The organism is Bacillus sp. MUM 116, assembly GCF_001866655.1.
Classification (GTDB): Bacteria; Bacillota; Bacilli; order Bacillales; family Cytobacillaceae; genus Neobacillus.
Genome location: NZ_MLYR01000100.1, coordinates 1 through 47342, shown reverse-complemented (window position 1 = coordinate 47342; position 47342 = coordinate 1). Strand labels below are relative to the sequence as shown.

Genomic DNA, 47342 nt, shown 5'->3' with positions numbered 1-47342 from the left:
GTCCATTTTACTACTGTCGACAAATAGCGTCAAGAAACCGTATACAGAATTATTTTCTAAAAATACATTTTTTTATTGAATTTAATAGTAAAAGAGAGTGCTAAGCGCTTACATTTTTAGAGGTTGATTTTGGAAGCGTTTCCATCAAAACAACACTTTATTTATCATGATATTAAGGATAGAAATTAAAGCAAAAAGGTAATATATTTATGAGAGATAACATATTTACTATTGTAGAATAGCAAACCCCTTTATATTTGGATTTCCTTCTTTATACTCATGAAAAGATTAATGAAATAAAACTCATTTTGTATATAATAGAATAATAGAAAGAGGGGAGACATTTGATGGATAATACTGCACTTAATTTAAATACTCAAGCAGAGGAAACGAGAACGGTATCCATATTTGGTTATGAGTTAATCAGGGAAATTCTCTTGCCCGAGATTTTAGGAAAGGATACCCCGGAAATTTTATACTGGGCAGGAAAACGGTTAGCAAGAATGTATCCTTTAAATAATTTCGATGAAATAATTGAATTTTTCAGCAGAGCCTCATGGGGACATTTAACAATCAAAAATGAAGACAAGGATGAACTGGAATTTGAACTCATTAGTCCAATGATTGTTTCCCGCGTCAAATCAAAGGCAGAACACTTCTACCAACTCGAGGCCGGCTTTCTTGCTCAGCAAATCGAGTTTCAGAAAAAGGGCATTGCCGAAACCTTTGAACACCCTGCAAAAAAATCCAACAAAGTTCTCTTCACCGTAAAATGGGACAAAAAAGACACTATCGACTAAAAAATAACAAAAATAAGACAGGCACCATGGAAGAATTCACATGGTGCCTGTCACCGTTTGTGGACAAAATGGTTGTTTTGTCCATCTGGAGCAGACAGTGTTATTCTGTTAGAGCGGCTAGTTCGAATGCGTCGTGGAGGGCTTGGACTGCTTTATGCATATTCTCTTCTTCGACAACTGCTGATACCTTGATTTCTGATGTGCTGACCATTTTTACTTGGATATCATTGGATGCAAGGACTTCAAACATTCTTGCCGCTACCCCCGGATTGGAAATCATCCCTGAACCGACAATTGACACTTTAGATAATTGGTTTTCAGCATCAATTTGCTCGTAGTTTAGCAATTCTTTATGGTCCTCAAGAACTTTTAACGTTTCCATCAAATCATCTGTCTTGATGGAGAAAGAAAGATTAGCGGCACCTGCTTCTGTCGTACTTTGAATAATAATATCCACATTGATATGGTGCTGTGCAAGTGTTGTAAAAATAGTTGAAAGACTTGTTAATGAATTGGCCAGCCCTAATACCGTAACTTTTGTAATTTCATCCTCAAATGCGACACCGCGGACTACTAAATTTTGTTCCATTGTTGCTTCCTCCTCAATTATTGTTCCCTTCACTTTTTCCATACTTGAACGGACTTCAAGCCGTACCTGATAGTTTTTCGCAAACTCAACTGCCCTTGGATGAAGCACACCGGCACCTAAATTAGCAAGTTCAAGCATTTCATCATAAGAGATTGATTTCAACTGGCGTGCGCCTTTAATATATCTTGGGTCTGTCGTGAATACTCCGGAAACATCTGTGTAAATATCACAGCGATCAGCTTTTAATGCAGCCGCTAGTGCCACTGCCGTAGTATCGGAGCCGCCGCGGCCAAGAGTTGTAATTTCTCCACTTTCGGTGATTCCTTGAAATCCAGCAACGATAACAACTTTTCCATTAGACAATCGGCTTTCAATTGCCTCGGTTCTAACATCAGTAATGCGGGCATTTCCATGAACAGGTTCGGTAACAATTCCAGCCTGCCAGCCTGTAAACGAAACGGCATCAAGTCCCTTTTGATTTAATGCCATGGACAATAAGGCGATCGTGACCTGTTCCCCAGTAGTTAACAGCATATCCATCTCCCGTTTGCTTGGATGAGGAGTAATCTCTTTTGCTAAATTCAGCAGCTGGTCTGTTGATTTTCCCATTGCCGAAACAACAACCACCACTTGGTTTCCTAAAATAGTTTCTTCTTTTACACGTTCCGCAACATACATAATTCGCTCAACACTGCCAACGGACGTTCCCCCAAATTTCTGAACAATTAAACCCATTATTTCCCCTTCTTCCTGTAAGGCTATGTAGTTTTGTAAGGCTCTTTTCGTAAACTTTGTTGCTATTCATAACGAAATTCAGAAGCATAACAAGGTTCAGCATATTTACTTATTGAAAAGTGGACGAAAAGATGCCACGATGACTAACTGAATACGTGTTTTAACATCTATACGAAAAACAACAATCTATGCGAAAACAGCCTTTTGTAAAATAAAAAAAGCAATGAGAAGAGTATCTCATTGCTTTGGGAACACATAATAGCATTCTTGCGTTTACAATGTAAGATAGCTCTCCAAGACGTACTATTAGTCTTGACAATCCGGTATTTATTCAACACAGGACCAGCAAAAGAAAGAATGAGACTTTCTTCACTTCGGCGAACATCCCCTTTCATGATTCTTCTTCGAAGCTCATCCTTCTCAGAACCACTACTTTTGAAGCTCGCACCTCTACCTACACTTTATGTGGATAAAGTGTTATTAAATTTTCACTAATTATAGCATAGTACTTTTTTTCTGACAACGTTAGCTTTGGAGTTTTTTCATTAATTCCTCGGCAACATTTACCGGCAGGCCTGCAGCAGTTAATTCCTCAAGGCTGGCTTCTTTCATTTTTTTCACGGAGCCAAATTGCTTTAATAACAGTTTTTTTCGTTTCTCTCCAATGCCCGGGATATCATCCAGCAGCGATTGAAAAGCAGTTTTTCCACGAATCTGGCGATGAAACGTAATCGCGAACCGGTGAACCTCGTCTTGAATTCTTTGGAGCAAATAAAACTCCTGGCTGTTCCGTGCAAGCGGAACGATCTCAAGCGGATTACCGTACAATAATTGAGACGTCCGATGTTTTTCATCCTTCACAAGGCCTGAAAGCGGAATATCGAGTCCAAGCTCATTTTCTAGTACATCTCTGACTGCTTCCACATGCCCTTTCCCTCCGTCAATAATAATTAAATCGGGAAGCGGAAGTTCTTCTTTTAAAGCTCTGGAATATCTTCTTCTCGTAACCTCACGCATGGACTCATAGTCATCGGGACCCTGAACGGATTTAATTTTATATTTGCGGTACTCCCGTTTGTTTGCCTTTCCATCAATAAACACAACCATGGCAGAAACCGGATCCGTCCCTTGAATATTGGAATTGTCAAATGATTCAATCCGATGCGGTGTGTAAATCCCTAGTAGGTTGCCTAAGGTCTCCACAGCCTTAATCGTTCGCTCTTCGTCTTTTTCAATTAATGAAAATTTCTCATTCAAAGCAAGCTTTGCATTTTTAATCGCCATTTTGACTAGATCCTTTTTCTGTCCCCGCTGCGGCTTTATCACCTTAACTTCAAGCAGCTGTTCGGCCATTTCCAAATCAATTTCATCTTGAATGAGAATTTCTTTTGGCTTAAAATGATTGCTTTTTTGATAAAACTGCCCAAGATAGGTGAGGATTTCTTCCTCCGGTTCATTGTAAATCGGGAACATCGATACATCCCGCTCAATGAGTTTTCCCTGACGGACAAAAAAGACTTGGACACACATCCAGCCCTTATCGACCGCATATCCGAACACATCACGATCAGTGAAATCCGTCATCGTGATTTTTTGCTTCTCCATAATGGTCTCGATGTGAATAATTTTATCTCGGTATTCTTTCGCCCGTTCAAAATCTAATTCTTCAGCTGCTGCGGTCATTTTTTCGGTTAGTTCTTTCTTGATTTCTTTATAACCGCCATTTAAAAAGCGGGTAATTTCGTCGGTCATTTGTTTGTATTGTTCTTCCGCCACTTCATTGACACATGGTGCAAGGCATTGCCCTAAATGGTAATATAGGCAAACCCGGTCTGGCAGAGTAGCACATTTTCTCAGTGGATAAAGCCGGTCAAGCAGCTTTTTTGTTTCATTTGCCGCCCCTACATTGGGATAAGGACCGAAGTATTTACCTTTATCTTTTTTAACTTTTCTTGTGATAATTAATTTTGGATGCCGCTCAGCCGTCAGCTTAATAAATGGATAGGTTTTATCATCCTTGAGCATCACATTATATTTTGGGTCGTATTTTTTAATTAGGTTTAATTCAAGCAGCAAAGCTTCTATGTTTGAGGAGGTTACAATGTATTCGAAATCCTCAATTTCATTTACCAGTCTCAATGTCTTGCCATCGTGAGAGCCAGTAAAATAAGAGCGGACCCGATTTTTTAAGACCTTTGCTTTCCCTACATAAATAATCGTCCCCTGGCGGTCCTTCATTAAGTAGCAGCCAGGCTGATCAGGCAATAATGTTAATTTTTGTTTTATTATTTCATTCATCCGGCCACCCCACTCCATTCTTTTTATCTGTATAAAATTTTAAAATAAACTTGTGACAAAGGAAAGTGATGTTTTTTTGGAAAGGCTCTTTTCGTAAACTTTGTTGCTTTTGGAACTTTATAAGGGTCAATTACTAAGTTTCTAGGCAATTTTCGCAAATGTCCTTACGAAAAGATGCCACGAAACCTCTAGCTATACGGGTTGATGAAATAATACCAAAAACAACAATCTATGCGAAAATAGACTTTGGTAAAATAAAAAACCTTAGCCGGAATAAGTTCCAGCTAAGGTTTCGTGGACCAATCTTAAACGTGTTTTTCTAAAACGCTTGCTAATGCATCTTTTGGTTGGAAGCCGACAACTTTATCAACCACTTCACCATTTTTGAAAACAAGCAATGTTGGAATGCTCATTACGCCGTATTTAGCAGCAGTTTCTTGGTTTTCGTCAACATCAAGTTTAACGATTTTTACTTTATCGCCCATTTCTGAATCAAGTTCATCAAGAACTGGAGCAATCATTTTACAAGGGCCGCACCATGGTGCCCAGAAATCCGCAAGAACAAGACCTGAACTTGTTTCAGCAGAAAAATTTTGATCTGATACATGTGAAATAGCCATTTATATTGACCTCCTATAATTTACTGAAATCCTACCGAAAGTATACCATCGTTTGGTAAATCAAGCTAATAATATGTCTCGAAGATAATTTTCCCATAATTCCTTTAAGTATTCTATGCGAATCCGTTAATAAGAGCGGGCGGAACATCCCGCTCGCTCTTATTATTATGAGTGTACTTTAAGTTTTTTAAACTCTTCCGTTAACATCGGCACGACTTCAAATAGATCGCCGACAATTCCGTAGTCAGCTACTTTAAAGATATTTGCTTCCGGATCTTTGTTGATGGCAACAATTACTTTAGAGTTAGACATTCCGGCAAGGTGCTGAATCGCGCCGGAAATTCCACAGGCAATATAGAGATCAGGCGTTACAACCTTACCAGTCTGCCCGATTTGTAATGAGTAATCGCAGTAGTCTGCATCACAGGCACCACGGGAAGCTCCAACTGCTCCGCCAAGAACTTGTGCCAATTCTTTTAGCGGCTTAAATCCATCCGCACTTTTTACACCGCGGCCGCCCGAGATAACCACTTTCGCTTCACTTAAGTCAACACCTTCGCTTGCTTTGCGAACTACTTCTTTAATTATTGCACGAAGGTCTTTAATCTCTACGGAAAGGCTGGAAACTTCACCAGTTCTGCTATCATCTTTTTCTAATGGAGCAATATTGTTAGGACGAACAGATGCAAAAATTAAGCCGTCTGTTACAATTTTCTTTTCGAAGGCTTTACCTGAATAGATTGGTCTTGTAAAGACTATGTTGCCTCCTGCAGCTTCTACCTCAGTGGCATCAGAAATGAGACCTGAACCCAGTTTACCGGCAATTTTGGGCGATAAATCTTTTCCAAGTGCAGTATGGCCTAATACTAGACCTTCCGGCTTCTCTTGCTCAATTACTGCTAAAAGCACTTGAGAATAACCATCAGATGTATATTGTTTTAGTTTCTCATCTTCAACCACAACGACACGATCCGCACCAAATTGAATCAGTTCTGAACCTAAAGCGCTTACAGCTTCGCCAACTAAAACCCCAACTACTTCTCCGCCTTCAGCTACTGTTTTTGCAGCAGCAACTGCTTCGAATGAAACATTACGTAATGATCCGTCACGGACTTCTCCTAATACCAATACTTTTCTAGACATTCTATTACCTCCTGCACCATTTTGGCTAATCGTTCAATCCTGTCTTTTTCTTTGCCTTAATTCAAAGCCAATTGACTATTTCAACCCCGATTAAACTACTTTTGCTTCCGTATGAAGAAGTTGAACAAGTTCTATTACTTGGTCAGCAAGCTCGCCGCTCAATACTTTTCCAGCTTCTTTTTTAGGCGGTAAATAAATTTCGATTGTTTTGGTTTTTGCTTCTACGTCATCTTCTTCAAGATCAAGATCATCCAGTTCAAGTTCTTCAAGGGGTTTCTTTTTCGCTTTCATAATCCCTGGTAAGGATGGGTAACGAGGTTCATTTAGACCTTGTTGTGCTGTTACAAGTAACGGAAGGCTTGTTTCAATAATCTCAGAATCGCCTTCAACATCGCGGGTAACGGTTACATTGCTTCCGTCAATTTCAAGCTTTGTAATGGTTGTGACATAAGGAATATTTAATAGTTCGGCAACACGAGGGCCTACTTGTCCGGAGCCGCCATCAATGGCTACATTCCCGCCAAGGATTAGATCTGCTTCTTTATCCTTTAAATATTCAGCAAGAATTTTTGCAGTGGTAAATTGGTCGCCATTTTCAACATCATCTTCAATGTTAATTAAAACCGCTTTGTCGGCACCCATTGCCAACGCAGTGCGTAATTGCTTTTCTGTTTCTTCATTTCCAACAGAAATGACTGTAACTTCACCGCCATTTGCATCGCGTACTTGAATTGCTTCTTCAATCGCATATTCATCATAAGGGTTAATAATGAATTCCGCGCCGTCTTCATTGATTTTGCCGCCGGAAATTGTAATCTTTTCTTCAGTATCAAAGGTTCTTTTCATTAACACAAAAATGTTCATGGTTTCCCTCCTAAATTTCGAGCATTCGCTCAGTTTAAAAGATTAAGAAAACTCTTTTCAAAAAAATTTTATAAAAACTTCGTTGCAGGGTTCATCCCCACTTCTGAAGTTTATTCCCCTTTAAAATTCGGTTCTCTCTTTTCAATAAAGGCTTGAATTCCTTCTTGGCCATCTTTGGACATAAATACTTTTCCAAACAGCTCGGCTTCTTTTTTCACACCTTCGTAGAACGCTTCCGTTTTAGCATAATTTAACAATTGAATGGCCGACTGTAAAGAGCCTGGGCTTTTCTTAGAAATTTTTCGAGCTAGTGTATAGGCATTTTCTAACACTTCATTTTCCGGATAAGCATGGTTGGCTATTCCATATTGAACTGCCTGCACGCCGGTAATCGGTTCGGAAGTAAATAACATTTCTGCGGCACGGGCAACACCCACATATTTTGGCAGACGCTGTGACCCGGCAAATCCAGGAATTAATCCAAGCTGAAGCTCAGGTAGGCCAAGCTTAGCCGTTTCACTTACAAGCCTGATATGACAGGCCATTGCCAGTTCCAAGCCTCCACCTAGAGCAGCCCCGTGAATTGCAGCAATAATCGGCTTTGGAAACTTTTCCATCCGCTCGAATGTATCCTGACCATATTTTCCGAGCTGGGAAAAATCCTCTGCAGACGAAACAGTCGTGAACTCCTTAATGTCTGCACCCGCCGAGAAAAACCGGCCCTCACCATGGATTACGACTACTTTTACTTCGCGGTTTGTTTCAATTTCATCGAGCACTGTGGATAGTTCCCTAAGTACACCCGATGAAAGAGCATTTGCCGGCGGACGATTAATTGTGATGGTTGCGATTTGGTCTTCATGCCCCCATTTTAAAAATTCCAATTTTCTCCCCCCATTCGATTGACACTAACGACTCCCGAATCCATTAATTAAAAGATGATGGACCGAGGGTGCAAGTGCGTATAAATCAAACTTTTCCTCATTCATTACCCATGATGTCACGGTTTCATCAATTGTGCCAAAAATCATTTGCTTGGCAAGTCGTACATCTAGGTCATTTGAAAATTCCCCTGTTTCCTTGCCTTCCAATACGATTCTTTCAATCAGCTTCAAATATCCTTTCAGAACCTCATTTATTTTCAAACGTAATTCTTTATTGGATTGTCTTAATTCAAGCTGGGTAACAATTGCCAAGTGATGATCTTCCGAGAGCATTTTAAAATGAGATTTTATCAATATTAATAATTTCTCTGCCGCTGAGTATTTTCCTGCTATCATTTCTTCTATTTTTTCAACAAAGTTTCCCATTTTTTCTTCAAAGAGTGAGATTAGGATGTCTTCTTTGTTCTTAAAATAAAGATAAATGGTACCGTCAGCCACTCCCGCCTGCTTGGCAATTTTCGAAACCTGCGCTTGGTGGTAACCATTTTCCGCGATGGCAATCACTGCTGCATCAATAATCTGCATGTATTTTGGTTTATTTTTTTTCATCAGATGTCCCCCCTTTGAAGAAAAGGTTCATTCATTAAGAAAAGCGGAGGCGCTGGACAATTCTCAAAGTCAACAATTTTCTTCCTTACCTTCTCAAAAATGAATGAACCATCATTCATAATTTAATAATAATTTTTATTGAAACTTCTGTCAAGATTACTATACCAATTTTTCCGAAAACTTTGTATATAAAAAATAGACAAGCCAAATCTTTCAAAAAATAAAAGACCCGAATTTCACGGCCTTTTCATGTTCATGCATGTTTAGGTCGTTCTTCCTCCAGTTTTTTCTTTTCTTCTTCCACTAATGATCTTCTTAAGATTTTTCCAACCGCAGTTTTTGGAAGCTCTTTTCTAAACTCATATATTCTTGGTGCTTTATACGCTGCAAGATATTTTCTCGCAAACTGATTTAATTCATCCTCTGTGACGGTTGAACCTTCTTTCAGGACAACATAAGCCTTTACCGTTTCTCCGCGATATGGATCAGGTATTCCTGCAGCTACAGCCTCTTGAACATCCGGGTGTTCATATAAAACCTCTTCTATCTCTCTAGGATAAATATTGTATCCGCCTGCAATAATCATGTCCTTTTTTCGATCAACCACATAGAAATATCCTTGATCGTCCATATAGCCAAGATCCCCCGTCAACAGCCATCCGTCCTTTAATGTTTGTGCTGTGTCCTCAGGTCGATTCCAATATCCTTTCATTACTTGCGGGCCTTTAACTGCAATTTCACCGATTTCCCCAACAGGCAATTTTTCACCTTCCATGGACAAGATGACTGCATCCGTGTCAGGGTACGGAACCCCGATACTTCCCTTTACTCTTGGACGATCCCAAAGAAAATTCGAATGGGTGACAGGTGAGGATTCTGTTAAACCATAACCTTCAACCAATTTCCCTCCTGTTACTTCTTCAAACTTCTGCTGGACTTCAACAGGCAGCGGGGCAGAACCGCTGATACAAGCCTTAATGGAGGAAAGATTATATTTTTTCAAGTCAGGATGATTTAATAAGCCAATATAGATGGTTGGTGCACCTGGAAAAAGGGTCGGGCGCTGTTTATCGATTGTTTTTAGTGTGGTTAAGACGTCAAACTTCGGTAATAATATCATTTTTTGTGCCTGCATAACCGCGAAAATTAATACAGTTGTCATCCCATACACATGGAAAAATGGCAGGATCCCAAGGACTGACTCTTCAGCTGGCTTGCATTTATAAAGCCATGCCTGACACATCGAAGCATTTGAAACCAAATTTTTATGTGTTAGCATAACCCCTTTTGGGAAACCGGTCGTTCCTCCAGTATATTGCAGCAGTGCTAAATCTTCCTCAAAATTGAAATCGAATTCTTTTAGCTGCCTTGGCTGACCTTTTACAATCTCTTTAAACAAATGGGTGTTCCCCTCATGTTTTACATTGACGACAATGCCATATTGTTTTTTCTGGATATACGGATAAACTAAATTTTTTGGGAATGGCAGGTGATCTTTAATAGCGGTTACAATGATGTGTTTTATATCGGTACGTGATTGGACATTGGATACTCTAGGGTAGAGGATATCGAGGGTAATGATTGCAACAGCCCCTGAATCCTTCATTTGATACTCTAGTTCACGTTCCGTATACAACGGATTGGTCTGAACTACGATACCGCCCGCCATAAGAGTGGCATAATAAGCAATCACTGACTGTGGTGTATTCGGAAGCATAATGGCTACCCGGTCATCTTTTGAAATGCCGAGGTCCTGAAGATAGCAGGCAAACACAAGCGACTCTTCATAAAGTTTTTTATAGGTTATTTCCTTCCCCATAAATTGAATGGCAATTTTGTCTGGATAATTTTCCGCCGCTTGAATTAAATACTGTTGAACAGGTTCTAAAGGATACTCCAATGTAGCGGAAATTTCTTCAGGATAGTTTTTCAACCATGGTTTAAGGTCTGACATTGAACCCCCTCCTTTTTGAAAAAATTATTAAAAAATTCAAACTACTTATATTATAATATAGTCAATTTGCTTAGACAATGAAAAGAGGTTTTGAGCTAATATGGAGTGTTTTCAAATAAAAGAAAATCATCGCCCGACAAATTCCAGCGATGATTTTTTCGAGATGATTAAAAAAATACCATATACACTAATCCAATCAGCAAAAACAGGCCGCTCAAGACCATCAATAACTTTGCTAATGTTTCCACATCCGTTCTCCCCTTACGATATTCCTGCTCCAATTACATAAGACAGTCCAATGGAAATGACCATCGAAATAAAACCAACAGCACGATTATCACACTGAATCTCTTCATCAATTTTGAATTTCGGTGTTAAAAATTCATAAATAAAATAACCGGCCAGAAGAAGCACAAATCCAAAAACTCCCGAGCCGATCATCATAACCAGCGACTCATTCTGCTCAATGGAGTACCGGAAAATATTGGCGATACCAAATATTTTTCCACCTGTTGCCATTGCCACCGACATATTCCCTTTTTTAATTTCTTCCCAATTTCGATATTTCGTTACCGCTTCAAAAATCGCTAAAAAGACAATCATACATAAAATAACCACACTATAATTGGCTGCAATTTGAATATATTCGTTCTCCCAAAACTGGTTCATTACGATTCTCCCCGAACATGATTTAAATTCAACCAATGTTGAATCCTACTTGAATTCCAACCGTGGTTAAATTTTATTTAAATTCAACCACGGTTACACCCGATCCGCCCTCACCGGCTTCTCCAAATCGAATGTTCTTAACAGAGCGGTGATTTCGTAAATATTCTTGAACCCCTTGCCTTAAAACACCTGTACCCTTTCCATGGATAATCGAAACACGGGGATACCCTGATAGTAATGCATCATCTATATATTTTTCCACCTTCAACAATGCATCCTCATATCTTTCCCCACGAAGATCGAGTTCAAGTTTTACTTGAAAATCCCTTCCGCGTACGATCGCCATTGGCTTCGTTTCTACTTGTTTTGGGGTGCCTACATATTCCAAGTCTTTCTCTTTCACCTTCATTTTGAGAATGCCAATTTGAACCTGCCATTCACCTGAAGAAGATTTTTCAATTAAGCTGCCCATCTGACCAAAGGTTAGAACCTTCACTTCATCTCCTGGCTTCAATGTGTGCTTTTTCGATTTTTGGCTGGTAAGTTTGGATGACTTCTTAATTTCAGGTGCCGCTTCTTCAAGACGCTTTTTCGCCTCAATCAGCTCATGTTCTTTAATCTCGGCATGTTTTTCCGTGCGCATTTTACGAAGGTCACGTATAATTTTTTCGGCTTCGCCTTTAGCATCATCGACAATATCATTTGCCTTTTCAGCCGCCTTTTCAAGCAGGGCATCTTTATTCTCATAGAACTCAATCATTTGTTTTTGCAGGTCTTTATGAAGCTTTTCTGCCTGTTTCAGGTAATCGTGTGCTTCTTCATGTTCCTTTTCTGCCTGACGCTTGCTTTCCTCTAAAGAAGCAATCATTTTATCAATTTGATTCGTATCTTCACTAACATATGAGCGTGCTGCCTCAATGACCCGCTCATTTAACCCTAAACGCTTGGAAATCTCAAATGCGTTGCTTCTGCCCGGCACTCCTAATAAAAGCTTATACGTTGGGCTGAGCGTTTCGACGTCAAATTCCACACTTGCATTTAAGACCCCTTCCCGGTTATAGCCATAGGCCTTTAATTCCGGGTAATGGGTTGTGGCGATAACCCGTGCTCCTCTTTTGTGTACTTCGTCTAAAATCGAGATGGCAAGTGCCGCCCCTTCCTGGGGATCTGTACCGGCGCCAAGCTCGTCAAATAAGACGAGACTTTTATAATCCACTTTATTTAAGATATCGACAATATTAACCATATGGGAGGAAAACGTACTTAAGCTTTGTTCAATTGACTGTTCATCGCCAATATCGGCAAAAACCGCATTAAAAACTGTAAGCTCCGAGCCATCCAATGCCGGCACCTGCAACCCTGCCTGCGCCATTAGGGAGCATAATCCAAGTGTTTTTAATGTCACCGTTTTCCCTCCGGTATTTGGACCGGTAATTACAATCGTCGAATAGTCTGTTCCTAGAACAATATCGTTGGCGACTACTTCATCGATTGGAATTAACGGATGCCTTGCCTTAAATAATCGTATTCTTCCTTCATGATTCATAATCGGCATCGACGCTTTAATTTGCCGGCCGTATCTTGCTTTTGCAAAAATAAAATCAAATTTACCGAGAACTTCAATCATTACTTTTAATTCTGCCTCATGCTCGGCCACATTAGCCGATAATTCGGTTAAAATCCGTTCAATTTCAAGCTGTTCTTTTACCCGAATATCCTGAAGCTGATTGTTCAACTGAACAATTGCCTGCGGTTCAATAAACAATGTCTGTCCTGATGAGCTTTGGTCATGGATGATTCCGCCGTAATGACCTCGGTATTCTTGCTTTACGGGTATAACGTACCGGTCATTACGTATGGTCACAATTGCATCTGACAGCATTTTTTGTGCACTTGAGGAACGGATCATGCTTTCTAATTTTTCGCGAATCCTCGCTTCATTTGCTCGGAGCTGGGAACGCAATGAACGCAATAGTTCGCTGGCACCATCTAACACTTCCCCGCTTTCATCAATCGCATGTTTAATCGCATGCTCAAGATTGGTCAACGGAGTAATTTGTTGAGCAAGGTCTTCCAAAATATGGAGATCTAATTTTTCATCCGCAATTTCCTCAATAAACCGTTTCATTTGCCGGCTTGTAAAGATGGTACTTGCGGTTTGAACCAACTCGTGAGGGCTTAAGACACCGCCAATAACCGACCGCTTAATGTGTGCCCGAATATCATGGATCCCGGATAGCGGCACATTCCCTTTTAATCGAAGAACAGCCGTAGCTTCATCTGTTTCTGCTTGTAGTTTGACCACCTCGGAAAAGTCTGTTGAGGGCACTAATTTTTTTACTTTCTCTATACCAAGCGAGGAAGCAGCATGCTCAATCAGCTGTTCCTTCACTTTATTGAATTCTAATACCTTTAAGGTTCTTTCTTGCATGGAGCTCTGAACCTCCTTATTCTTATGATCGATTATGCAAAAATTCCAGTAAATCATTTGTCTCTAGTGCGTTTAATACAGAGGATTTTTTAATCCAGCCTTTTTTAGCTGCAGAGACGCCAATTTCCATATGTGCTAATGTATCCATTCGATGCGCATCTGTATTAATAAGTATTTTCACGCCCGCATCCTGCGCTTTTCTTAAATATTCTGCAGATAAATCGAGCCGATTCGGGTTTGCATTTAATTCCAAGGCCGTGTTGGTTTCTTTGGCTAGCTCAATAAGCATATCCAAATCTACATCGTATCCCTTCCTGCGGCCAATTTTCCGGCCGGTTGGATGGGCAATTAAATCAACATGTGCATTGGTGAGAGCCGTATTAAGCCTCTCCATTATTTTCTCCCGTGGCTGGGAAAAAGCGGAATGAATCGAGGCAATTACAAAATCCATTTCAGCGAGTATATCATCTTCATAGTCTAATGTACCATCCGGGAGAATGTCCATTTCTACTCCAGATAAAATGAGAATATCATCATATTTTTCATTTAATTTTTTAATTTCTTCCTTTTGTCTAAGGAGACGCTCACTTGTAAGACCGTTTGCCACCTTGAGATACTGGGAATGGTCGGTAATTGCCAAATATTTATATCCTCTCGCCCGGCAGGCTTCGACCATTTCTTCGATCGTATGGGCTCCGTCACTCCATGTTGTGTGCATATGGAGGTCGCCTTTTATATCCTTCAGCTCGATTAACTCGTCATAACCCAAGAATTCTTCAACCTCTTTGCCATCCTCGCGAATTTCCGGCGGAATAAATGGCAAATCAAAATGTTTGAAAAATTCTTCCTCGGAGGAAAAAGTAAGGACTTCACCTGTTTCGAGATTTTCAACACCATACTCACTGATTTTCTCGCCGCGTTCCTTGGCCAGCTGGCGCATGCGGACATTATGATCCTTTGAGCCGGTAAAGTGATGTAAGGTTGTAATAAATTCCTCCGGTTTTACAAGACGGAAATCAGCGGAAACATCATAATCCAGTCCAAAAACAACGGAAACCTTTGTGTCTCCTGCACCTATCACTTCTTTAATTTTTGGCAGGTTCAGCAAGGAGTCCTTTACGCTTTCAGGATGGTTCGTTGCAATAATAAAATCCAAGTCTTTTATGGTCTCTCTCATTCTGCGAATGCTTCCTGCACGGGAAAACCGTTCGATATCCTTCGTTTCTGCCAAAATCGCTTCGATTTGCTCGGCGATAGGAAGCATATAGGCGAGCGGCAGTCTCTCCGGCCGATTTCCCAAGTTTGCTATGGCAGCTAAAATTTTCTCTTCCGTTTTCTTGCCAAATCCGGCAAGTCCCTGTACTTTTCCGGATTTACAGGCTTCTTCTAAATCATTCACATCTTCAATTCCAAGTTCCTTATAGAGCTTGGAAATTTTCTTGCCCCCTAGTCCAGGAATTTGCAATAAAGGGATTAACCCTGCAGGAACTTCCTCTTTTAACTCATCAAGCACTGTGGTTGTCCCCGCTTTTATGTATTCATCAATTACAGCAGCTGTTCCTTTTCCAATTCCGGAAATCGCCGTAAAATCATCAATTTCTGTTAAACTGCGTTCGTCCACTTCCAATGCATTGGCTGCTTTTCGAAATGCGGAGACCTTAAACGGATTTTCTCCTTTTAGTTCCATATAAACTGCAATCATCTCTAATAATCGAATGACTTCTTTTTTATTTACTTCCATCCATTCCACCCACCTTTTAGATTAGCATAGCCTCTTTTACAAAGAAAAACTTCTCTGCTACAGAGAAGTTAAAGCAGTTGAATATTCAATCCATAGACTCTTTATTTGCTGCGAAAGGATTGGAGTATGCTTTACAATCATCCCGGCTAAAACCGAATGATCTAATGGACCCTGCAAAACTTCCAATGGAATCAGCGCAGCAATATATAATAAAATAAAAATAAGTAAATAGACTTCAGCAAACCCAAGGAATCCCCCTGCCCAAACATTCAGAAATCTAAGAATCGGCAAATGGGCAATAAAATCAAGCATGGAACCAATGATTTGACACAGCACTTTTACAGCAAAAAAGATAATAACGAAAGCAATTGCGCGATAAAAAGCTGCTTCCATATTACCGCTATCTGTTAATAGTTTTAATGTCGTGTCCTTCCCTAATTTAGGGTAAGGAATCCACAGTGTTAGCTTGGAAGCCAAATCATCATAGTATAAATTTGCAACAATATATGCAATAATAAAACCTGTTAAATGTACAAGCTGGAGAATAAACCCCCTTTTTAGGCCTGTAAAAAATCCGATAATTAATAATATAATAATGGCTAAATCCAGCATCGACTTTTCAGTCCTTTTCCTTTATTAATTCAGCTTTCCTGTGCTCGAATTGATCTTTAATTTTAATATAATCATTGACGGCATTTACCGCTGTTAAAACGGCAAGTTTACTTACATCGAGCGATGGATTCTTAGAACTGATTTCCCGCATTTTATCGTCGACTAATGAAGCTACAAGCCTGATATGGCTGGAACTTTCAGCTCCGACAATGACATACTGCTGTCCGTAAATATCAACGGTTGTCCTTGATTTTTGTGAGTTTGACAACGTAAATGCCCCCATTCAAAAGAATCCTACACTATATCATATCATGAACGGGTATACGTGGAAAAGTTAAACCATTTACATATGTGGAAAAACCTTAGGAACTTCATCAAATGAATTATAAAAATGTAGAAATGTGGTGCTCATTTTGGGGAATATTGTTTTAAAACGCGATTTAAATGAAATAACAAAAATGAAAGACTACTACAGTACCTATTTAATCGATAAAACCCCTCCAGGAAGTTTATTCGCTGCCAAAACTCCATCTTGTATGATTACTGCTTATAAATCCGGCAAAGTCCTTTTTCAAGGTAATGATTGTGAAAAGGAAGCTGGCAAATGGGGAGAAGCTTCTCCAAAGGAATCTGCTCCTGTTAAAAAAACCGTTCCGACAAAATCTAGTTCCCCTAAGGGCAAGTTGCCGGCGGGAATTGGTCTGATGTCGGCCATCGGTTCGGATGAAGTGGGTACGGGAGACTTTTTCGGCCCCATTACCGTTGTTGCTGCTTATGTAAAAAAAGAGGATATTCCGTTATTAAAAGAATTGGGCGTCCGGGATTCAAAGGATTTAAATGATGAAAAAATTATTAAAATTGCCAAAGTGATTAAAGATGTTATTCCATTTAGCCTGTTAACGTTGAAAAACGATAAGTATAACAAGCTGCAACAATCGGGAACGTCGCAAGGAAAGATGAAGGCACTCCTTCATAATCAGGCTATTCTACATTTGTTAGAAAAAATTTCTCCCGATAAACCTGAGGCGATTTTAATTGACCAATTTGTGCAGGAAAGCACGTATTATCAACATCTTAAAGGGCAGAAAGCGATTGCCAGTGAGAATGTTTATTTTAGTACAAAAGCAGAAGGGATTCATCTAGCCGTTGCCGCTGCTTCTATCCTTGCGCGCTATGCTTTTGTTCAATATATGGATAAGCTTAGTGCTGCGGCCGGTTTTACGATTCCTAAAGGGGCCGGATCACAAGTCGACGAAGCAGCAGCCAAGCTAATTTTGAAAAAAGGACAGGATGTTTTACCTGGATATGTGAAACTGCATTTTGCCAACACCGAAAAAGCGATGAATCTTGTAAAGAAAAAGAGGGGCTGAAATAATCTTCAGTCCCTCTTTTCTTTAGCCCCGTAACACAGCTCCTGCTTTTTCTTTTAATGCATCAAGTACTTTATTATGAACCTTTGTAACTTCTTCATCTGTTAATGTCCGTTCCGGATCTGCATATTTTAACGAGAAGGCAATCGATTTTTTACCTGCTTCCATATGCTCCCCTTCATATAAATCGAACACATTTGCTTCTTTAATTAACGGTGCCCCAGTTGTTAAAATAATTTCCTTTAATGTGCTTGATACCGTTTCTTTATTCGCTACAAGTGCAATATCTCTTGTAATTGACGGGAATCTTGGAATCGCTTCATATTGAAGTGCAGCAGTTTCCTCTCCAAGAATACCCTTCAATGAGAGCTCAAACACATAAGTATCTTTTAAATCAAGCTCTTTTTGAACACTTGGATGTACTTGCCCAATAAAGCCGACCATTTTGCCATTCAATTGTACTTCTGCTGTACGGCCCGGATGCATGCTATCTACCTTTGCTTGAACAAATTCTGCTTGATCAAGCAGTCCTAGTTTTGCAAACAATCCTTCCAGAATTCCTTTTAAAACAAAGAAATCAACCGGCTTTTTCTCTCCCTGCCATGAGTGGCTATGCCATAAGCCAGTGATTGCCGCCGCTGCATGTTCTTCCTCTGTTGGAAGTACATCGGCACCGTTCGATAAGAACACTGCACCTGTTTCGTACACTCCCAAACTGTCATTTTGGCGGGCACTATTGTATTTTAATACCTCCAATAACTGTGGCATAATGCTTAGGCGGAGGATGCTGCGCTCTTCACTCATCGGCATTGCCAGACGGATGGTATCAGTTTGCGAAAGAGCGAATTGTGCCGATTTTTCTTCACTTGTTAAGGAATACGTAACCGCTTGGTAAAGACCGGCCCCCTCTAAATATTGACGGACAACGCGGCGCTTTTTCTGATAATCAGATAGCTTCCCAGGTGTGGAAGAACCGACTGGCAATGTTTTCGGAATATTGTCATAGCCATATAGACGGGCCACTTCCTCAATTAAGTCCTCTTCAATTTTTATATCACCACGGCGAGTCGGAGCCGTAACCGTAACTAATTCATTTTCAATGGTTACGCCGAATTGCAGACGTTCAAAAATATCTTTTACTTCAGAAGCATTTAAATCCGTTCCAAGTACACGATTAATTTTTTCAAGAGTAATCGAGACTACAGCAGGCTCAACTTTAAGGGTATCGACTTCTGCTGTTCCTTCTAACACTTCACCACAGGCGTATTTCGCCATTAGGTAAGCGGCACGATCTCCAGCGGTACGAACACGATTAGGGTCCACCCCTTTTTCAAAACGGGCACTTGCTTCACTTCGTAATCCATGATCTTTTGAAGCTTTTCTTACAACGGCTCCGCTGAAATAAGCTGCTTCCAATAGTACAGTTGTTGTATCAGAAATTACTTCAGAGTTGGCTCCGCCCATTACACCTGCAATGGCAACCGGTTCGGTACCATTTGTAATAACAAGATGGTCGGATGTTAATGTCCGTTCTGCATCGTCAAGTGTCACAATTTTTTCGCCATCTTTCGCACGGCGGATAAGAATTTCTTTTGAACCAAGGCGGTCATAGTCAAACGCATGAAGCGGCTGGCCGTATTCTAATAAAATATAGTTTGTAATATCGACCACATTATTGTGCGGACGAATTCCCGCATTCATTAAGCGAGTTTGCATCCATAATGGAGATGGGCCGATTTTTACATTTTTAATCATTTTAGCAACGTATAATGGATTATCTTCTTGCGCTTCAACAACCACTTTTACATAATCCGATGCTTTTTCACTTGTTGATTGAAGAGCTGTTTCAGGAAGTTTTACATCGCGACCGAGAATTGCTGCCACCTCGTAAGCAACACCCAACATGCTTAAGCAGTCAGCACGGTTTGGTGTCAAGCCAAGTTCAAGAACTTGATCATCCCTGTTTAATAATGAAAGTGCATCAGCACCAACTTCTGCATCAGCAGGAAAAACAAAGATTCCCTCAGAATATTCTTTTGGAACAATTTTTCCTTCCATGCCAAGCTCGGTTAATGAACAAATCATCCCATTTGATTCTTCTCCGCGAAGCTTTGCTCTTTTAATTTTAAAATTGCCTGGAAGCACGGCGCCAACCTTGGCAACCGCAACCTTTTGTCCTTGGGCCACATTTGGTGCGCCGCAAATAATTTGTACATATTCCCCTTCACCGATATCCACAAGACACTTGCTTAATTTATCGGCATTTGGGTGTTGCTCACGTTCCTTTACATATCCAACTACTACACCCTTAATTCCTTCGTTAAGAACCTCAACGCCCTCAACTTCAATCCCGCTCTTGGTAATTTTTTCAGCTAATTCTTCTGCCGTTACTCCGGATAAATCCACATAATCCTGGAGCCATTTATATGAAACGAACATGTCGTCACTCCTCCTTATTGATTACTTTACTGGTTACTCATGCTTTGAAAATTGCTTTAAGAAACGAACGTCATTTGTGTAGAAATGACGGATATCATCAATTCCGTATTTCAACATGGCAATCCGTTCAGGACCCATTCCAAACGCGAAACCGGTGTATTTTTTCGAATCATATCCAGCCATTTCCAATACGTTGGGATGAACCATTCCGGCACCAAGAATTTCAATCCAGCCTGTTTTCTTACAAACATTACAGCCCTGTCCGCCGCAAATTTTACAAGAAATATCCATTTCAACAGATGGCTCTGTGAATGGGAAAAAGCTTGGGCGGAGACGGATTTCCCGGTCTTCCCCGAACATTTTTTTCGCAAAAACTTCCAATGTACCTTTAAGGTCGCTCATGCGGATGTTTTCACCGACGACAAGACCTTCAATCTGCATAAATTGATGGGAGTGTGTCGCATCGTCGTTATCGCGGCGGTACACTTTTCCTGGACAAATAATTTTAATCGGCCCTTTGCCTTCGTTCTTTTCCATTGTCCGTGCCTGCACAGGTGATGTATGGGTACGAAGCAAAATTTCTTCTGTGATATAAAAAGAGTCCTGCATGTCGCGTGCCGGGTGTCCTTTTGGCAGGTTTAGCGCTTCAAAGTTATAGTAATCCTGCTCAACCTCCGGACCTTCTGCAACCTGATAACCCATGCCAATAAATAAGTCTTCAATTTCTTCAATAATTCTTGTTAACGGATGGTGGTTGCCCACTTTAACCGGACGGCCTGGAAGCGTGACATCAATCGTTTCAGAAGCCAATTTCTCAAATACTGCAGCTTCTTCTAAATCCTTTTGCTTTGCTTCAAGCTTGACCGAAATTGCCTCACGTACTTCGTTGGCTAAAGCCCCCATAATGGGACGCTCTTCCGCAGAAAGCTTGCCCATCCCACGGAGCACCTCCGTAATCGGCCCCTTCTTCCCTAAATACGCAACACGAATATCATTCAATTCCTTTAAATCGGAAGACTGCTCGATCTTCCCGATCGCTTCCTCCTGCAACTCCTTTAAACGTTCTTGCATCAGAATTTCCTCCTTTTAATTTCGACAAATTTCGGGTGGCGACAGGCACTCGTCGAATTCAACAAATAAAAAACCCCATCCCCAAAAAGGGACGAGGTTACAGTTCGCGGTACCACCCTTGTAAACACTGTATGTATAAAACATTTAGCGTTCGCTTCATTGGGATAACGGCTTCAAGCCGATGCATCTTTACATTTTCAAGAGAAAATGGTCCCGATGCCAACTCGGGAGGTGAACTTCTCTTGTATGAACGCGTAAAAGTGCTTTCAGTCACGGCACTTTCTCCCTAAAAGGTTCTGTACAAGGTACTTTTCTCCGTCTTGGTTTTTTAGAATATCAATATTGTTCATTATTATATAATAATTTTCTTTCGGTTTCAAACCCTAATCAAGCCTATTTTTTCAAATAGTAAAGGAGGATGCCCGTTGCAACGGCAACATTCAAGGATTCACTCTTGCCGTAAATCGGGATATAGAGATTAGCGGTTGTATTGGTTAGGATTTCCTTGCTGACACCAGCTCCCTCATTTCCGACTATAAGGGCAAATGTTTCAGAAGGCTGTGTCTCCTTATATACGGAAGCATTTTCAAGTGCTGTTCCATATACCGGGATGTTTTTTTCCTTAAGATTCTTAATCCAGTCATTCAGGTCCCCTCTTATTATCGGGAGATGAAAATGGCTGCCTTGTGCGGAGCGGAGGACCTTTGCGTTAAAAATATCGACACTGCCCCGTCCGACGATGACGGCTTCGATTCCCGCAGCATCGGCAGTTCGGATCATCGTTCCTAAATTTCCCGGATCCTGAACGGCATCGATGAACAGAAATGTTTTAGCATTGCTAAGGGATGCTTCAGTGCTTTCTTGACGGCAAACGGCATAGATTCCCTGCGGTGCTTCTGTATCGGATAAAGTATTCGAAATTTCTTCGGGTACTTGTGTGATGGACAATTCTCCGGTATCCCAGCGCGGCGGCAATTCCGTCTGGTCTGAAATAATGATTTCTAAAACCTGGTCTTTTTGTTTTAATGCTTCCTCCACTAAGTGGAATCCTTCTACGATAAATAATCCTGTTTTATCCCGTTCTTTTTTGGTTTGCAGTTTTTTCCATTGTTTCACCTGCGGGTTTTGGACAGATTGAATGTGTTTCAACAGTAAATCTCCTTTTTACATGCTTTTTAATTTCCTCATTATACATAATTAAATCAAAATTAGAAATGATATTAAAGAAATGAAGGCTAAAAAGGAGTGTGCAGGATGAATCTAAATTTGAGAAATGCGATAATCCACAATGTTTCGGGTAACTCCCAGGCAGAATTAGAAGATACAATTGTTGATGCCATTCAAAATGGCGAGGAAAAGATGCTTCCTGGTCTTGGGGTATTATTTGAAGTGATTTGGAAAAATTCCTCCGAGGATGAGAAAAAAGAGATGCTATCTACACTCGAAAATGGATTACAACACTAATGGATGTGGTAAGCTGCCGATTTTGGGATCGGCAGTTTTTGTTTTAGAGGTAAATAAAATCCCCCGACGCAAAACCCCGGGGGAAACTCATCTTTATTCAAACGTAATTTTATCAACGGTTTCGCGATCTAATCGCTTAATGACCTCGACAATTAATTTAACCGCATTTTCAAAATCATCACGATGCAACATGGCAGCGTGAGAGTGAATATAACGCGTAGCGATAGTGATCGCCAAAGTCGGAACACCTTTATGTGTTAAATGAATCGAACCGGCATCCGTTCCCCCGCCTGGAATCGCATCAAACTGATACGGAATATTTAATTCATCCGCAATATCTGTTACAAAATCACGCAATCCCTTATGTGAAACAAGTGAAGCATCATATAAAATAATTTGCGGACCTTTCCCCATTTTGCTCATTGCTTCCTGTTCGGAAATTCCTGGAGTATCACCGGCAATCCCAACGTCGACACCAAAACCGATATCCGGCTCAATTTTTGCAGCAGATGTCCGCGCACCGCGTAAGCCAACCTCTTCTTGAATCGTACCAACACCATAAACCACATTTGGATGATCTACACCCTGCAATTGCTTCAGAACATCAATTGCAATCGCGCAGCCGATTCGGTTGTCCCAAGCCTTAGCCAGCAGCATTTTTTCATTGTTCATCACAGTAAACTCAAAATATGGAACAACCATATCTCCAGGGCGAACGCCCCATTCCATAGCCTCTTCACGGCTGGAAGCGCCGATATCAATAAACATATCTTTAATTTCAACTGGCTTTTTACGCGCTTCAGGAGATAAAATATGCGGTGGTTTTGAGCCAATGACACCAGTAACCTCGCCTTTTTTCGTTACTATCGTCACGCGTTGTGCGAGCATGACCTGCCCCCACCATCCGCCAACAGTTTGGAAGCGAAGGAACCCCTTATCATCAATTTTGGTAATCATAAAGCCCACTTCATCAAGATGCCCGGCTACCATGATTTTTGGTCCGCCTTCTTTTCCTACTTTTTTGGCAATCAAACTGCCAAGTCCATCGGTTGTAACTTCGTCAGCATATGGTGCTATGTATTTTTTCATGACGTCGCGAACTTCGCGCTCATTTCCGGGAATCCCTTTGGCATCCGTTAAATCTTTTAACATCATTAATGTTTCATCTAGTTTCGCCATTTTGCTGCCCCCTTTTTATTGGATAATAGAGAATGGTCCACCATAGACTCCAAGACATCCTCATATGTACTAACCTTCATTATACAAAATTCAATGAAAAATTAACAAATTTTTCATTTAGTAGTTATTTTCTTGTCTTTGATAATTTACTTCGTTTTTTGCAAAATATGCCTGTTCGATTTCTTCAGAAGATAATCCCAGAAATGAGGCCAATTGCAAATAGCCTTCCCATAAAGCTTGATACTCTTTAAAACCTCTATTTTTTTGAAAATTATTAACCAATTCATAAATCGCTAGAAATTGCTCTGTTACATTGACAGACACATCGGACGGCTTTAGCTCCATTTTGCGTTCATCAAAACCACATTCAATCCCAAGCGATAAAATAAAGTGAACCCCATCAACGAATTCCTCTAAAATCACTTCTTTTGCGGAAGAGGGTTTCACGCTCCAGAATTTAAAACAACGGGTTTCATTTGCCAATTCACCTATTTCCACTAGTAAGGCAAGAACCTTTCTATTTACCAAGTCAGCCCCCGTTAACCCATGCTTTTCCTGAATATGAGTATCTAATGCTTTTTGCATTGTAAACAATTTTTCTAACTGCATCTTTTGATCACTCCCTCAAAGAATTATATCAAACTCAAAAATGAATGAAACTTTTTTGCCACTTGCGCGTATTGAAAGGAAACACACTACGGGAGGCATCACCCATGGTTTGGTTTCTACGCATCATTTTAATGTTTTTCATTGTTTTCTTTATTTATATCATGGGAAAAAGATTTTTTACCCAATCCCGAAAGCTTGAAGCTGCACGAAAACAAAAACGTTTTCTCCTGATCGATCATAATGAGGTAAGAAAAAACTTTCTACTCACCTATAAGGGAGCTATTTTTACCGGTGAAAAATATAAGAGCAGTGAAGATACCGCTATTTCCATTACGATCTGGCCACAACAGGCACCGATCCTTAAACAGGAATTGATGAAAAAAGACTTTGATTTTATCGAAAAAAAGATCTTTGAAAAATATCCAAATGCTGAGATTCGGTGGAAAGTTCCCATTCAGAAATACCTGCAGGACTCTTAATATTTTATTAAAAAATAGAATATCAGAATCACTTCAACAATCGCAAGCAGCGGAAAACCAATCTTAAACTGGAGATGCTTTGTTTTATGACGATAAAGCTGCATCCCCATCGTTGCCCCAACCGCACCGCCAAACAGCGCCACAAGCCATAAAGTTTTTTCTTTAATCCTGTATTTGTGATGAATGGCCCGTTGTTTATCCTCCCACATAATGATTAAACCCGCGATATTCAAAATTAAATAGACCACTAATAATAGTGTTCTCCCCTCCACTTGCGGTTCCCCCTTATGAGAAAAAGCCATCCTCGAAAGAGAATGGCTTTTATATAATTACTTGTTATATTGTTGTTTTGCAGCGTTTGCTAATTCAGTAAATGCGTTTGCATCACTTACTGCTAATTCAGCAAGCATTTTGCGGTTTACATCGATTCCAGCAAGCTTTAATCCATGCATTAAACGACTGTAAGAAAGACCGTTCATACGAGCTGCTGCGTTGATACGAGTAATCCAAAGTTTGCGGAAGTCGCGTTTTTTCTGACGACGATCGCGGAATGCATATTGTAATGATTTCATTACTTGTTGGTTTGCAACTTTATATAAAGTATGTTTAGAACCGAAATAACCTTTTGCTAATTTAAGAACCTTTTTACGACGCTTGCGCGTAACTGTACCGCCTTTTACACGTGGCATGTAGTTTCCCTCCTAGATAAATCGAAAATACGAGATTATTTAACGTAAGTTAGTAATTGACGAATGCGTTTGAAATCACCTTTTGAAACAAGTGATGCTTTGCGAAGCTTACGCTTTGCTTTTGTAGATTTGTTAGCAAATAAGTGACTTGTATAAGCGTGGTCACGCTTTAATTGACCAGAACCAGTCTTTTTGAAACGCTTTGCAGCGCCGCGGTGAGTTTTCATTTTTGGCATTTGGAATATCCTCCTTATTACTTATCAAGTTTTGGTGCAAGTACTAGGAACATGCTTCGGCCATCCATTTTAGGATGAGACTCGATGGTCGCAACTTCCTTGCACGCTTCGGAAAAACGGTCTAACACACGCTGACCGATTTCTTTATGGGTAATTGCCCGGCCCTTGAAACGGATTGAGGCTTTTACCTTGTCGCCTTTTTCCAAAAACTTAATGGCATTACGAAGCTTTGTATTAAAATCATGCTCATCAATTGTCGGGCTCAGACGAACTTCTTTAATGTTAATGATTTTTTGATTTTTACGAGCTTCTTTGTCTTTCTTTTGCTGCTCGAATTTAAATTTGCCATAGTCCATAATTCGGGCTACCGGAGGCTTTGCGGTCGGCGCTACAAGCACCAAATCAAGATTCACTCGTCCGGCAATCTCCAGCGCATCGTTTTTGGATTTGATTCCTAACTGTTCGCCATTTTGGTCAATTAAGCGAACTTCACGAGCGCGAATTCCCTCATTTAACAACATGTCTTTGCTAATAATTAGCCACCTCCAAGGTTTAATCACGAATACTTTCATCCAGGTCAAGAAGGATCTTAAAAAGCTCCTCTTTACTTTTAACACCAGGCTGTATCAGCAGTTACTAAAAACTTTTAAGCAATGCTTTGTTTTTTAAATCAAACAAAAAAGTGCGGATGAAATCACCCACACTTTACGAAACAAAAGTAATGAAACAAAAAAGTTCACGTAAAACCTGCCAACTGCTTTAACCAGCGTCAATCAGGTGAGAAGCGGGTGCTTCTTCTTTTCCTAAAATCGTATTCAATTTTTACCTTGATAACTATATCATAAAGAAAGACATAATGTCAAACAGACTATTTTCATGCAACGAAATTTATTTTAGCAAGAAACAAAAAATTATTCAATACATTTATTTTTATTTTGTAAACAAAAAGGGAGGAAAATCCTCCCTTTTAAGCAATTAGCCTCTTCGTACTTCAGCCTTTAATGCATCAAGGAATGCTGCAAAGGCAATAGTTTCTGATTTTTGTTCCCCATATTTGCGGACATTGACGGCATTGTCTTCGACTTCTTTATCCCCGACAACAAGCATATATGGAATTTTTTGCATTTGAGCTTCACGGATTTTATAGCCGATTTTCTCATCACGGCCATCCAACTCCACGCGTAAGCCTGCACTCTTCAGCTGTTCCTGGACTTTTCTTGCATAGTCATAATGTGCTTCAGGTGAAACCGGAATGACTTGAACCTGAACAGGTGCCAGCCATGTTGGGAATGCCCCTTTGTATTCTTCAATCAAGAAGGCAACAAAGCGTTCCATTGTTGAAACGACACCGCGGTGAATAACGACCGGACGATGCTGCTTGCCGTCTTCCCCTACATAAGTTAAATCAAAACGCTCAGGTAATAAGAAGTCTAATTGAACAGTAGAGAGTGTTTCGTCCTTCCCTAACGCTGTCCTTACCTGTACATCAAGCTTCGGACCGTAGAATGCCGCTTCACCCTCTGCTTCAAAATACTCAAGACCCATATCATCCATTGCTTCCTTCAGCATGCTTTGTGCTTTTTCCCACATCGCATCATCATCAAAATACTTCTCTTTATCTTGTGGGTCACGGTAAGATAAACGGAATGAGTATTCTGTTAAATTAAAGTCTTTATAAACATCCAAAACCAGGCGGACAACACGTTGGAATTCTTCTTTAATTTGATCAGGACGGACAAAGATATGGGCATCGTTTAAAGTCATTCCACGAACACGCTGCAATCCCGATAACGCACCAGACATTTCATAACGATGCATAGTTCCAAGCTCGGCAATACGGATTGGCAGTTCACGATAGCTATGAATGCTGTTTTTATAAACCATCATGTGATGCGGACAGTTCATTGGACGAAGCACTAATTGTTCATTATCCATATCCATAACTGGGAACATGTCTTCTTGATAATGATCCCAGTGACCGGAAGTTTTATAAAGATTCACATTCCCCATGATTGGAGTGTATACATGGTCATACCCCAGGCTTACTTCCTTATCCACAATATAGCGCTCAACGATACGTCTGATTGTTGCACCTTTAGGAAGCCATAACGGTAAACCCTGACCAACTAATTGGGAGCTGGTGAACAGACTTAATTCTTTCCCTAATTTACGGTGGTCACGTTCTTTTGCCTCTTCTAACAGGCGAAGATGTTCAGCCAAATCTTCCTTCTTGAAGAAGGCAGTACCATAGATACGCTGCAGCATTTTATTGTTGCTGTCACCGCGCCAGTAGGCACCGGCAATGCTCAACAGTTTGAATTCTTTAATTTTTCCAGTTGAAGGAACATGGATTCCACGGCAAAGGTCGAAAAACTCACCTTGCTCATAGATTGTCACTGTTTCCTCATCAGGAATGGCTTCGATTAGTTCAAGCTTATATGGGTCGCCAGCTTCTTTAAAAAGCTGTACAGCCTCTGCACGGCTTACTTCTTTGCGGACAATCTCAAGGTTTTCATTGACGATTTTCGCCATTTCCTTTTCGATTTTTGGAAGGTCTTCAGGTGTCAACGACTCCTCCAAATCCATGTCGTAGTAAAAGCCGCCTTCGATAACAGGGCCCACTCCTAAATTTACGTTTGGATATAGACGTTTAACAGCTTGTGCCATTAAGTGTGCTGTGCTGTGGCGTAAAACCTCTAATGCGTCACTTGAATCAGGAGTGACAATTTCTATTGAACCGTCTTCAAGGATGGGACGGCGAAGATCAACCAATATACCATTCCATTTGCCGGCAATGGCCTTTTTCTTAAGGCCGGGGCTGATGGAAACAGCAATATCTTCCGTTGTTGTTCCTCGTGGGAACTCCTTTACTGCCCCATCGGGAAACGAAATCTTAACAACGTCTGACATGATAATTCCTCCTTTAATATTTTCAGTGTCCGAGTGCAAATTTGCCCCGAAATCACTTTAATAAAAAATAAAAAACCCGTCCCTAGGAAAGGGACGAGTTATTATTAACACGTGGTTCCACCCAATTTCTCATTTTAAAAAACACCTATCGTTTTAAAAATGACTTTGGATCAATAACGGATGATTAGCCGTCAACATTTACTAACTCTTTATCAAAGCGTTCACTGCTGAAGTTTAAAGGTGGTAAGTATTTTTCTCGTGATAGGAGATTTTCAGCCAAGATCTCCCTCTCTATAAACCGTAAAAAAATACTGTTGTCCTTATCATTACTTTTTAAAGATCTATTATTGTAATTTAACTATGTAGGTTATTATAATGACTATATTTTGAAAAATCAAGTTACTCCAGCCCATTTCCGCAATTTTATTTTTTCAGGCACGATTCTCACCTATGTCACCTGCACCCGTTTCATGCTCTTTTATCTTCCGCAGTGCCTGAAAGGATTTAACTGTAACTCTTTCTTCAAAAATATTTTGAATAGTTCGAACCAAAGGTGCATCAGGTTCGATGGCATAAAGAAAAATCGTTTTAGGCGCAATCGACAAAAGTGGTGCAATCGACGCAGAGTCAACATAAACCGGATGATTCACCAGCAATTTCCGGTCAATCATTTTTGTTAACTCCCCTCGTTTAATTTCTTCAAACTCGGAGCTAAAAAATGTGATTTCCTCATCAAACAATAAATGAAGCGTGTCCATTTTTGGATCGCGACCAGCCAAAAATTCACGAAGGGTTTGAATAAACATTTGATACTCCTGCTCCATTTTATATTCATCAATCGAAACTTCAACATAACTTTCGAGCATCTGCAAATAAGGGCGCAGCCGGAATTTAAGAAATGAATCAAATGAAAATGAGCTATTCTCTTGAAAAACCTGTTCAATGGCTTCCTTGATCTTTGGTTTTTCACCGGATTCTTTTAATAAAACAGCTAGATCTTCACGATGCCCTTCCTGGATGGAATAGATAATATCAATAATTTGCTGCTGCTCTTCCGGGTCCTCATAATAAAAACGTTCTTTAAGGATTTCACGATACCAATCTTCTGTCTTTATTTTCACAATAAAGCCGAAAAAGGCTTCCTTTACTTTTTCAAATGTTAAAGCGGATAAGCCGCCCTCAAGAATTTTCACTATATATCGATCTTCATTTAGAAGAATATCATGTTCAGTCAAATAATCTTTTAAATACGTCAGCAAGTGGTTATAAAATCGCTTTGCATCCAACCTGCCTTGGAAGATGATTTCCGCCAACCAAATCCCCCCTATGTCCCAAACTCCGTTTTTAATATATATGGGGAACTTGGCCAATTTAGAATAATGTGGCAAAGAAAAAGGACTGCCAATATTATATTAGCAATCCTTTTTCCATTATCGTTATTTAATTTCGGCGGTTTGGGCCGTCCACCAAAACGGGTACACTCAAACTGCGGATTCTCTCCATAATCCGGCGGGCTTTCATTTTTTCTTCTTCTCCACGCTGACTATAGGTTAAATGATGCTCCAACCCTTGGTAGTCGAAATTGGACGTAAAAAATGTCGGCAAATTTTCGAGCATCCGGAACTGAAGAATCGGTCCTAAAACCTCATCCCTTGTCCAGCTCGAAACAGCCTCGGCCCCAATATCATCCAGCATGAGAATCGGTTCTTTTTTTAGCGCTTCAATTTTTTCATTTAAGGTTGAATTTGCAATGGAGCTTTTCATTTCTCTTAACAGCTCTGGAACATAGACAACCATAGAGGAAATTTTCTTTTTCGCAAGTTCATTCGCAATTGCACCTAACAAATACGATTTTCCCACCCCAAACTTGCCATATAGATATAGTCCTTTTTGCTTCTTATTCTGTTCGTAATTCATTAAAAAGTCTGCAGCTTTATCAATTGCATCAAGTCTGCCTGAATCTCCTTCATAATCCTCAAAAGTTGCTTCTAAAATATCCCTTGGAACATACAGACTTTTAATGAGTTTTTCGTTTTTCCTTTTTTCATCGGCAATAACCTTCCGTGGGCACCTGTCATATACGACGTCTATCGAGTTCCGCGTTAAGACTAGTGAAGGATGGTACCCCTTCATCATATTGATACAACTGTCGAGACTTTGGCAGCGGCTGCATTCTTTACTTTGGTTTGTATATTCAAAAAGTTTGCTTAAGCTTTTTTCAATCATGGCATCATTTAATTGATCTTGATGCTCTGTAAGAAAAGCATTAATATCGGGATGCTGAAGAAGATCCCGGCGCATCTTTTCATAGCGTTTTTGAAAGTTTTCATTTGAGGCTAACCGCTTCAAGGTATGGTTTATCCTTTCCAATATTCGTCACCCTTTATTTGCGAAATGCCTTTAATTTTTCTTCTATTGCACGTTTTTTCGCTTCTAATTCCTTGTTAATGTCAGTCGAGGAAGAATCCTTTGCCGTTGATTCGGATTTTTCTTCAAACCAATCTGGAAGTACTTCTGTCCGAATTGGCTTTTGCTTTGAGGTTTTTCCAGTTTTCGACGGCTCCCTCCACCCAAGATACGTGCTATTTTCCTTCTTGGCCAGATCCATCGCTTCTTTAACGGTTTTCACTTGTTTCCTTGCCCAATGACTCGCAATTTTTTCTACATAACCCTTGGTAAATTTCATATCTGTTTTTAATAAAACAAATTGAATGAGCACATTCATGACACCAGGGAGAAGCTTTTGTTTAAACATAACCTCTTCAATAATATCCAAATCAGATGTGGAAGGTTCGACTCCACCGGAGGAATCTTTAAATACCTTCACAGGTGAAGTGGTTTCCAATGAACGAATTAATTGCTCCTCCTGTGTTTTCGGCTCCTCCAGCTGAACGCGGTACAAAGGCGGTTGGGTTCGTTCAATCAAGGAAGGCAACTGATCATAGTGGACATATTGGTACCAATCACGGGCAGCCTTTCTTAGTTCCTCGCTGTCTATTTCGTTTGCTTCATTAATAGCACCCAAAACAATGTTTTTCATTTGAATGGGATCAATATTATAAAGAAATGCAAGATTACTTATAACCTCTTTTACTTTAGGTGTAAGGGCCTTTTTCGGTACTAGTGAATCATTTAGTCCTGCTTGTAATAAGTCAAAATTAAATGTATTCACATCAATTACAATTGGTTTTTGTTCATTCCGCCCGATAAACTGCTGATCATCCTCCGGATTGAGTTCACTTTGGATGTTCTGCATATACTGAAGACTGCCAGGAGTAGCCGAGGCAAAGACGTCCTGAAATTCCTTTGTCACTTCAACAAAACTCTCTTCCAACGGCTTTTGCTGATCAGTAAAAAAACGTTTTAGCCGGGCAAAATGATTTTTCCCGATTTTCCGGTATAAAAAAATATTTAGCATACCATCTAAAAAGAATTGCTCAGGCGATAGCGGAGGGTGAAGCTCGTAAATAAACGACCGCTCTTCCTCATCCATTTTTACATAGGTCTTTAATAGACCAATTCCCTCCAGCTTTAACCTGGCCTCATAAATGTCCTTCAGATTAAGCCCTAATAAATTCATTAATAGATGATGCGATGAGGGTTCAGACCATAATCTGTTTTCTTCAAGCTCTGCCCAAAGCGTCATATATAAACTAAAGCAGGTTGACCCAATTAACGGCTGATATAGAAACGTCAGCACTTTTCGGTCATATTCATGTAATAACCCATTGGCCGCAACAATATAACGATCGATTGGAATAAGCTCCTGCCAATGCTGCGCCATATTTTTTCAGACCCTTTCCTTTTTTCTTAATTTGATTACTGTCTAGCTCCAGCGCCAAAAACGGGCGCTTCCGCTTTTCTAATAAAATTGAGAGCCAAAGTCACTTTAGCTCCCTATAATTTCTCTTTTTTTATCAGTTCTGTTAATTCATTAATAAACACATTAATGTCTTTAAATTGACGGTATACGGAAGCAAACCGGACATAAGCGACTTCATCTACATTTACAAGCCTGTCCATCACCATTTCGCCAATCATCTCACTTTTAATCTCGGAGACACCTTGACTTCGCAGTTCTTTCTCAACCCCTTGCGTAATATCCTCCAACTCTTTCAACGCAACAGGGCGCTTCTCACAAGCTTTTATTAAGCCCCTTAAAATTTTATCCCGACTAAATTCTTCCCTCGTACCTTCCTTTTTTACAACGATTAAAGGAATCTCCTCAATCTTCTCAAAGGTTGTAAAACGATAGCCGCATTCTTCACATTCTCGTCTTCGCCTTGTTGCCCGCCCCTCATCAACTGGACGGGAATCAAGCACACGTGTACCGTAATTTTGACAAGATGGGCATTTCATTGTTAATCAGCTCCAAATCTATCCGACAAAACCCGAACAATTGTCATCTTTCTCACATGTATTCTATCTTTATCTTATAAAAAACAAGCCTTTAAGACAAGTAGAACTATTACCCGTTTTTCCCTGTCCCAGTGTATGTATGCTGTTGTTTAAGCTTATCGTAATAAGAAGCAATTCTCTTTCTTAAGACCGGGTAGGTCCCGCCAATTGAAAAATGTTCAGTTGAAAGATTAAAATCTACAGCCGTTTCCATTGATCTGGTTGAAACAACCGTGGCAATTAAAAAACAAGAAAAAGGCTTATTTACCTCAACAGCAATTTCGCCCCGTTCTTTTGATACGGTGACGATTCGGCAATCTGCATCCTGTCTAAATAATTCTTCAACGGACTGGAATAATTGATTAAAGCTGGCTTTATAGTAGTGTGTTTTTAACAGTTCATCTGAGTGCTTATCCGAAGTTTCAATTTGTTTACTAAACCTTAAGAATATCTTTCCGAAAAGTGCCATATTGTTCCTCCATGAAAGAATCACTTTCTTCCTAGTGTACAATAAAATGGGAAGAAAAGAAAAAGAGGTGTATCATTGGATACGCCTCTTTTCAGCCGTTTTCACATTTATGATTATTATAGAACTTTTGCCTGTTTCACATGAACAGGACCCATTCCACGTGGAATTTCAATATTCTCACGTGTTTCCGCATTTAGAGCTTCTGCAATATAATCGGCAGCAATATTTGGATTCAAATCGCCGCAAGTATACACATCAATGCTTGCATATCCGTGTTCAGGGAAGCTGTGAATGGTTAAATGTGATTCAGAAATAATCACGACACCGCTCACGCCTTGAGGAGCAAATTTATGGAAAGCCACTTCACGAATTTCCGCACCTGATTTAAGAGCTGCCTCAACAAAAGTTTTTTCAATAAAGTCCATATCATTCAATTTTTCAAAGTCGCATCCCCATAATTCCGAGATGACGTGTCTACCCATTGTTTCCATATTCAATTTCCCCCTCTAAGGATTTTTGCTTCATTCTTGAAATCCTGTTATTGACGGTAGCAAATAATTACCACGGGGGAAAGTTAGTCCAGAGAGGTCCTAACCCTTTAAGTAATTGATCGTTACCTAATTTCAAGAAGTTCACGATGACTAGTATACTTTGTTTATATTTTTTTTGCAACCTATCAAAATAATTTTTTTAAAGATTCTATTATAATTTGCCTTGATTTGCGCTCAAGAACAAACACAGCGTATGTAAAAAAATTGCCGTCAAATTGACAGCAATTTTTTGGATTATACAAATCTTAGCCAACTTTTACTTGTTTCACGTTAGCCAGTTCTTGCGCCACGAATAAAGTTAGGTCGACTACGCGTGATGAATAGCCCCACTCATTATCATACCAGGCAAGTACTTTAACTTTTCTTGAACCCATCACCATGGTGGAAAGTCCATCAATGATGGCTGAATGTGAATTTGTATTGAAATCAACCGATACAAGCGGTTCCATTGTAAAGTCTAAAATGCCTTTTAATGGGCCGTCTGCTGCTTCAATAAATGCATGATTAATTTCATCGACTGTAACATCTTGTTTCAAATCGACAACTAAATCAACTAAGGAAACATTTGGTGTTGGTACACGAAGTGCCATGCCATGTAATTTACCCTTAAGCTGTGGTAAAACTAATGATAATGCTTTTGCAGCACCAGTTGTTGTTGGAATGATAGATTGTCCACATGCTCTTGCTCTGCGCAAGTCCTTATGCGGGTTATCAATATTCTTTTGGTCATTTGTATAGGCATGAATGGTTGTCATTAAACCAGATTCAATTCCAAACTTTTCATCCAATACTTTTGCAACAGGTGCAAGACAGTTTGTTGTACATGATGCGTTAGAAATAATGTCATGTTCCTCAATATTTAGCATTTCATCATTTACACCAACAACAATCGTAACATCTTCATTTTTACCCGGAGCGGTTAAAATAACCTTTTTCGCTCCAGCATCCAAATGCAATGCTGCTTTTTCACGAGAATTGAACTTACCCGTTGCTTCAATTACGATATCTATATTAAGCTCTTTCCAAGGAAGTTCTTCAGGATTTCTGCTGTTTAATAACTTTACTCTTTTTCCATTTATGATTAACTCATCATCTAAGGCAATAACTTCCCCTTGAAAAGGTCCGTGATTTGTATCATATTTAATTAGATGAGCTAATGTCTCAGCCGGGTAGCTCGCATTTATAGCTACAATTTCAAGCTTATTTTCAAGGATAGCGTTTCTAAAAACCATCCTTCCAATTCTCCCAAACCCATTAATCGCAATTCTTGCGTTCATTTTACGGCCCCTTCCGCATAAGTGTTATACTGTTAACTTGATTTCTTATAATTAGTATAACATATTAATTCCTAAATGTGATGGATAATCTGCGGATTTTCTTAATGTTTTATTTTTCAGATAACTCATTAGGCAAGAAAACCTTGATTTAACGCCAAAACTAGCAATTTCAATAAAAAAAGAGAAGGCTGATCCCTTCTCAAATAGGTTATACAGTTACCCCCCATTGTGCTAAAACATTAATGAGTTGATGTTTTGTTTCTAATAATGTGCCATTATTATTGAGTATTGCGTCAGCAAGTTTTACTTTTTCAGCCAGCGGCATTTGTGAATGAATTCGTGCCAATGCCTCATCTTTTGAAAGATGATTTCTTTCCATTAACCTCTGTAGCTGAACTTCTTGATCTACATATACAAGAATTGTTTTTTCCACCATATAGGTCAGCTTGCTTTCGAATAATAAGGGAATGTCGAGAACGACGATTTCTTCCTTTTTTGAAACCGCGGCTTCCATCTGCTGTCTCATCCGCTTTCGTACTTCGGGATGGACAATTTCGTTTAAGAGCTGTCTCTTTTCTTCATTATGAAAAATAATGGAACCTAATTTTGGTCGATCAATTTCTTCATTTGACAGTAAAATTTCCCTGCCAAAGGATTCAACGATTTTTAAATAGGCTGGTTCGCCTCTTTCAACTGCAAGACGTGCTTCAACATCGGCATCAATAACGGTTATATGCATTTTCTTAAACATGTTAGATACTGTACTTTTTCCACTGGCAATCCCGCCTGTTAATCCAATTACTAGTGACATCCGCTGTTCCTTTCCAAACTATAAGAACTTATTTTTGACTTCGAGAATTGTCTAGCTCCAGCGCTTGTCGGGGCTGATCAAGGCGCTTCCGCTTTTCATATTATAATTTACAAATTCCAATTATGATTAACATAACCCCCGGTAAAAAGGTAAGCTTTTGAATCCAATCGTATTTGTGAAACAATGATCCGATTTTAATTCCAAGAAGGACAAATGTGGGGCTCATGATGCCTACGGCAATCGCTAAATAATAGGGGGAAAACCCCAGCATGGCCGCTCCTATTCCTGCACCAAAAGAATCTAGAGACAAAGCCAATCCCAGTGCTAATGCTTCGATTCCAGTAATGGTACCGGATTGGTCAAAATCGGCAGACAACGGTTTTTTCAAGATATTAATCGCTAAACCAAGAGAGCGAATTTCAAAATTTACAATAGTTTTTTCCTGTTTTTGAACTTCTTTCTCTTTTTCCGGCCGAAAATATTGATATATTACTCCTGCACCCAAAGCAATAAGAATGAATCCCCCAAGCCCCGCAGTTATGCTTGGTGATAAAATTTTTGCAAGACCATGTCCGATTGACACAGCGAGCAATAAAGATAATCCCGCACAGCTGGCAATGATTAATACAGATTTTACCGGCATAATCATTTTTCTTAGTCCATAGGTAAATCCAACACTAAAGCTGTCGAGACTGAGTGCAAGAGCTAGTATTAGAAGTGAGAACAATTGAACCATTGATTTAGGGCTCCTTCCTGTCAATCACTACGATAGTATATGGAAGGAGCCTATCCTATGTGTGCCTTTAATCGGGCTTTTACATCGTAATTAAATCTTTTGACAGTTTGGACAAAAATGGGTTCCCCGCCCGCCGACTGTTATTTTTTCAATCGGTGTTCCGCACCGTTTGCACGCTTCCCCTTTGCGGCCATAGGCGTATAATTCAAGCTGAAACATGCCGATTTCACCTTGCGAATTGACATATGACCGGATGGTACTCCCTCCCTTTTTCACCGCTTCGCTTAATGTATCAATAATTTCTTGATGGAGAATCATGACCTCTTCCTCTGTTAAGGAATTCGCAATTCGTTCCGGATGAATCCCGGCCCGAAAAAGTGCTTCATCTACATAGATGTTGCCAAGCCCCACTAAAATCTTTTGATCCAATAAGGCCGATTTTACTTTTCTTGTTGTCTTTTTTAACATCCTGCTTAAATAATCTTTGGTAAAGGTTTCATCAAAAGGCTCTGGACCGAGTTCCAATAACGGTGACCGCAGGAATTCTTCCCCTTTTTTATATAAATGCATCGTTCCAAATTTACGAACATCACGATACCTTAGCTCAGTTTCATCTGCAAAGTGAAAAATCACATGGGTATGTTTGTCAAAGGGCACTTCTTTTGGATAAAGTCCATATTTTCCTTCCATCCTTAGATGGGATACTAGTGCATAATGCTCCGTGTAAAGGATTAAAAATTTCCCTCTTCGCCCCACATCTAAAATACTTTCCCCTTTTAGGGCATCGGCGAATTGCTCGTTTTCTCCAGGATTTTTAATGATTTTTGGCCAATAGACTGAAACATCTTTAATTTCTTTATGAATTACTAAATTTTTTAATGTTTTTCGCACCGTTTCGACTTCTGGAAGTTCGGGCATTTAATCCACCTCTTTTTACTTGGCATCAAACCAGGTCGGTCCATAGGCATAGTCTACTTTTAACGGCACTTTTAATTCGAGTGCATGTTCCATGACTTCTGGAACCAGGTTTTTGAGAATTTCAATTTCATCCTGCGGGGCCTCAAAGATTAATTCATCATGCACTTGAAGCAATAGCTTTGCTTTTAGCTTATGTTCTTTAAGAGCCACGTCCATATCAATCATCGCTTTTTTGATAATATCCGCTGCACTTCCCTGAATCGGGGTGTTCATTGCTGTTCTTTCCGCAAAGCTACGAATATTAAAGTTGCGACTGGTTATTTCTGGTATATATCTTCTTCGATGCAATAATGTTGTAACATATCCTTTTTGTTTGGCCAGCTTTATAATATCATCCATATAATCTTTGACACCCGGGTAGCTGTCAAGATAACGTTCAATAAATTTCCCGGCTTCTTTGCGGGTAATTCCTAACCCTTGAGATAATCCATAATCACTGATTCCATAGACAATCCCAAAATTAACAGCCTTTGCCTGACGTCTCATATTGGATGTGACCTCATCAGCACTGACATGAAATACTTCCATCGCTGTTTTCGTATGAATATCCAAGTCTTCTTTAAAGGCTTGAATTAGCTTGGTATCACCAGCGATATCCGCAAGAACACGGAGTTCAATTTGCGAATAATCCGCAGCAAAGATCACCCAGTCTTTTTCAGATGGAACAAAAGCTTGGCGGATTTTCCGTCCTTCTTCAAGGCGAATTGGAATGTTTTGCAGGTTGGGATCAATGGAACTTAATCTTCCCGTCGCTGTTAACGTTTGTTGAAATCTTGTATGAACCTTACCGTTTTTGATATTTATTACCTTAAGTAAACCTTCAACATAGGTTGACTGCAGCTTCCCTAACTGTCTGTAAAGAAGAATGTATTCGATGATTTCATGGTCGGAAGCCAGTTTTTCCAGCACATCTGCTGAAGTTGAATATCCTGTTTTCGTTTTCTTGAGAGAAGGCAGTCCAAGTTTCTCAAATAAAATAATCCCCAATTGTTTCGGAGAATTAATGTTAAACTTTTCCCCTGCCAATTCATGAATAACCTTCTCAATATCAATTAATCGGTCGTTAAGTTCCTGCCCCATCAACCGCAGCCGCTCGCTGTCCACCTTAATCCCGCATGCCTCCATATCTGCCAAAATAAGCGATAACGGCATTTCAAGATCAGTGAATAATTCATATTGTTCATTCTCTTTTAAATCATGTTCCAGTTTTCCCTTTAAAACAGACATTGTCAGGCTTTTTCTTACTAGATGGTCTGCAAGCATCTGCATTTCAGGAATTTTACGTTTCGAACCTTTTCCATAAAATGCCTCGTCGGATTGAATATTATGTACATCATTCCTTTTTGCAATTGATGCAAGATCCTCAATGCTTTCAGTCGGGTTAATGATATAAGAGGCGATCAATGTATCAAAGTCGACACCCTTTAAATGAATCCCATATCTTCGTAAAGAAACCTCTGAACGTTTAGCATCATAAACGGTTTTCTTTCTACTTTCATCCTCTGCCCATTTTTTAAAATACTCCGAGTTTAATGCCTTCTCGGTTGGAATATAAAAATTTCCGTTTTCATTCACTAGTGAAAAACCGACGATATCAGCATAATGGTAATTATCATCTAGCATTTCCACATAGAAATAATTATCATCGGAAAATAGATCCGAAGTGATTTCTTCAGGGATGTGAAACTCAATTTCATCTAACTCTTCTTGAACCTCAACTAAGTCTGAATCGCCCAGTTTATCCAGCAATGAATTAAAACCTAATTCTTTAAATAATGCTGCTACCTTTTCTCTCGTATACCCTTCGTAGGAGATTTCATCCAATTGGATTTCTACAGGCGCCTCTCTTTCAATGGTTGCTAATTCTTTACTCATTATTGCTTGATTTTTAAATTCCTCAAGCTTTTCCTGCAGTTTTTTCCCACTTACTTGGTCGACCGATTCCAACAGATTTTCTAATGTAGAAAATTCCTTCAGTAATTTAATAGCTGTTTTTTCACCAACTCCCGGTACACCTGGGATATTGTCAGATGTATCTCCCATTAATCCCTTCATATCGATGATTTGTAGAGGGGTAAGACCGTATTTTTCCTTGATGTGCTCTGGGGTATATTCTTCAATATCCGTGATTCCTTTGCGGGTAATTCCGACAGTTGTTTTTTCAGAGGAAAGCTGCGTTAAATCTTTATCTCCGGAAATCACTTTCACATTATAGCCATCAGCTTCGGCATTTCGTGATAGTGTTCCGATAATATCATCTGCCTCATAATTATCGAGTTCATACCGTGAAATCCCGTAGGCATCCAGCAGTTCGCGGATAAACGGAAATTGCTCTGATAATTCAGGAGGTGTTTTTTGTCTCCCTCCCTTATATTCTCCAAATGTTTTGTGACGGAAGGTAGTTTTTCCGGCATCAAAGGCAACTAGTAAATGGGTCGGTTTTTCATCTTCAATTATTTTCATCAGCATCATGGTGAAGCCATATACTGCATTAGTATGAATCCCTTTATCATTATTCAAGAGCGGAAGCGCAAAAAATGCCCTGTAAGCAATGCTGTTCCCATCTATTAAAACAAGCTTTTTCTGATCCATCACGAAGCCTCCTCTGTTACTCTAAATAGATTATGTATTTTTCATTAACCAAATGACGCTCTGTTCCTTTTACTATTCTAACATGAGTGGAAAATGAAAAGAAAATTTCCAAGATATCGTGAAAAAAATAAAAAGGTGAAAGCGGGGGAGCTTTCACCTTTTATAGGTTCCTTGGACTTGGGGGCTTGCAGTTACTATCTTAAAACTACAATGTTAACTAAATATGTAGAAAATATTAAGTTTATGTAAATTTATCCATGCCTGTCCATCCAAGGTTATTTCAACTGTTTATTCAATTCAATAATAAATTCACTGCCTTCACCTACATTACTTCTAACACTAATTGTTCCATGGTGTGCCTCTACCAGATGCTTCACGATAGCCAAACCAAGACCAGTGCCGCCGGAATTCCTGCTTCGAGCCCGGTCTACCCGGTAAAAGCGCTCAAATATCCGAGGAATTTCCTCTTTTTCAATCCCTACCCCCGAGTCCTTCACATGGATTCGAACACTGTTTCCATGTTCAAGTAAAATAACCTTAACCTCTCCATCAGGAGGTGTGTAAGTAATCGCGTTCGCAATCAAATTGATAAATACTTGCTTTAATCGATTCGCATCCCCCTCAATAATTACCTGTTCCTGATTTTGATAAATATCAATCTTAATTTTCTTTTCTTGAGCTTTCCCTTTCAGCATTGTAATCACTTCATTCAATAATAAAATCAAATCCACTTCCTGCAAAGTTAATTTGAATTCTTGCTGCTCGATTTTAGACAAGTCCAGTAAATCTTGTATCAAGGTTTGAAGCCTGTCACTTTCTTTTAAAATAATCGAAAGGAAAGCCTTTAATGTTTCAGGATTATTCATCGCACCATCTAAAAGCGTTTCGGTAAACCCTTTGATTGATGTAACCGGTGTTTTTAGTTCATGCGATACGTTGGCAACAAAGTCTTTGCGCATTTGCTCCAGTTTCTTCATTTCCGTTATATCGTGAAAAGCAAGTAAGATGCCTTTCCAAGCATTGTTTTTTCCAATGATTGGCACCCCATAGACATCAAAATACTTTCTTTCAATAAATAATGGCAGCAGCATTTGTTTTCTAACCTTTTGCTCTGTCTTGAAAACCTCAGTAACTAAATTACAGATTTCTTCATAACCTACCACTTCATAATATTGTTTAAATAAATAATCGGCGGGATTAACATGAAATAATTCACTATAGCCACGATTAATCAAATTAACATAGCCGCGGCTGTCAATTAACATTAATCCCGCGCCAATGTTTTCAATTAAAGCCGTCAAACGATCCTGCTGAATTTCCTGGGCTTTAACCATTTCTTCGATGTTTTTTGCCAGGATATTGATCGATTTGTTCAGCATTCCAGCATCATTTAACCCGTCAACGGTGGTTCTTGCCCGGTAATTCCCTTTTGCAAGTTCCATCGCTACTTGTGTAGCAGTTTCAATTGGTTTCGTGTATTTTACCGTAATGATAGATCCAAGAAAAAGAATGACTATTAAGAAGACTCCCAAGGTAATTAATAAAATCCACCCTATTTGTCCATATTCCTGATTTAGCTCATAAAATGAATGAGAATAATACCCTTTTAATACCTGACCAACCAATATTACTAATCCGGCCAAGACCATAACGATGATGGCAAAAAGTGAGATTAGAAGTCTTGTACGGAATTTAGTCATTCTCCTTTTGGCCCTTCCATTTTATAGCCAAGCCCACGAATTGTTTTGATATACATTGGCTTCTTCGTATCATCTTCAATTTTTTCTCTTAAATGTGATATATGGACATCGACAATCCTTGTATCACCTGCAAAATCATAATTCCAAACGGCACTTAGTAATTGATCCCGAGTAAGAACTCGTCCATTATTTTGCGCCAAATGCAGCAGAAGTTCAAATTCTTTTAATGTAAGCTCTAATAGCTCCCCCCGAAAATATGCTTCATGTTTTTCAGCATAAATTATTAAATCCCCAATAACAATTTGCTCAATATCTTTCGTATTTTCAATTTGTTCGGATTGCATTTGAGTCCTTCTGAGAATTGCTTTTACTCTCGCAATCACTTCTCTCGGACTAAAGGGCTTAATCATATAGTCATCTGCACCCAATTCAAGGCCTAAGATTTTATCAAATTCATCATCTTTTGCCGTTAACATTAGAATAGGGGTCATGACTTTGTTTTGGCGAAGCTGCTTACAAACATCTATTCCATCCAATTTGGGCAGCATAAGATCTAAAACGATGATGTCAGGAGACTCTGTTTCCGCTAATCTTTTTCCCTCTTCACCATCCATTGCTGTTAGACAATCAAATCCAGCCTGCTCAAAATTATATTGGAGCAAGGTTACGATTGATTGTTCATCATCCACAACAAGTACTTTATTTTTCATAGGTTCCTCCGCTTTTTTATGAATTAGCCCCTATTTAATTTTCTAATCCAAGTTCCCCTTTTTCATTATAATATAATTTTTAATGAAATACCTTGCTATAACCTATTATTCCAAATAAAAGAAAAAGGAATGTATCGAATACATTCCTTTTCTTTCCTATTAAAAGTTTTCTAAAGCTTTTCCATCCAAACCTTCGAGCGGGTATGGCGGACATACTTTTACTTTCCCTTGAACGACCAAGTCATCTTTTTCGTCGTGCCCCAAAACTTGAATCATAACAAAATGATTTGAATAGTCCACTTCGATTACCTCAAATAAAAAATGAACGGTACCATAATGATAAACAGGATTAGGAAACTCAATTTCCTGACTTAAAATATGGCTACCCGGGCCTGGTAAATATTTCGAAATTGCGGAAGTAAGAATTCCTGCCAACATAATAGCCGGGACAATTGGTCTTTTAAACGGAGTTTGTGAGGCATAGTCGTGCTGAATATAGAGGGGATTGGCATCATCCGTTAATCCTAAAAAAAGTAGAAGGTCTCTATCTTCAATTTTTTCTGTGATTGATAATTTTTCTCCAACCGTCATTTCTTTAATTTTTCTGCCCAGTTTTCTCTTTTTTCCTAAAAGCATTCCATCTCCCCCTATATGTAAACGGTTTCAAAAATAATTTTAAAAAAATTCGGGGCTATTACCCCGAATTCTTTCTTTTATTATACTAAAACCGCCATTACATTGCGAACAGATTCAGCAGATTTGTCTAATGCTGCTTTTTCTTCAGCAGTTAATTCAAGCTCGATAACTTTTTCAATACCATTTGCACCAAGAATGGTTGGTACGCCAAGGTAAATACCGTCATAGCCAAATTCACCTTCAAGATAAGCAATTGATGGAATGACGCGGCGTTGGTCTTTAAGAATTGCTTCACACATTTCTACTAAAGATGCTGCAGGTGCGTAGTATGCGCTGCCGTTTCCAAGAAGGTTAACGATTTCTCCGCCGCCTTTTCTTGTGCGTTCAACGATTGCTTCCAAACGTTCCTTTGGAATTAATGTTTCAAGAGGGATACCGCCTGCATAGGAATAACGAACTAATGGAACCATGTCATCCCCATGTCCTCCCAAAACAAAGCCTGTAATATCTTTAACTGAAAGGTTTAATTCTTGAGCAACAAATGTACGGAAACGAGCAGTATCAAGAACACCTGATTGACCAATTACGCGGTTTTTAGGAAAACCTGATTCTTTGAATACTGTGTATGTCATTGCATCAACAGGGTTAGTTAACACAACGATTGTACAGTTTGGAGAATACTTAACAATCTCTTGTGTAACACTTTTCATAACTTTTTGGTTTGTCTGTACTAAGTCATCACGGCTCATGCCTGGTTTACGGGCAATACCAGCAGTAATAACAACGATATCGGAATCACGAGTATCTTCGTAGTTGGAAGTACCGATAATATTTGAATCGAATCCTTGAACAGGGCTTGCTTCAAGCATGTCTAACGCTTTCCCTTTTGTAGGGTTTTCCATTTGTGGAATATCAACCAGAACTACATCTCCCAGTTCTTTTTGTGCTAATAAAAATGCTGTTGTTGCACCAGTAAAACCACTGCCAATTACAGAAACCTTTTTGCGTTTTAATGACATTTCGACTCTCCCCTTTTATCGTAAATTATTAATAATATAATAAACAACAGGGGCTGCTTTAAAAACAGCCCTTGTGAATAACTTAAATACCGCTAAGCATAAGACCCGTAAAAAGGCACCTTTGCTTTTCTTATTCCATATTTTTGATTAATTCATCAGCAAATTCAGATGTTTTCACTTCTGTTGCTCCGTCCATTAAGCGGGCGAAATCATAAGTTACAACTTTAGAAGCAATGGATTTTTCCATTGATTTTGTAATCATTTTCGCTGCTTCATTCCAACCTAAATGTTCTAGCATAAGAACACCAGAAAGGATAACGGAAGAAGGATTCACTTTATCAAGACCTGCATATTTTGGTGCAGTACCATGTGTTGCTTCAAAAATAGCATGGCCAGTTACATAGTTAATGTTTGCTCCAGGAGCAATTCCAATACCGCCAACTTGTGCTGCAAGCGCATCAGAGATGTAATCTCCGTTAAGGTTCATTGTTGCAACAACATCAAATTCTTTAGGACGAGTTAGAATTTGTTGTAAGAAGATATCAGCAATCGCATCTTTAACAATAATTTTACCTGCAGCTTCAGCATCAGCTTGTGCTTTATTAGCTGCATCTGTACCTTGTTCTTCTTTAATGCGGTCATATTGTACCCAAGTAAAGACTTTATCGCCGAATTCTTTTTCAGCCACTTCATAACCCCAGTTTTTAAATGCGCCTTCAGTAAATTTCATGATATTACCTTTGTGCACAATTGTTAGAGATTTACGGCCTTCTTTAATAGTATAATTAAGGGCTGCACGAACAAGACGTTTTGTTCCTTCTTCAGAAATTGGCTTAATTCCGATACCTGAAGTTTCAGGGAATCTGATTTTCTTAACACCCATTTCATTTTGAAGGAATTCAATTACTTTCTTAACTTCTTCAGAACCTTTTGCGTACTCAATACCTGCATAAATATCTTCTGTGTTTTCACGGAAAATAACCATGTCAGTATCTTGAGGACGTTTTACTGGAGAAGGAACACCTTCAAACCATCTTACTGGACGTAAGCATACAAATAAATCTAATTCCTGGCGAAGTGCAACGTTTAATGAACGAATTCCGCCGCCAACAGGTGTTGTTAATGGGCCTTTAATGGCAATTAAGTATTCGTTGATAACATCAAGAGTTTCTGAAGGCAGCCATTCTCCTGTTTGGTTGAATGCTTTTTCTCCTGCTAAAACTTCTTTCCACACAATCTTTTTTTCGCCTTTATAGGCTTTTTCTACTGCTGCATCTAGTACTCGATAAGAAGCTGCCCAAATATCAGGACCAGTACCGTCTCCTTCAATAAATGGAACAATTGGATTGTTTGGAACATTTAATACTCCATCTTGAACTGTGATTTTTTCGCCTTGCATGTATGTTCTCCTCCTAGTATGTAAAATCATCCGGTAAAAATTTTTCACCTATATTTCAGGACCGAATCAAAGGTTAGAGAGTAATCCCTAACCTTTTCATACAATCCTATTACATCAATTTTTGAGCAAAAAGTAAAATAAAATTATCCTCTTTGGTCAATTGGAATGTATTTTTGCATTCCTGGGCCAGTATATTCAGCACGAGGACGGATTAAGCGGTTGTTCTCATATTGCTCAAGAATATGGGCAAGCCATCCGGAAACGCGGCTGACAGCAAAAATTGGTGTAAATAAATCATGATCAATTCCCAGGCTATGGTAGACAGATGCAGAATAGAAGTCAACATTTGGTGGTAACTTCTTTTCGCCTGTTACAATGCCTTCGATTTTAACAGACATGTCATACCAGAATGGTTCACCTGTAAGTTCAGTTAATTTTTTAGACATTTCCCTTAAATGTTTTGCACGAGGATCACCCTGGCGGTATACTCTGTGGCCAAAGCCCATGATTTTTTCTTTTTTCTCCAGTTTCCCACGAATATATGGTTCAACATTTTCAATGGTACCAATGTCTGTTAGCATTTTCATAACAGCTTCGTTGGCGCCGCCATGAAGAGGACCTTTTAACGCACCGATTGCAGCCGTTACACCGGAGTATACATCTGATAATGTAGCAACACATACACGCGCAGTAAATGTAGAGGCATTTAATTCATGGTCTGCATGTAATACTAAAGCTTTATCAATCGCTTCAATCGCAATTGGTTTAGGCTCTTTTCCATTTAACATGTAAAGGAAATTCGCTGCAAAACTTAAATCTTTTCTAGGCGCAACAGGCTCTAAACCTTTTCTTATCCTTGCAAATGTTGCAACGATTGACGGCATTTTAGCCTGGAGGCGAATCGCTTTACGATAATTCGCTTCTTCATTCATTACATCCGCTTCGTCATCATATAATCCCAAAAGCGAAACAGCTGAACGAAGAGCCGCCATTGGATGAACTTTTTGAATCGGATACATTTTGAAATGGTCAATTACTTCCTGTGGAAGGGCTGCATTCTCAGAAAGTTCCTTTTTAAGTTCTTCCAATTGTTCTTTTGTTGGCAATTTACGATGCCATAACAAATAAATGACTTCTTCAAAACTGGCATTTTGCGCTAAATCATCGATGTCATAACCAGCATATGTTAGTGTGTCATCGATAATTGAGCTGATTGAGGATGTTGTTGCTACAATCCCCTCAAGTCCACGTGTAACAGTCATCTTAAATCTCTCCTTTGCTTTCTAAAATTCCCCATTACCCATTTGTTTATTATGTCTTTCACAAAATAAAGTTAGCAAATGCTATCCTGGATGAAAAAAGTAACAAATGTTGCTTTTTTCCAGTAAATTATGTACTCAACTCTTAATTTCCAATAGATTAAAGCAGAGTGAGCGCTTGCTCGGAAAAAAGCAAAGCCTTCCCTTTTATAATAAATGAATTATTATAAAAGTATTTTATCATATATGTGAGATATTTGTAAAAAAGGATACGCTTACATCAATTATTATAAACAATTATCAGAGTTTTGTGAATGAAAAGGACTCGAAAAAGTTGAAAAATATTATTTTACAAAGGCTATTTTCGCATTGATTGTTGTTTTTCGTATAAGTTCATCAACCCGTATAACTA

Annotated in this window: 44 protein-coding genes, 1 riboswitch and 2 other annotated features; of the genes, 4 read left to right on the top strand and 40 right to left on the bottom strand. The window is 39.4% G+C overall.

The features are described 5' to 3' along the window. Positions 1-347 precede the first annotated feature (347 nt). Positions 348-800 (top strand): YslB family protein, encoded by a 453-nt coding sequence (locus BIV60_RS22575; protein WP_071357974.1) that lies wholly within the window; start codon positions 348-350, stop codon positions 798-800. Positions 801-900: 100 nt separating this feature from the next. Here BIV60_RS22575 and BIV60_RS22570 read toward each other — a convergent pair whose 3' ends face one another. The 13 genes from BIV60_RS22570 to zapA form a co-directional block, all read right to left on the bottom strand. Next, positions 901-2124, bottom strand: a complete 1224-nt coding sequence (locus tag BIV60_RS22570) for an aspartate kinase (protein WP_071357973.1) — start codon at positions 2122-2124, stop codon at positions 901-903. A 278-nt stretch (positions 2125-2402) separates the two neighbouring features. Further along, positions 2403-2585, bottom strand: a riboswitch (Lysine riboswitch). Positions 2586-2649: 64 nt separating this feature from the next. Further along, entirely contained in the window at positions 2650-4422 is a 1773-nt protein-coding gene (uvrC, locus tag BIV60_RS22565) for an excinuclease ABC subunit UvrC (protein WP_071357972.1), read from the bottom strand. A 305-nt stretch (positions 4423-4727) separates the two neighbouring features. Next, complete coding sequence (trxA, locus tag BIV60_RS22560; RefSeq protein ID WP_071357971.1) at positions 4728-5042, bottom strand: thioredoxin; 315 nt, start codon at positions 5040-5042, stop codon at positions 4728-4730. Between the two features lie 165 nt (positions 5043-5207). Next, positions 5208-6185, bottom strand: coding sequence for an electron transfer flavoprotein subunit alpha/FixB family protein (locus BIV60_RS22555; protein ID WP_071357970.1), 978 nt, complete (start codon positions 6183-6185; stop codon positions 5208-5210). Between the two features lie 90 nt (positions 6186-6275). After that, complete coding sequence (locus BIV60_RS22550) at positions 6276-7049, bottom strand: electron transfer flavoprotein subunit beta/FixA family protein (protein WP_071357969.1); 774 nt, start codon at positions 7047-7049, stop codon at positions 6276-6278. Positions 7050-7159: 110 nt separating this feature from the next. Beyond that, entirely contained in the window at positions 7160-7933 is a 774-nt protein-coding gene (locus BIV60_RS22545; RefSeq protein WP_071357968.1) for an enoyl-CoA hydratase, read from the bottom strand. 24 nt (positions 7934-7957) lie between these two features. Beyond that, positions 7958-8542, bottom strand: a complete 585-nt coding sequence (locus BIV60_RS22540) for a fatty acid metabolism transcriptional regulator FadR (RefSeq protein WP_071357967.1) — start codon at positions 8540-8542, stop codon at positions 7958-7960. A 253-nt stretch (positions 8543-8795) separates the two neighbouring features. Continuing rightward, positions 8796-10496 (bottom strand): long-chain-fatty-acid--CoA ligase, encoded by a 1701-nt coding sequence (locus BIV60_RS22535; RefSeq protein WP_071357966.1) that lies wholly within the window; start codon positions 10494-10496, stop codon positions 8796-8798. A 261-nt stretch (positions 10497-10757) separates the two neighbouring features. After that, positions 10758-11165, bottom strand: a complete 408-nt coding sequence (locus BIV60_RS22530) for a DUF350 domain-containing protein (protein ID WP_071357965.1) — start codon at positions 11163-11165, stop codon at positions 10758-10760. 73 nt (positions 11166-11238) lie between these two features. After that, the gene (locus BIV60_RS22525; protein ID WP_071357964.1) at positions 11239-13596 is read right to left on the bottom strand and encodes an endonuclease MutS2; all 2358 of its coding nucleotides are present in this window, start codon (positions 13594-13596) and stop codon (positions 11239-11241) included. A 22-nt stretch (positions 13597-13618) separates the two neighbouring features. Further along, the gene (gene polX, locus BIV60_RS22520; protein ID WP_071357963.1) at positions 13619-15337 is read right to left on the bottom strand and encodes a DNA polymerase/3'-5' exonuclease PolX; all 1719 of its coding nucleotides are present in this window, start codon (positions 15335-15337) and stop codon (positions 13619-13621) included. Between the two features lie 57 nt (positions 15338-15394). Then, a complete protein-coding gene (locus BIV60_RS22515; RefSeq protein ID WP_071357962.1) occupies positions 15395-15949 on the bottom strand; it encodes a CvpA family protein in 555 nt (184 codons plus the stop codon). 7 nt (positions 15950-15956) lie between these two features. Then, a complete protein-coding gene (zapA, locus tag BIV60_RS22510) occupies positions 15957-16217 on the bottom strand; it encodes a cell division protein ZapA (RefSeq protein WP_071357961.1) in 261 nt (86 codons plus the stop codon). Between the two features lie 145 nt (positions 16218-16362). On the opposite strand from zapA, the gene rnhC reads away from it, so the two are divergent. Then, positions 16363-17319 (top strand): ribonuclease HIII, encoded by a 957-nt coding sequence (rnhC, locus tag BIV60_RS22505; protein WP_083402403.1) that lies wholly within the window; start codon positions 16363-16365, stop codon positions 17317-17319. Positions 17320-17343: 24 nt separating this feature from the next. Here the strand turns inward: rnhC and pheT are convergent, their stop codons facing one another. The 3 genes from pheT to BIV60_RS22490 all read right to left on the bottom strand — a co-directional run bounded on the left by pheT (position 17344) and on the right by BIV60_RS22490 (position 21978). Further along, a complete protein-coding gene (gene pheT / locus BIV60_RS22500; RefSeq protein ID WP_071357960.1) occupies positions 17344-19758 on the bottom strand; it encodes a phenylalanine--tRNA ligase subunit beta in 2415 nt (804 codons plus the stop codon). A 33-nt stretch (positions 19759-19791) separates the two neighbouring features. Beyond that, complete coding sequence (pheS, locus tag BIV60_RS22495; RefSeq protein WP_071357959.1) at positions 19792-20829, bottom strand: phenylalanine--tRNA ligase subunit alpha; 1038 nt, start codon at positions 20827-20829, stop codon at positions 19792-19794. 393 nt (positions 20830-21222) lie between these two features. Continuing rightward, positions 21223-21978 (bottom strand): TrmH family RNA methyltransferase, encoded by a 756-nt coding sequence (locus tag BIV60_RS22490; RefSeq protein ID WP_071357958.1) that lies wholly within the window; start codon positions 21976-21978, stop codon positions 21223-21225. Between the two features lie 105 nt (positions 21979-22083). Here BIV60_RS22490 and sspI point away from each other — a divergent pair, with 105 nt between their 5' ends. Next, positions 22084-22293, top strand: a complete 210-nt coding sequence (gene sspI, locus BIV60_RS22485) for a small acid-soluble spore protein SspI (protein WP_071357957.1) — start codon at positions 22084-22086, stop codon at positions 22291-22293. Between the two features lie 93 nt (positions 22294-22386). Here sspI and BIV60_RS22480 read toward each other — a convergent pair whose 3' ends face one another. Together BIV60_RS22480 and BIV60_RS22475 are read right to left on the bottom strand one after the other, a co-directional pair. Next, the gene (locus tag BIV60_RS22480) at positions 22387-23472 is read right to left on the bottom strand and encodes a M42 family metallopeptidase (RefSeq protein WP_071357956.1); all 1086 of its coding nucleotides are present in this window, start codon (positions 23470-23472) and stop codon (positions 22387-22389) included. 117 nt (positions 23473-23589) lie between these two features. Beyond that, positions 23590-24081: a dUTP diphosphatase gene (locus BIV60_RS22475; protein ID WP_071357955.1), complete on the bottom strand. Its 492-nt coding sequence runs from the start codon at positions 24079-24081 to the stop codon at positions 23590-23592. A gap of 104 nt (positions 24082-24185) precedes the next feature. Here BIV60_RS22475 and BIV60_RS22470 point away from each other — a divergent pair, with 104 nt between their 5' ends. Then, positions 24186-24560, top strand: a complete 375-nt coding sequence (locus BIV60_RS22470) for a sigma-w pathway protein ysdB (RefSeq protein WP_071357954.1) — start codon at positions 24186-24188, stop codon at positions 24558-24560. On the opposite strand, the gene BIV60_RS22465 is transcribed toward BIV60_RS22470, so the two are convergent. From BIV60_RS22465 to citZ, 22 genes are all read right to left on the bottom strand, one after another. Further along, a complete protein-coding gene (locus tag BIV60_RS22465; protein WP_256218509.1) occupies positions 24557-24832 on the bottom strand; it encodes a DUF1294 domain-containing protein in 276 nt (91 codons plus the stop codon). The genes BIV60_RS22470 and BIV60_RS22465 overlap by 4 nt on opposite strands. A gap of 57 nt (positions 24833-24889) precedes the next feature. After that, positions 24890-25249 carry a 50S ribosomal protein L20 gene (rplT, locus tag BIV60_RS22460; RefSeq protein ID WP_071357952.1) on the bottom strand — a complete coding sequence of 120 codons (360 nt, stop codon included), beginning with the start codon at positions 25247-25249 and terminating at the stop codon, positions 24890-24892. A 35-nt stretch (positions 25250-25284) separates the two neighbouring features. After that, complete coding sequence (gene rpmI / locus BIV60_RS22455) at positions 25285-25485, bottom strand: 50S ribosomal protein L35 (RefSeq protein ID WP_071357951.1); 201 nt, start codon at positions 25483-25485, stop codon at positions 25285-25287. 17 nt (positions 25486-25502) lie between these two features. Next, a complete protein-coding gene (infC, locus tag BIV60_RS22450; protein WP_177177377.1) occupies positions 25503-26021 on the bottom strand; it encodes a translation initiation factor IF-3 in 519 nt (172 codons plus the stop codon). 134 nt (positions 26022-26155) lie between these two features. After that, positions 26156-26291, bottom strand: a sequence feature (ribosomal protein L20 leader region). Between the two features lie 169 nt (positions 26292-26460). Then, on the bottom strand, positions 26461-28395 hold the full coding sequence (gene thrS, locus BIV60_RS22445) for a threonine--tRNA ligase (protein WP_071357949.1): 1935 nt from the start codon (positions 28393-28395) through the stop codon (positions 26461-26463). 86 nt (positions 28396-28481) lie between these two features. Next, positions 28482-28731: a binding site (T-box leader), on the bottom strand. A 95-nt stretch (positions 28732-28826) separates the two neighbouring features. Beyond that, the gene (gene ytxC, locus BIV60_RS22440) at positions 28827-29708 is read right to left on the bottom strand and encodes a putative sporulation protein YtxC (RefSeq protein WP_071357948.1); all 882 of its coding nucleotides are present in this window, start codon (positions 29706-29708) and stop codon (positions 28827-28829) included. A 127-nt stretch (positions 29709-29835) separates the two neighbouring features. After that, on the bottom strand, positions 29836-30765 hold the full coding sequence (gene dnaI, locus BIV60_RS22435; protein ID WP_071357947.1) for a primosomal protein DnaI: 930 nt from the start codon (positions 30763-30765) through the stop codon (positions 29836-29838). 13 nt (positions 30766-30778) lie between these two features. Next, entirely contained in the window at positions 30779-32179 is a 1401-nt protein-coding gene (locus tag BIV60_RS22430) for a replication initiation and membrane attachment family protein (RefSeq protein WP_071357946.1), read from the bottom strand. A gap of 113 nt (positions 32180-32292) precedes the next feature. Then, positions 32293-32754, bottom strand: coding sequence for a transcriptional regulator NrdR (nrdR, locus tag BIV60_RS22425; RefSeq protein WP_071357945.1), 462 nt, complete (start codon positions 32752-32754; stop codon positions 32293-32295). Positions 32755-32863: 109 nt separating this feature from the next. Further along, a complete protein-coding gene (locus tag BIV60_RS22420; protein ID WP_071357944.1) occupies positions 32864-33262 on the bottom strand; it encodes a hypothetical protein in 399 nt (132 codons plus the stop codon). Between the two features lie 116 nt (positions 33263-33378). After that, positions 33379-33753 (bottom strand): adenosylmethionine decarboxylase, encoded by a 375-nt coding sequence (gene speD, locus BIV60_RS22415; protein WP_071357943.1) that lies wholly within the window; start codon positions 33751-33753, stop codon positions 33379-33381. Positions 33754-34058: 305 nt separating this feature from the next. Further along, positions 34059-35090, bottom strand: coding sequence for a glyceraldehyde-3-phosphate dehydrogenase (locus tag BIV60_RS22410; protein ID WP_071357942.1), 1032 nt, complete (start codon positions 35088-35090; stop codon positions 34059-34061). A gap of 208 nt (positions 35091-35298) precedes the next feature. After that, positions 35299-35901, bottom strand: coding sequence for a dephospho-CoA kinase (coaE, locus tag BIV60_RS22405; protein ID WP_071357941.1), 603 nt, complete (start codon positions 35899-35901; stop codon positions 35299-35301). Between the two features lie 100 nt (positions 35902-36001). Next, positions 36002-36637 carry a sporulation membrane protein YtaF gene (gene ytaF, locus BIV60_RS22400; protein ID WP_071357940.1) on the bottom strand — a complete coding sequence of 212 codons (636 nt, stop codon included), beginning with the start codon at positions 36635-36637 and terminating at the stop codon, positions 36002-36004. 90 nt (positions 36638-36727) lie between these two features. Beyond that, complete coding sequence (gene mutM / locus BIV60_RS22395; RefSeq protein WP_071357939.1) at positions 36728-37555, bottom strand: DNA-formamidopyrimidine glycosylase; 828 nt, start codon at positions 37553-37555, stop codon at positions 36728-36730. Positions 37556-37570: 15 nt separating this feature from the next. Beyond that, complete coding sequence (gene polA / locus BIV60_RS22390; RefSeq protein ID WP_071357938.1) at positions 37571-40207, bottom strand: DNA polymerase I; 2637 nt, start codon at positions 40205-40207, stop codon at positions 37571-37573. 275 nt (positions 40208-40482) lie between these two features. Continuing rightward, positions 40483-41856: a two-component system histidine kinase PnpS gene (pnpS, locus tag BIV60_RS22385; RefSeq protein WP_483295121.1), complete on the bottom strand. Its 1374-nt coding sequence runs from the start codon at positions 41854-41856 to the stop codon at positions 40483-40485. Between the two features lie 47 nt (positions 41857-41903). Further along, positions 41904-42617, bottom strand: a complete 714-nt coding sequence (locus BIV60_RS22380) for a response regulator transcription factor (protein ID WP_071357936.1) — start codon at positions 42615-42617, stop codon at positions 41904-41906. 159 nt (positions 42618-42776) lie between these two features. Then, a complete protein-coding gene (locus tag BIV60_RS22375) occupies positions 42777-43253 on the bottom strand; it encodes a MaoC/PaaZ C-terminal domain-containing protein (RefSeq protein WP_071357935.1) in 477 nt (158 codons plus the stop codon). 80 nt (positions 43254-43333) lie between these two features. Continuing rightward, positions 43334-44272, bottom strand: a complete 939-nt coding sequence (gene mdh, locus BIV60_RS22370; protein ID WP_071357934.1) for a malate dehydrogenase — start codon at positions 44270-44272, stop codon at positions 43334-43336. A 130-nt stretch (positions 44273-44402) separates the two neighbouring features. After that, positions 44403-45671 carry an NADP-dependent isocitrate dehydrogenase gene (icd, locus tag BIV60_RS22365; RefSeq protein WP_071357933.1) on the bottom strand — a complete coding sequence of 423 codons (1269 nt, stop codon included), beginning with the start codon at positions 45669-45671 and terminating at the stop codon, positions 44403-44405. 143 nt (positions 45672-45814) lie between these two features. After that, positions 45815-46933, bottom strand: a complete 1119-nt coding sequence (gene citZ, locus BIV60_RS22360) for a citrate synthase (RefSeq protein ID WP_071357932.1) — start codon at positions 46931-46933, stop codon at positions 45815-45817. Positions 46934-47342: the final 409 nt, after the last annotated feature.

Bases quoted from the DNA above. Each gene is read 5' to 3' on its own strand.
- BIV60_RS22375 (WP_071357935.1), bottom strand. From the start codon at position 43,253: ATGCTTTTAGGAAAAAAGAGAAAACTGGGCAGAAAAATTAAAGAAATG.
- BIV60_RS22470 (WP_071357954.1), top strand. From the start codon at position 24,186: ATGGTTTGGTTTCTACGCATCATTTTAATGTTTTTCATTGTTTTCTTT.
- BIV60_RS22575 (WP_071357974.1), top strand. From the start codon at position 348: ATGGATAATACTGCACTTAATTTAAATACTCAAGCAGAGGAAACGAGA.
- BIV60_RS22550 (WP_071357969.1), bottom strand. From the start codon at position 7,049: ATGAACATTTTTGTGTTAATGAAAAGAACCTTTGATACTGAAGAAAAG.
- BIV60_RS22570 (WP_071357973.1), bottom strand. From the start codon at position 2,124: ATGGGTTTAATTGTTCAGAAATTTGGGGGAACGTCCGTTGGCAGTGTT.
- uvrC (WP_071357972.1), bottom strand. From the start codon at position 4,422: ATGAATGAAATAATAAAACAAAAATTAACATTATTGCCTGATCAGCCT.
- rpmI (WP_071357951.1), bottom strand. From the start codon at position 25,485: ATGCCAAAAATGAAAACTCACCGCGGCGCTGCAAAGCGTTTCAAAAAG.
- BIV60_RS22480 (WP_071357956.1), bottom strand. From the start codon at position 23,472: ATGGCGAAACTAGATGAAACATTAATGATGTTAAAAGATTTAACGGAT.
- BIV60_RS22515 (WP_071357962.1), bottom strand. From the start codon at position 15,949: ATGCTGGATTTAGCCATTATTATATTATTAATTATCGGATTTTTTACA.
- rplT (WP_071357952.1), bottom strand. From the start codon at position 25,249: ATGCCACGTGTAAAAGGCGGTACAGTTACGCGCAAGCGTCGTAAAAAG.
- BIV60_RS22555 (WP_071357970.1), bottom strand. From the start codon at position 6,185: ATGTCTAGAAAAGTATTGGTATTAGGAGAAGTCCGTGACGGATCATTA.
- BIV60_RS22475 (WP_071357955.1), bottom strand. From the start codon at position 24,081: ATGCAGTTAGAAAAATTGTTTACAATGCAAAAAGCATTAGATACTCAT.
- coaE (WP_071357941.1), bottom strand. From the start codon at position 35,901: ATGTCACTAGTAATTGGATTAACAGGCGGGATTGCCAGTGGAAAAAGT.
- mdh (WP_071357934.1), bottom strand. From the start codon at position 44,272: ATGTCATTAAAACGCAAAAAGGTTTCTGTAATTGGCAGTGGTTTTACT.
- BIV60_RS22525 (WP_071357964.1), bottom strand. From the start codon at position 13,596: ATGCAAGAAAGAACCTTAAAGGTATTAGAATTCAATAAAGTGAAGGAA.
- BIV60_RS22410 (WP_071357942.1), bottom strand. From the start codon at position 35,090: ATGAACGCAAGAATTGCGATTAATGGGTTTGGGAGAATTGGAAGGATG.
- BIV60_RS22535 (WP_071357966.1), bottom strand. From the start codon at position 10,496: ATGTCAGACCTTAAACCATGGTTGAAAAACTATCCTGAAGAAATTTCC.
- thrS (WP_071357949.1), bottom strand. From the start codon at position 28,395: ATGTCAGACGTTGTTAAGATTTCGTTTCCCGATGGGGCAGTAAAGGAG.
- BIV60_RS22430 (WP_071357946.1), bottom strand. From the start codon at position 32,179: ATGGCGCAGCATTGGCAGGAGCTTATTCCAATCGATCGTTATATTGTT.
- BIV60_RS22380 (WP_071357936.1), bottom strand. From the start codon at position 42,617: ATGAAAAATAAAGTACTTGTTGTGGATGATGAACAATCAATCGTAACC.
- citZ (WP_071357932.1), bottom strand. From the start codon at position 46,933: ATGACTGTTACACGTGGACTTGAGGGGATTGTAGCAACAACATCCTCA.
- mutM (WP_071357939.1), bottom strand. From the start codon at position 37,555: ATGCCCGAACTTCCAGAAGTCGAAACGGTGCGAAAAACATTAAAAAAT.
- BIV60_RS22530 (WP_071357965.1), bottom strand. From the start codon at position 11,165: ATGAACCAGTTTTGGGAGAACGAATATATTCAAATTGCAGCCAATTAT.
- BIV60_RS22420 (WP_071357944.1), bottom strand. From the start codon at position 33,262: ATGGCACTTTTCGGAAAGATATTCTTAAGGTTTAGTAAACAAATTGAA.
- sspI (WP_071357957.1), top strand. From the start codon at position 22,084: ATGAATCTAAATTTGAGAAATGCGATAATCCACAATGTTTCGGGTAAC.
- icd (WP_071357933.1), bottom strand. From the start codon at position 45,671: ATGCAAGGCGAAAAAATCACAGTTCAAGATGGAGTATTAAATGTTCCA.
- pheS (WP_071357959.1), bottom strand. From the start codon at position 20,829: ATGCAAGAACGTTTAAAGGAGTTGCAGGAGGAAGCGATCGGGAAGATC.
- BIV60_RS22540 (WP_071357967.1), bottom strand. From the start codon at position 8,542: ATGAAAAAAAATAAACCAAAATACATGCAGATTATTGATGCAGCAGTG.
- pnpS (WP_483295121.1), bottom strand. From the start codon at position 41,856: ATGGTCTTGGCCGGATTAGTAATATTGGTTGGTCAGGTATTAAAAGGG.
- pheT (WP_071357960.1), bottom strand. From the start codon at position 19,758: ATGTTCGTTTCATATAAATGGCTCCAGGATTATGTGGATTTATCCGGA.
- speD (WP_071357943.1), bottom strand. From the start codon at position 33,753: ATGGAAACAATGGGTAGACACGTCATCTCGGAATTATGGGGATGCGAC.
- trxA (WP_071357971.1), bottom strand. From the start codon at position 5,042: ATGGCTATTTCACATGTATCAGATCAAAATTTTTCTGCTGAAACAAGT.
- ytaF (WP_071357940.1), bottom strand. From the start codon at position 36,637: ATGGTTCAATTGTTCTCACTTCTAATACTAGCTCTTGCACTCAGTCTC.
- polX (WP_071357963.1), bottom strand. From the start codon at position 15,337: ATGGAAGTAAATAAAAAAGAAGTCATTCGATTATTAGAGATGATTGCA.
- polA (WP_071357938.1), bottom strand. From the start codon at position 40,207: ATGGATCAGAAAAAGCTTGTTTTAATAGATGGGAACAGCATTGCTTAC.
- nrdR (WP_071357945.1), bottom strand. From the start codon at position 32,754: ATGAAATGCCCATCTTGTCAAAATTACGGTACACGTGTGCTTGATTCC.